The sequence below is a fragment of the Lacticaseibacillus hulanensis genome (assembly GCF_004010095.1).
Classification (GTDB): Bacteria; Bacillota; Bacilli; order Lactobacillales; family Lactobacillaceae; genus Lacticaseibacillus; species Lacticaseibacillus hulanensis.
The window spans coordinates 1-55,988 of sequence record NZ_RRYD01000003.1 but is presented as its reverse complement, the minus strand read 5'-3'; the positions used below and the strand labels follow the sequence as shown (position 1 = coordinate 55,988).

The following is a 55,988-nucleotide window of genomic DNA, read 5'->3' as shown; positions in this document are numbered from 1 at the left end:
AAGGGTCAAAACTGTGCCACAGTAAAATCGGTGGTGCTAGAAACCTTGATACCACGGGACGGGCGCGAGATGTGCCACTGTTCCCGGGAAATAACCGAGTGGCGGCGGCGGGCGAACCAGTTGCACAAGAGCTTTACGATTGAAGGCTTCGAGCAACATGATGACCTGCACCTCATCAAGCAGTACGCTCCCGACTTTGTTCAGGGTTACTACTTCGGTCGGCCCCACACGCTACCAATTGCGGCGGACCTGGGCGACGAACAGGCCATTGCGGATTTCGAATAAACCGTTATTTAGACGGGCAATTACCCAGTGAAAGCTGCGGGGTAGTTGCCCGCCTTTTTGTATACCAGTTGCCGCGAATTTCTAATTGACACAACGCACGCAATTGACTACGATTATTACTGGATTGACGCTTTTGCAGCGCTAAAATAATGATATAACTGAAGCTAAGTAACACATACCAATTTAGTGAAACGGCGCATTAATCGCAGCGATAGACGACGGAGGCTTGTAATGAAAATTGGATTTATCGGCGTCGGGAACATGGCCCGCGCCATCATCGACGGGTTGCTCGCGGGCGGTAAGGTCAGCGGTAGCGATTTGTACCTGCACAGCGGCCACATTGAGAACTACGGGGCGTACGCCGAGAAGATTGGCGCTCACGTGCTGAACGACAACGCGGCGGTGGTGGCCAGCAGCGACATCGTTGTGCTGGCAATCAAACCCAAGATTTACGCGCGCGTCCTGGACGTGCTGAAGCCGGCGTTTGCGGACCACAAAGTTGTCTTGGCCTCAATCGTTAGTGGTGTGAGCTTGGACGACCTGGCGGAGCACCTGCCAACCGGCCAGCCAATTGTGCGCCTGCTGCCGAACCTGAACGTTGCAATCGGCGAAGGCATGACGGCCTACGCGGTGAACGATTCCGCCGAGGATTGCGCGCAGGACGTGCTCGGGCTGTTCGACGCGATTGGCCAAACAATGGAACTGGGCGAGGACGACTTCGCCACGTTCGTCGCACTGGCTGGATCGGCACCGGCGTTTGCCTACCTGTTCATTGACGCGATGGCGCGCGCCGGCGTCAAGCACGGTATCAGCAAGAAGGACGCCGTGCGCATTGCCGCCCAGACGGTGGCCGGCAGTGCCCAAATGGTGCTGCAGAGCCCAACTTCGCCGAACGATTTGATTGACCAGGTTTGCAGCCCGAACGGGTCAACAATCCGGGGCTACCTCACAATGGAAGACAAGGGGTTCAGCTCCGCAGTTGTTGCCGGACTGGATGCCACGATTGCGCGCGAGAACGGGGAGAAGTAGCGCCCTCGCTGCTGTACTGGTGGCACGCGGTGGCCGTTAATACCGGAAGCGGTCAAGATTTTTACCCTAAAATTGGTCTAAACCAATTGTCTTTTGGTCTATACCGGTATACAATATAACTAAACCGGGGAGACCGGGAAATAAATCGTTGGAAGCAAAATTAAGGAGTGGACATTTTGACCGTTACTGTATTGACGCATGCCGTGATTTACACAGGTAAGGAAAAGATTGACGAGGGCTACATCCGTTTTGACGACAAGATTCTTGCCGTTGGCCCCATGGCGGATTACCGCCCACTGCCAGGCGAGCAGATCAAAAACCTGCGCGGGCAGCTGGTAATTCCTGGCTTTATCGATGTGCACGCACACGGTGGCTACGGCTTCGACGCCATGGATGGCGATGCTGACCAGATTGACAAGATGGCAACTGCGATGATGGAACACGAAGGGGTAACCACCCTGTTCGCTACCACCATGACGCAGTCCGTTGAGAACATTAACCAGGCAATGCGCGGGGTGGCAGCTGCCGCCGACCGCAACCACGTGATTCAGGGTGTGCACCTCGAAGGCCCATTCATCAGCCAGGACTTCAAGGGTGCGCAGCCACAGCAGTACATCCACGTGCCTGATGCGAACCTCGTTAAGCAGTGGAACGAACTGTCTGGTGGCCGCGTCAAGTTGATTACGTACGCACCAGAAAAGCCGGGTGCGCGTGAATTCGAAGACGCACTCATCGAGATGGGCATCACCCCATCCGCTGGTCACAGTAACGCAACCCGTGCGGACATGCTCGAAAGCAAGGCAACGCACGTGACTCACCTCTACAACGCCCAGCGCGAATTCAAGCACCGCGAACCTGGTGTTACCGGCCACGCAATGCTGGAACCACAAATCTACGCTGAACTCATCGCTGACGGGTTCCACATCGTGCCCGACATGTTGAAGCTGGCATTCAAGGTTAAGGGTGCAAACCGCATCGACCTCGTCACTGACTCTATGCGCAGCAAGGGGATGCCAGAAGGTGAATCCGAACTTGGTGGTCAGAAGGTCTACGTGAAGGACAAACAGGCCCGCCTCGCTGACGGGACGCTCGCCGGTTCCGTGCTGATGTACAAGGACGCCTTCAAGAATGCCGTTGCGTTCATGGGTGCCAGTGTGGCCGAAGCGGTCCAGATGAGCTCCGTTAACCAGTCCGAGGAATTCCACTTGGATTCCAAGGGGACTCTCGAAGTGGGTAAGGATGCAGACATCAACGTGCTCGATGCCGCCCTTGATTTGCACGCCACCTACAGCTACGGTCAGTACCACGAAACCAAAGACTAATTTTTCCAAACAAACTAACTACGCGTAATGTGCAATCACCAGGATGCGTTCAACTGGTGCACGGCAACAGGAGGCAAAAAGATGGAATCCCCAGTCTACATTCAAATTCATAATCAGATTAAGAAGGACATCGAAGCGGGCAAATGGAGCGTTGGCGACCGTATTCCGTCCGAACGTGAATTAGCCGTGAAGTTCTCGGTGTCACGGATGACCCTGCGCCAGGCCGTGCAAACCCTGGTTGATGAGGGGATTCTTGAGCGCCGCGTTGGTGCCGGCACGTACGTTGCCAGTCAGAAGGTTCAGGAAAAAATGTCCGGCGTGACGAGTTTCACGGACGTGATGCTCGCGCAGGGCAAGAAGCCTTCGAGCCGGACCATCAGTTACCACATTGCGAACCCATCGCTGTCCGAAGTGGAGAAGTTGGGTCTGCACGATGGTGAACAGGTGCTCCGGATGGAACGGATTCGCTTCGGCGATAACGTGCCAATTTGTTTTGAAGTGGCCACGGTGCCGAACAGCCTGGTTAAGAACTTCAGCAAGGCCGAAGTCACCGGCAGTTTCTACCACACCCTCGAGAAAAAGGGCGGGTTTGAAATCGGTGGTGCCCGCCAGATGGTGAGCGCAACGCTTGCCAGCGAGCGGACTGCCGAGTACCTGGACGTCAAGCGCGGGGATGCAATTCTCCGGCTCCGGCAGGTTTCCTACCTGAAGGATGGGCGCCCATTCGAATACGTGCGGACACAGTATGTGGGTTCACGGTTCGAGTTCTTCTTGGATCGCTAAGCGGTACGCGGCCAGTTGTAATTGGTTGATAGTCTGAAACATTGGTGTGTCTTTTGACCAATGCAAGCTTAAGAGTTGACGGCTATTTTAGCCGTCAGCTCTTTTTTTATCATCGGCATCGCAGCTTAACCCGCGTCAACCAGACATTGACCGCAGCATGATTCGCCGCACGTTCCCCAAATTTCACCTTCCCGGCAAAATTTGGTACAATACAACTTAACTAGGTGGCAAGACAGCCGGTTTTGCCGCTTTGTGAAGGAGAACAACATGTTTGAGAGTGTAGATGTATTGGGTGTGGCGTTCGCCAAGTTCAACATGCGCGAAACCGTCGCCTACATCACGGGGCGTTGCGCTTCCGGTCAGGGCACGTTCGTTGTGACCGCGAACCCCGAAATCGTGATGTACGCTAAAGACCACCCAGATTATGCGGGTTTAATTAAGCGACATGCGGATCTCGTCACGGCGGATGGTATCGGCATCATCAAGGGGGCCCAAATGCTGGGCACCCCGCTACCAGAGCGGGTGACGGGCTATGACTTGCTGCACGAGCTGCTTGGCGTGGCCAATGACAATAGCCAGCGGGTGTACTTGCTGGGCGCGAAGGCTGACGTGAACGCGATGGCGGTTGCCAAGGTGCAAGAGCAGTACCCGAACGTCCGCATTGTCGGCGCCCACGACGGGTACTTCAGCGCGGACGCTGCCATTATGCAGGACATCATCAGCGCGAAACCCGACTTTGTCTTCGCCGCGCTCGGGTTCCCGCGTCAGGAGCAATTCCTGGCGGGCCTGCAGCCATCGTTGCCCAAGGCAGTCCTGATGGGTGTCGGCGGCAGCTTTGACGTGCTGGCGGGGACGGCGAAACGCGCACCGGTGTGGATGCAAAATGCACATCTCGAATGGTTCTACCGTCTGCTTAAGCAACCCAGCCGAATCGGACGCATGATGGTTCTTCCAAAATTCTTGGTGGAAGTGAGAAAGTCGAAGCAAAAGTAATCTTGGAGAAGTGGCTGCTGACGTATTGGTTCAAGCAACCCGAATAACTGCGTAGATTGACAGCATAGATAGGCGGGTACTTAACGCCCAAGACTCTTGGAGGAAATAATGACAACGACGTATCCCGATGACAGCTTAGCGCTGCACACGGACTTATATGAAATCAACATGATGTACACGTACTGGAAAGAGGGCATTTCCGAACGCAACGCTGTGTTTGAAAGCTACTTCCGCAACATTCCGTACGGTAACGGCTACGCAATTTTTGCCGGCCTCGAACGGGTAGTGGACTACCTTGAAACATTGCGGTTCTCCGCTACCGACATTGAATACCTGAAGGACACGCAGGACTGGGATGCTGGCTTTTTTGATTACCTTGCCAACCTGCATTTCACCGGTAGCATTCGGTCCGCAGTTGAAGGCGACCTGGTTTTCGCCAACGAACCCGTTTTGCAGATTGAAGGCCCCCTGGCACAGTGCCAGCTGGTTGAAACGGCCGTTTTGAACATCATTAACTACCAAATCCTGATTGCCACGAAGGCTGCCCGCATCCGCGCCGCTGCCGGTGATGACCCCTTGATGGAATTCGGGACCCGCCGCGCCCAGGAAATGGACGCCGGTATCTGGGGCACCCGTGCTGCCTACATTGGCGGGTTTGACGCAACCAGTAACGTGCGCGCCGCCAAGATTTTTGGCATTCCCGCTAGTGGGACCCACGCACACTCACTCATTCAGACGTACCGGAGTGATTACGAAGGCATGAAGGCGTACGCCGAAACACACCACGACTGTGTCTTCCTCGTTGACACGTACGACACGCTGAAAAGCGGGGTGCCAAGTGCAATCCGCGTAGCCAAGGAAATGGGCGACAAGATTGACTTCCAGGGTGTCCGTATTGATAGTGGCGACATGGCCTACATCAGCAAGCGCGTTCGCCAGCAGCTCGACGAAGCCGGTTTTGACCAGGCGAAGATTTACGCCTCCAACGATTTGGATGAAAAAACCATCCAGAACCTGAAGATGCAGGGCGCCAAGATTGACGTCTGGGGCGTCGGCACGAAGGTCATCACGGCCTACGATCAGCCGGCCCTTGGTGCGGTTTACAAGCTCGTTGCCATTGAGGACGCAAAGGGCGAAATGGTGGACACCATTAAGCTCTCAAGCAACGCCGAGAAGGTTTCGACCCCAGGCAAGAAGCAGGTTTGGCGCATCACGTCCAACCACCTCGGCAAGTCTGAAGGGGATTACGTTGCCCGCATGGACGAAGATCCCCGGACCGAAGAGCAGCTCTACATGTTCCACCCGCAGTACACGTACATCAACAAGACGCTCACCAACTTCACGGCGCGTCCGGTGCTACAGACGATTTTCGATCACGGCACGCTCGTTTACAAGATGCCGGAACTGCGCGACATCCGCGCGTTTGCGGCCAGCAACCTCGAGTCACTCTGGGATGAATACAAGCGGGTCCTCAATCCGCAAGATTACCCGGTTGACCTGTCACAGGCGCTTTACGACCACAAGATGAATTACATTAAGAAGGTCCACGAAGACGTGGCGAAGAACATCGCTGCCGCTAACAACTAGGCAGGAGCAGACAAGTAGGGCGATCGCCGCTGCTTGTCTGTTTTTTTGCCTAGCGTGGCTGCAACTGGCTGGCAATGTCATTTAAGCTGACAATAAAGCTGGTAATTCCGCACCAGTAGGCATATTCTGAAAACAGAAAAAAACAAGGAGAACATCATGCGTCCATTACAGAAAGAAATTATCGCAACGCTGCACACCGTCAAGACGATTGACCCGGAAACCGAAATTCGCAAACGGATTGATTTTTTGAAAGACTATCTGAAGAAGTTCCCGTTCCTCACGACCTACGTGCTGGGCATTTCCGGTGGTCAGGATTCCAGCCTGGCTGGGGCACTTGCAGAAAAGGCAGTGACCGAACTGCGCGCAGAGACCGGCAATGATGACTACCAGTTCATCGCCGTCCGCCTGCCTTATGGTGAACAGGCCGACGAACAGGACGCAATGGATTCCATCGCGTTCATGAAGGCCGACAAGACGGTCCGCGTGAACATTCTGGACAGCGTCGACGCAATGGTCGCGGCGGTTGAGGCGAACGGACTGCAGATTTCCGACTTCAACAAGGGGAACATCAAGGCGCGGGCCCGGATGATCGCCCAGTACGCCGTTGCGGGGCAGACACACGGGGCCGTCATCGGGACGGACCACGCAGCCGAAGCAATCACCGGCTTTTACACCAAGTTCGGGGATGGTGGTGCCGACCTCACGCCACTCTCCGGGCTCAACAAGAGTCAGGGTGCCGCAATGCTCAAGGAACTCGGCGCACCGGCGCACCTGTACAAGAAGGCCCCAACCGCCGATCTGGAAGAGGACCGGCCAGCCCTGGCTGATGAAGTGGCGCTGGGCGTGACCTACGCCGACATCGACGCGTACCTGCGCGGCGAGGACGTGGCCGAGGACGTGGCGACCAAGATTGAGAACTGGTACCGCAAGACCGAACACAAGCGACACCTGCCAATCACCCCATTCGATACCTTCTGGCGTTAAAGCGTTACGCGGCTATGGTTGCGGTAAGCTGTTCCTAATTTCAGGCCTCGTAATTTGCAAATGATACACAACATTTACATTGGTTACCTTGTTTACTAGCTCTAGCTAATGTAAAATATAAATTGTAAATAAGGGAGTAACCGGCAGCTATGCTGCGGCGGCATCATCAACTAGGACAATATTCTGGTGTCGCATTAAACTGGTGAGACTTATAGACCATGTATTTGGTCTGTGGGGCTCACCTTTTTTTATCCAAGAAGCAGGCGACGGTTATTCGAAGGAGGGGCCTAAATGGCAGAAAAACAAATCTACCAATTGAGTGCTGATGAGGTACTCACTAAACAAAGTGTTGGCAAGGCGGGTTTAAGTAGCCAGGAAGCCGCAACACGCTTGACCAAGTTCGGCGAGAACAAGCTGGCCGGGAAGAAGAAGAAGACCATCGTTGGTCGCTTCTTTGACCAATTCAAGGACTTCATGATTCTCGTCCTGCTGGTTGCCGCACTGATCGCCGGGGTGGTGGTCCACGAGTGGGCAGACGCCGGGATCATCTTGGCCGTGGTTATCCTGAACGCGGTGTTCGGGGTCATCCAAGAAAGCAAGGCCGAGGCCGCCATTGAGTCGCTCCAGGCGATGACCAGCCCGAGTGCACACGTGCGCCGCGGTGGTGAAGTCGTCGTCATTCCAAGTAACGAAGTAGTGCCCGGCGACATCGTGCTCCTGGAAGCAGGGGACGTGGTGCCGGCCGACCTGCGCCTGATTGAATCCGCGAACCTCAAGATTGAGGAAGCGGCGCTCACCGGTGAAAGTGTGCCGAGTGAGAAGAACACGGACATCATTGACGACACCGCCGGGATTGGTGACCGCACCAACATGGCATTCATGAGCACGAACGTGACTTATGGCCGCGCCGTTGGGGTCGTCACCGCAACGGGGATGGAGACCGAAGTTGGGCACATCGCCAAGATGCTGGACAACCAAAAGGAAAGCCAAACCCCGCTTCAGGTCAACCTGGCCAAGCTCGGGCGGTCGCTGACCTGGCTCATCCTGGTCATCGCCGTGATTGTCTTCATTGTTGGGATTATGCGGGGGAGTGAATCCCCAGCCGAGATGTTCCTGACCGCCATTTCGCTCGCCGTTGCCGCAATTCCGGAAGGGTTGCCGGCCATCGTGACGATCATCCTGGCCCTTGGGACCCAGAAGATGGCGCGCCACAACGCGCTGGTGCGGCGCCTACCCGCGGTTGAAACCCTGGGGAGCACCGACATCATTGCCTCGGATAAGACCGGGACGCTGACCCAAAACAAGATGACCGTTGAGCAGACCTACTATGATGGACAGCTGCACCCAGCAACCCAGGCGGTGGCTGACACCAGTAAGCTGCTGGCCATCATGACCTTTGCCAACGACACGAAGGAACAAGCCGACGGGACGCTGCTGGGTGACCCAACCGAAACCGCGCTGGTGGCTTTTGCCAAGAAGCAGGATTTCGATTACCAGGCCGCCCTAACGCAGAGCCCGCGGGTGGGCGAAGTGCCGTTTGATTCGGAACGGAAGCTCATGACCACGCTCCACAGTTTGCCGGATGGCCAAATCCTGGTGGCAACCAAAGGGGCTCCGGACGAACTGCTGCCGCAGGCAACGATGATTGACGATCACGGTGAGGTCCGCGCCATGACCGAGGCCGACCGCGACGCCATTTTGACCACGAACCACCAGCTGGCCGTACAGGCACTGCGGGTGCTCGGGATGGCCTACAAGGTTCTGCCATCCATGCCGGAAGAAATCAGCCCGGCAGCAATTGAACACGACCTGGTATACGCCGGGTTCGTCGCCATGATTGACCCAGAACGGCTAGAAGCCAAGGACGCTGTTGCCGAAGCCAAGGCTGCCGGGATTCGCCCACTCATGATTACGGGTGACCACCGCGACACCGCCCAGGCGATTTCCGAACGGTTGGGGATTATTCCCAAGGGTGACAGTGACGCCGTAATTTCCGGACGCGACTTGGACAAGATGGATGATGACACGTTCGAGCAGAATGTGGACAAGTACTCCGTCTACGCCCGCGTTGCCCCTGAACACAAGGTCCGCATCGTGAACGCTTGGCAGAAGAAGGGCAAAGTTGTGGCCATGACCGGGGACGGGGTGAACGACGCGCCCGCACTGAAGGCTGCCGACATCGGGATTGCCATGGGGATTACCGGGACCGAAGTTGCCAAGGGTGCCAGTGCCATGATTCTGGCCGACGACAACTTCAGCTCCATCGTTCGTGCGGTTAAGGCCGGACGGAAGGTCTTCGCCAACATCCAGAAGGCCATTCAGTACCTGCTGTCCGCCAACCTGGGTGAAGTGCTGACCCTGTTCACCATGACCATGCTGGGTTGGGACCTGCTCGCCCCAGTGCACATTCTGTGGATTAACCTGGTGACCGACACGTTGCCAGCGATTGCACTTGGCCTTGAACACACCGAACCTGGGGTCATGAAGCAAAAACCACGCGGACGGAACTCGAGCTTCCTGAGCGGCGGTGTTGGTAGTGCCATCATCTGGCAGGGACTGCTCGAAGGGGCGCTCACACTGGGTGTCTACTGGCTGGCAATCACCTTCCCAATCCACACCAGCTCCGCGGCAATGCACGCCGATGCTTTAACCATGGCCTACATCACCTTGGGTCTGATTCAGCTCTTCCACGCGTTCAACGTGAAGTCGCTGCACCAGTCACTCTTCACGATTAAGCCATTCGGGAACAAGTCCTTCAACTGGGCAGTTCTGATTGCGACCGCGGCACTTGCTGTCACGGTGCTGGTACCAGGCTTCAACGGCCTCTTCCACGTGACCGAACTTGACCTGATTCAGTGGGGAATGGTGCTTGGTGCCGGGGTGCTGATGGTTGCCATTGTCGAAATCGTCAAGCTAATTCAGCGGCACATGCACAAGTAATCCGCCAGCGGGAGCATTCCCGTCTGGTGGCGGCCTAGCTCAGGCTTCGGGCCGCCAATAAGGACAAAAATATCCCGCTGGGGGTCAAACAGCCAATGGTTTTAGTGGTTGTTTGCCTGCCAGTGGGATATACTTTTTCCAGAGGTGAATTACTGATGAATAAGAACCAACAAAAGATGGTCCAGTACGCGAACACGATTAACAAGGTGATGTCACGCACTGATGAGCTCCAGGATGAACTGAACCCACTGTTCCTTGAACTGCGTGAAGCAATTGACAAGGACCAGGTAGCCGGGATCGCCGATGATCACTACGCAGACATTCGCACCAAGTTTGCGGAAGGCACGGCTGAATACACGAAGATGCTTGCCCAGTTTGAAACGGCGCAGGTGCCAGCCCGCTTTATCGGGAACCACAAGCTGCTGACGAAGGCCTTTGGTGCGTTCGTCGATGGGTGCGCCCAGATGACCAAGAGCCTAGGCGTTGACAAACAGATTGACGTTCCGGTGTTCAACGCCGCCGAAAAGGTGCAGGATGAGGAATCAGAAAAGGTTTCTAAGTTCCTGAACAAGATTCAGGTTCTGGCGTAAGGCTAAGTCTGTTTACAATTAAAGAGGAGGTGCCTGGCAGTTGCTGCTGGGCACCTTCTCTTTGCGTTTGGTGGCTTAGTTCTAACCTACTTTTCACCCGGGAACTTGAAGCCCCACTCTGCTCGGGCCGCAGTCATGATGTCCATGACGTTCTTGGTCCAAGGAAGCGTTGGGTTGTTCCCGCTGGTCACCGCGGCCGCGAAGTCGCGCACCTCAGTGGCCAGGGCGGCGGTGGTGTCACCGGCGGACAGGAGCTGCGTCTTCAATTCGGGCGTGGCGAAGATTGCGTTATCGGCGCGCGGGTACTGGTCGAGCGTGAAGAAGCCGCGCTCATAGGCGACGGTGCCCTGCTTGGGCATCTTGGCCTGCAGGTTGAGCGCCACGGTGACCTGCACGCCGTCAGCGGTTTTCAGTAGGAATGACGACTGACCGTCCACGCCGGTGCTGGTTTCGGTCATTTGGGTGGCCACCAGTTCAAGTGGCTCGTCCGTGAAGCGGCGGGCGAAGCTGAGGGCGTAAACGCCGATGTCCAGCAGTGCGCCGCCGCCGAGGTTCGGGTTCAGGAGCCGGTCGTTTGGGTTGTTTGGTGCATACGAGCCAAAGGAGACCTGAATTGTTTTGAGCTTGCCCAAGTCGTGCGCGGTGGCGAAATCCAGGATGGCCGGGTAGATGGGCATGTGGTAAATGGTTTGGGCTTCCATCAAGATCAGGTGCTTGGCGCGGGCCAGGTCAATGAGCTCGTCCAGCTGGGCGCTGCTGAGCGTGATGGATTTTTCCGCGAGCACGTGCTTGCCGGCATTCAGCGCGTCCTTGATTTGTTGATAATGAAACGGGTGCGGCGTTGCGATGTACACGACGTCGATGCGCGGATCAGCGTAGAGCTCGGCGTAACTGCCGTAAGCTTGCGGAATGTCGTGCTGGCGGGCAAAACTCTGCGCGCGCGCTTCGTCCCGGGCGGCCGCGCCGTACAAGTTTTGGTCCGCGCGCGGGAAGAACTTAGCGAACGTGGTGGCGATTCGGCCCAGGCCGATGATGCCCCAATTGTATTTTGTCATGGAAACCTCCAGGTAGATGCGTCGCTGCTGAGGGTGTGTCAGCCCCAGCGGCGGTATTTTAACCTAATACTAACAGATTGACCCGCGGAAGTGTGCCGCGGCTGTGGTATTCTAGAAGAAGAAATTTTGCCTGAAGGAGGTGGTAAGGTGGCAAGGCGCAGACGCAAAAATGGCGGGAACTATGTTGGCATTATGGCCGTGGTGATTGCCCTGATGGTGGGGGTCGTGACGGTTGTGGGCCAGTATGAACACGGCGTGCAGGTGGCCGATGAAGCGGCGGCATCCTCGCGCGCGGCGACGCTGGCCAAGAAGAATGCGTTCATCGCGCACTTGGCCCCTTACGCGCAGACCCTGAAGGTGAATTACGGCGTCCTGCCCAGCATCACCATTGCCCAGGCGATTCTCGAGAGCAACTGGGGCACCAGCACCTTGGCGGCCAAGTACCACAACCTGTTCGGGGTGAAGGCCAAGAGCAATCAGGCCGGGCAGGAGCTCACAACGCAGGAGTACGAGAACGGCAAGTGGGTGACGGTAACCGCGCGTTTTCGCAGTTACACCGATGATTACGCCTCGATGCGCGAGCACGCCCAGCTCCTGGCGCACGGCACCACCTGGAACGCGCACCAGTACGTCAGCGTGATTCGGGCCCGCGATTACCAGGCGGCGGCAACGGCCCTGCAGAAGTCGGGGTACGCCACCGACCCCCAGTACGCCCAGAAAATCATTCGGGTGGTCGAGCAGTACCACCTGGAAAAATACGACGGCACCAAATAATGGTGAACCCGTGAGTGGCGCCTCCTTGGTAAATGACGCAATATGGCAAGGCCGACATGATGAATGTACGGCTTTTTTTGATGCACAAACGCAATCCCAATCGATTTGGCCCGGATGAAAACGCCATTATTTGCATTTTGACGGGAATTAACGAATATAGCCGGCTGTTTTGGCGAAAAAGGTAATATATCCGAATGAAAACTTGATTAACGTACATGATATTCGTTTGTAAGCCAGCTTCCTTTGTGGTAATCTAGATAACAATCTTAAGACAAAAATATATGTAAAAGTGGAGGGATATTCGGGTGAAGCTGCTTGAAGATCGGATTCGTAAAGACGGGGTTGTTCTGGGCACGGATGTGCTCAAGGTTGATAATTTTCTGAACCACCAGGTCGACCCAGACCTAATGTCGGCTGTGGGCCAAGAATTTTATCGCCAGTTCAAGGACACCAAGATTACCAAGATTTTGACGGTTGAAAGTTCTGGGATTGCCCCAGCACTCGCAACGGCAATGGCGTTTCACGTGCCATTAGTCTTCGCACGCAAGCACAAGTCGCTCACGTTAAAGGACGACATGTTCACCGCAACCGTCTACTCTTTCACCAAACAGACCAGTAACACGATTGCCATCGCCAAGAAGTTCCTGAGCGCTGACGACAAGGTCCTCATCATTGATGACTTCCTCGCGAACGGCCAGGCGGTCCAGGGATTGACCGAGATTATTAAGCAGGCCGGGGCTGAAACCGTTGGCGCCGGGATTGTGATTGAAAAGACCTTCCAGAAGGGCCGCAAGATGTTTGACGACCAGGGTGTCCGCGTGGTTTCACTTGCCCGGATTGCCGCATTCGAGAACGGCCAGGTCGTCTTCGCGGACGAGCAGGACGCATAGGAGGCACCATGGAACGTAATCAAGACGTATCGAACCCCAAGGCCGCGGTTCTGGGGTTGCAACACCTGCTCGCCATGTATTCCGGTTCCGTCCTCGTGCCCATCCTGATTGGGGCCTCGCTCCACTTTAGCTCCGAGCAGATGACCTACCTGGTGTCCATCGACATCTTCATGTGCGGAGTTGCGACGTTCCTCCAGGTGTTTGCCAACAAGGTGTTCGGGATTGGCTTGCCGGTTATCCTCGGCTGTGCCGTCCAGGCGGTCACGCCCCTGATTATGATTGGCCAGAAGTACGATTTTCAGACCATGTACGGGGCCATCATTGCGGCCGGCTTCTTCGTTTTTCTAATCAGTGGCTTATTTGCGAAGGTGCGCAAGCTCTTCCCACCACTGGTCACCGGGACCCTCATCACCGTCATCGGGCTGTCGCTGATTCCCGTGGCCTTCCAGAACATTGGGGGCGGGAACACAGCGGCCAAGAGCTTCGGCAGCATGCAAAACCTGTTGCTCGGGGTTGTCACCGTGCTGCTGATTCTGGCCATTAACGTGTGGGGCCGCGGGTTCATCCGCTCCATCGCCATCCTGATTGGCCTCATCGTCGGCACCACAATTGCGGGGGCGATGGGGATGGTCAGCCTCGACCCAGTTGCGCAGGCCCACTGGTTCCACGTGCCAACGCCATTTTACTTCGGGGTCCCGAAGTTCGAGTGGAGCAGCATTTTGACCATGGTCCTCATTTCACTGGTGTCCATGGTTGAAAGCACTGGGGTGTTCTTCGCCCTCGGGGACATCATGAACCGCAAGATTGGCGAGGACGACCTGAAGCGCGGCTACCGGGCGGAAGGGCTCGCCGTTATGCTCGGCGGGTTGTTCAACACCTTCCCGTACACCACGTTCAGCCAGAACGTTGGCCTGGTGCAGCTGTCCGGCATTAAGAGCCGCAAGCCCGTCATCTACTCGGCCGGCTTCCTCGTCCTGCTGGGTCTGTTGCCCAAGGCCGGGGCGCTGGCGACAATCATCCCCGCGCCCGTTTTAGGTGGTGCCATGCTCGTCATGTTCGGGATGGTTGCGGTGCAGGGTATCCGCATGCTCCAGCAGGTGGACTTCCAGAACGACAAGAACTTACTGGTTGCCGCCATTTCCATCGGCCTCGGCCTCGGCGTGACGGTGCAACCCGAAATCGTGCAGTTCCTGCCGAAGACCCTGCAACTGTTCTGCTCGTCCGGGATCTTGATGGCGAGCCTCTCCGCGGTGATTTTGAATTTGCTGTTCAACGCGAAGAAGCCGCAGCCGGAAATGGAAAGTAAAGCAGGACTGAACGAGAACGACGATTAGCAAAGCAAGTTTGCGGATTAAGTTTTCGATACAAATTAGTTCTTTCACAAATAAATAACGGCACATTGGTGGACGAAACTACCGGTGTGTCGTTTAATTGTTTATAGGATAAAAAGAATTCAAACTTTCGAATCTATAAACATGTGGGGCAACTGTAAACGTTTGCGTTAGTTGCCACACGACTGAGGGGGAATTGCTCTATGCCAGAATTCATTGCTCCAGGGGCGACCATTGGCATCATTGGTGGCGATATTGGTGCCTACCAGCTGGCAAGGTCCGCAAGCCACATCGGGATGCGAGTCGCCGTCATGGCCGAAACCGCGGATGCGGTGGCGCTCAAGGCGGCGGACATCCGCATTGTGGGCACCGACCGGGCGGCGTACGCGCGCTTGCAGTCGGTGTGCTCGGTGATTACGTTCAGTGACGAAAAAATTGTCGACGCCGACATGCTGGACGATATGTTCAGCGCCCGCCAGTTGCCCAGTGGCACGGATATTCTGTCGATGACCCAAGACCGTTACCTGGAAAAGGTCTTCCTCGAGGACCTGAATCTGAACGTGTTGCCGTACGGCCAGGTGGTCACATCTGACGATATCGACAAGGTGGTTGCGACGGTCGGCTTCCCCGGGATTTTGAAACCAATTCAAAAGGGGATTGGGGCCGATCAGCAGCTCCTCATCGAAAGCGACGTGGACGTCTGGCGGGCCCGCGGGCTGTTGCAGAAGCGCCCGTACATCTACGAGGCCTGGCTCAAAAAGCCGCGTGAGCTTGCCGTTACCTGCGTGAAGACGCCGGACGGGCTGCAGGTGTTCCCCGTTGTTGAAAACCAGCACGACCACCACGTGCTCACGGCCACGATTGCCCCCGCCCAGATTGAGGACGACGCCTTCATGGAGATTCTGCGGATTGCCGAGAAGGTGGCGGGCCGCATCGATTACACGGGCGTGTTTGCCATCGAGTTCTTCTACACTGCAGAGGGCGGCCTGTACGTGAAGCGCCTGTCCCCTGGGCCGCGGCTCGGCGGGGATGTGCTGCGGGGCATCACGAATACCACGCAGTACGCCCTGCACATGCGGGCAATCGCCGGTTGGCCAATCCCGACCATCCCGGTGAAGGGTGAGGCCGTCTTATTGCCACTGCAGCGGCGCCAGATGGAAGCAGTCGCGACGCAAATCCAGATTAAACCGGATTGGCAGTGGCAATTTTTCCCTGCCGGCGAAGATCCTGTCGGCGAGTTAATTGTTCCTGGACCGCTCAAGCACGCCTTCAGTTCGCTCGCCGCGACTGAGGTGTTCAATATCCAGTGAATTTCGAATACGTTGGGCGCATTAACGCGCGGTGTTAACGTAGATTTCTAACTGTTGTTGTGTGTTGGCGGGGTGCTGGTTGCCAGTGCCTCTTGTCAAGTGAGGGTAGTTCGCCTGATTTACCGCGCAGCTCGTGGTGAATGCGGTGAATTGCCGTTGCTGCCTGAACAAATTAGGAGGATTAAAATTGATTTCACGCTACAGCCGACCAGAGATGGCGGCCGTTTGGACTGAAGCTAACCGTTACCAGGCTTGGCTTGAAGTTGAGATTCTTGCTGTTGAAGCACACGCTGCACTAGGGATTATCCCGGAGGCAGACGCGAAGGCGGTGCGGGCGAACGCATCCGTTGATCCCGATGAAGTTGCCCGCATTGAACTCGAAACGCGGCACGACGTGGTTGCCTTCACCCGTGCGGTGTCCGAGACCCTCGGCCCCGAGAAGAAGTGGGTGCACTATGGGCTCACCAGTACCGACGTGGTGGACACGGCGCAGGGCATCCTGTTCAAGCAGGCCGACGCGATTTTGCGCGACGACATCTTGGCGCTCATTGACATCCTGGGCAAACGGGCCAAGGAATTCAAGAACACGCCAATGATGGGGCGGACGCACGGGGTGCACGCCGAACCAACAACGTTCGGGCTCGTGCTGGCAACTTGGTACTCCGAGATGAAGCGGAACCTCGCGCGTTTTGACGAGGCCGCCGATGAGGTCGAGGCCGGCAAAATCAGCGGGGCGGTCGGCACCTTTGCCAACACGCCACCAGCAGTTGAGGCCTACGTGACCGAACACCTCGGTCTGCGCGCCCAGGAGATTTCGACGCAGGTGCTCCCGCGGGATCTGCACGCCCGCTACATCCAGACGCTGGCGCTCATCGCTAGTTCCGTGGAACGCTTTGCCACCCAGATTCGGCACATGCAGCGCACCGAGGTCCACGAAGTTGAGGAACACTTCAACAAGGGCCAAAAGGGGAGCTCGGCAATGCCGCACAAGCGCAACCCAATTTCGTCCGAGAACGTCTCCGGCCTGGCCCGCGTCATTCGCGGTTACCAGACGGCGGCGCTTGAAGACATCAACCTCTGGCACGAACGCGACATCAGCCACTCGTCCGCTGAACGGATGATGCTGCCGGACGCAACCGGCCTGCTCGATTACATCCTGCACCGGTTCACCGGCATCGTGACCAACCTGGACGTCTTCCCGGACCGGATGCTCCAGAACATGAATGCGACCCACGGCCTGATCTACAGCCAGCGCTTCATGCTCGCCCTGATTGATAAGGGCGGCCTGAGCCGGGAAGAGGCGTATGACCTCGTCCAGCCAATGACGGCTAAGTCGTGGGATGAGGGCAAGGACTTCCGCAAGCTGATTGAGGCTAACCCCAAGGTCACGGCGGTGCTGAAGCCCGAGGACATCGCGGATGCGTTCGATTACCACTACCACCTGCAGCACGTCGACGAAATCTTCGCGCGCGTTGGGCTCTAAGTAACACGCAAAACCTAATAGCTGTTTGCATGACCCGCAGTGAGGCGTCCAGTCCCCGCTGCGGGTTATTTTTTTGCATTGGTTGGCGTTCGCGTACCCGAAAAACGCGCGCACAAGTGCCTTGACGATTGCCACTTACTGCTTAGATAATGTTGAGACGAGATGTTGATGGATGCGGCCAGGAATGGGAGGTGCCCTGTAGTGCAGATGATTATTGCTCCGGCAAAGAAGATGGTGGTGGACACCGACAGTTTCACGGCCACCGCGCTGCCCCAGTTTTTGCCGGCAACGCGGCAGCTGCTTGCGGCGATGCGTACGCTCACGCTGGGTCAGGCCCAGACAATGTGGCGGTGCAGTGACAAGCTGGCGCAGCAGGCGTACCGGCAGCTGCAGGAACTCGATCTGGAGAACGCGGCGACGCCCGCCGTCTTTGGCTTCAGCGGAATTCAGTACCAGTACATGGCCCCGGATCTGCTGACGGCGCCGGCGCTGCGGTACCTGCAGACGAATCTGCGCATCCTGTCCGGCTTTTACGGCGTTCTGCGCCCGTTCGATGCGATTGTGCCGTATCGGCTGGAGATGCAGTCGCGATTGCCGCTGCCGGGGGCCAAGGACCTCTATGCATTCTGGGGAAGCAGGTTGCACGATGCGCTTGATTTCAGCCAGCCCGTTTTGAATTTGGCCTCGAAGGAGTACAGCAAGGCCATCACGAATTACCTGCAACCCGGTGAGCAACTCACAGAGATTGTCTTCGGCCAGGTGGTGGACGGCAAGTTCAAGACGCGGGCGACGCAGGCCAAAATGGCGCGTGGGGCGATGGTGCGCTACCTCGCCGAGAATCAAATTAACACGCTCTCTGGGGTGTGCCAGTTCGACCACCCGCAGTACCGGTTTGACGAGGCGCGGTCGACGGCGACCAAGCTGGTGTTTTGCCGGCGCGATAGTTGAAAGTCGCGGCGCGTTGTCAACCCTGTAATGGCGTGCAAATGTTTGGTAAAATGGAAAGCAAGAAATAAAGAGGTTCCGGCGGCGGTGCTGACGGAAGTGTGAAAGGACGTATCATGGGCGAACAAGTATTACTGAAGGGCATGAACGATAAGCAAAGTGAGGCAGTGCTTGCGACGGAGGGACCGGTGCTCATCATGGCTGGTGCCGGCTCCGGGAAGACCCGGGTCCTGACGCACCGGGTCGCGTACCTGATTGAGGACAAGGGGGTTAACCCCTGGAACGTGCTGGCCATCACCTTCACGAACAAGGCCGCCCGCGAAATGAAGGAACGGATTGGCAAGCTGCTTGATGAGGAAACGGCGCGGGACGTGTGGGTCTCGACCTTCCACGCGCTGTGCATGCGGATTTTGCGCCGCGACATCGAGAAGCTCGGCTACAACCGCGCTTTTTCCATCACCGACACCTCCGCGCAGCTCACCCTCGTGAAGCAGATTTTGCGTGCCCGGAACATCGACCCCAAGCAGTTCGACGCCAAGGCCATTCTCGGCAGCATTTCCAGCGCCAAGAATGACCTGCTCACCCCCGAAGACTACGCGAAGAACCACGCGAATAACGGCAACCCGTTCGACAAGGTGGTCAGCGAGGTTTACACCGAATACCAGCGCCGGTTGCGCGCCGATTCGGCCCTCGACTTTGACGACCTGATCATGCAGACCATCATCTTGTTCCGGCAGAATCCCGAAACGCTGGGCTACTACCAGCGCAAGTTCCGCTACGTGCACGTCGATGAATACCAAGACACCAACGAAGCGCAGTACCAGCTGGTGCAGATGCTGGCGGCCGGCTACCGGAACCTGTGTGTTGTCGGGGATGCCGACCAGAGTATCTACGGCTGGCGTGGTGCCAACATGCAGAACATCCTGGACTTCAAGAAGGACTACAAGGACGCCCAGGTAATCTTGCTGGAACAGAACTACCGGAGCACGCAGACGATTCTGGATGCGGCCAACGCGGTCATCAAGAACAATACGAAGCGGCAGGTCAAAACCCTGTGGACCGAAAACGGCACCGGCGACAAGATTACGTACTACCGCGCCCAGAGTGACCGGGATGAGGCGTACTTCGTGATTCGTCAAATCGAGACGCTGATGCGCCAGGAGAAGTACCAGTACGGCGACTTCGCCATCCTGTACCGGACCAACGCGCAGTCCCGGAGCATTGAAGAGGCGTTCCTCAAGAGCTCAATTCCGTACAAGATTGTCGGCGGGCACAAGTTCTACGACCGCAAAGAAATCCGGGACGCGCTGGCCTACTTCGGGCTGGTGGTCAACCCCGTGGATAACCTCAGTTTTGGCCGCATTGTCAACGAACCCAAGCGGGGGATTGGCGCCAGCTCGCTGGACAAGCTCGCCCAATTCGCCGACGAGAACGGCTGGAGCCTGCTTGAGGCCGCGCAAAACGTGGAGTTGAGCAACATCCCGACCCGTGCACGCAAGGAACTAGCCAGTTTCGCCACCATGATTGAGGACCTGCGCAAGAAGAAGCAGACCGGCGCGTCAATCACCGACCTGATGAACGCCATCCTGGAAGACAGCGGCTACCTTGACGCCCTGCACAATGAGCACACACTGGAGGCTGATTCACGGGTGGACAACCTGGAAGAACTGCTGACCGTGACGAAGACCTTCGACGACAAGTACGAACCCGAAGACGAGGAGTCCGATATTTACGCTGACTTCCTCGGCGAATTGTCCCTCGTGAGCGACGTGGATGAGGTCGAAGAGGGGGCGCAGGAAGTGACCCTGATGACGCTGCACGCGGCGAAGGGGCTGGAATTCCCCGTTGTCTTCCTGGTCGGCATGGAAGAGGGCCTGTTCCCGCTGTCGCGCGCGGCAATGGACGAAACCGAGCTGGAAGAAGAGCGGCGCCTGGCCTACGTGGGGATTACCCGGGCCAAGAAGAAGCTGTTTTTGACCAACGCGTACTCGCGCATGTTCCACGGCCAGCACCAGAACAATCCGGCCAGCCGCTTCATTGACGAAATCGACGACAACCTGCTCGAAACGGTGGGGGCACCAGCGCAGCGGAGCGACATTCCGTTCATCAACCGGCAGGATTACGGCCGGAACGGTGGTTACAGTGCCGGCAGTGATTACCGCCACGACAACACCGTCAGCACCGGTTCCCGGGCGAATACTTACGCACAGCGGCGCACGGCCAGTCGCCAGGCGGCCGCAACCAGCGCCAGCGTGACCGGCCCCACCACAACAGGTGCCGGCGCAATCAGCTGGAAGGTTGGCGACAAGGCTGAACACCGCAAGTGGGGTGTCGGCACGGTCGTCAAGGTCACCGGCGTCGGTGAGGAACAGGAGCTCGACATTGCCTTTGATGGCATGGGCATCAAGCGGCTACTGGCGGCCTTTGCCCCAATTAAGAAAGCCGATGCCTAGACGCACCGAACTGCGGCAGTGATGGATTCTTAGCAGAAAGGACAAAACGATGGCAGAAAGTTTCGAGCAGGCGGCGACCGAACTGGCCGCACTGCGCAAGCAAATCAATGGTTGGCGGGATGAGTATTACACCCGCGATGCGCCGTCAGTCACCGATGCGGAGTACGATCAGAAGTACCGGCGGCTTGAGGAATTGGAAGCCCAGTTCCCCGAATTAGTGACGTCTGATTCACCGACACAGCTGGTGGGGGATGCCGTGCTGCCGGACTTCGGCAAGGTCGAGCACCCGGTGCCGATGCTGTCGATGGGGGATGTCTTCTCGCTTGAAGAACTTGGCGGCTGGATTGACCACCTGAACGCCGATGCCGAGCGCGACCTCGAGTACAACGTCGAGCTCAAAATCGACGGGCTGTCCTTGGCGCTCGAATACACCGACGGCAAGCTCGTGCGGGCGTCCACCCGCGGCAACGGGCGCATTGGCGAGGACGTGACGGCGAATGTTCGCCAGATTGCCGACGTGCCGCAGACTTTGCCGGCGCCCCTGACGATTGAGGTGCGCGGTGAGTGCTACATGCCCAAGGCGGCGTTTGCGGCGCTGAACAAGCAGCGCGAGGCCGACGGGGAAACCACCTTCGCCAACCCGCGCAATGCGGCGGCGGGGTCGCTGCGGCAGCTGGACGCGCAGATTACAAAGAAGCGCCAGCTAGCCACCTTCATCTACACGCTCATGGATCCGGCCAGTTTTGGCGTTACCACCCAAAAAGAGGCGATTGCGTACATGGCGAGCCTCGGCTTTGCCACCAACCCGAGTTCGCAGGCCCTAAGCAACCTGACCGAGATTGATGAATACATCACCAAGTACACGGCCGACCGGGATGCGCTCAGTTACGGCATCGATGGCATCGTGCTCAAGGTGAACGACCTGCACCTGCAGGAAGAACTCGGCGCCACGGTCAAGGTGCCGCGGTGGGAAATTGCGTACAAGTTCCCGCCTGAAGAATCTGCCACCGTTGTCCGCGACATCGAGTGGACGGTCGGGCGCACCGGCGTCGTGACCCCAACGGCGGTGATGGATCCGGTGCAACTGGCCGGCACCACCGTTAGCCGCGCCACGCTGCACAACCCGGACTTTATTGCGGCCAAGGATATTCGCATCGGTGACACCGTCGACCTGCACAAGGCCGGGGACATTATCCCCGAAGTTGCGCGCGTCGTCCTCAGCAAACGCCCCGCGGATTCAGTGCCGTACGTTGCCCCCACCAATTGCCCATCGTGCACCGCCAAGCTGGTGCACATTGAAGATGAGGTGGCGCTGCGGTGCATCAACCCGCTGTGCCCGGCGCAGGTGCAGGAACAGCTGACGCACTTCGCCAGTCGGCCCGCGATGAACATTGACGGCCTCGGCCCGAAGATCATTGCGCAGCTGCAGGCCAAGCACCTGGTTGCGGATGTGGCCGATTTGTACACTCTGACCGCCGACGATTTGGCCCAACTTGATAAGTTTAAGGAAAAATCCATTAACAACCTCTTGCATTCGATTGCCGGTAGCCGCGATAATTCACTAGAACGGTTATTGACCGGGCTCGGGATTCGGCACGTCGGCGCCAAGGCTGCGGCCGTTCTCGCCGAGCATTTCGGCGACATCGACACGCTGATGGCGGCGGACGAGGAAACCGTGGCCGCCGTTGACGGGGTGGGGCCAATTATCGCCCGCACCCTGACCCAGTACCTGGCGCGGCCCGAAACCCGCGAACTGATTGAGCAGCTGCGCGCGTCCGGCGTGAACCTGCGTTACAATGGGCAGGTGGCGCCGGTCGCCACTGATTCACCTGTGAGCGGCAAGACGGTGGTCATCACCGGGAAGTTCGCCGAGTGGTCGCGCAGTGATTTGACGAACCGGCTCAAGGAGCTGGGCGCCAAGGTCACCGGCAGCGTGTCCAAGAAGACGGATTTGCTCATTGCGGGCACGGACGCCGGCAGCAAGCTGACCAAGGCCCAGAACCTGGGCACCCAGATTATGACGGAATCCGAACTACAAACAAACTTGTTTGGTGATTCGCCAAAGAGCTAATCAGGCCCCGCAATGCGGCGGCGTACAAGAAAGGTTTAGGATGAAGAATACACTGAAACTGATTCTGACCGGGGCGGTCGTATTGCTCCTGGCCGGATGTGGCAAATTAAATTTCAATGCTGATGGCGGCAGCGGGAGTACTTCCACCAAGGCCGGATCATTCACCACGACGGGGACAACCACGGCGGGCACCTACCAGGGGATTATCCAGGGCGGGCGCTACCAAACCTCCAAGTCGCGCGGACTCACGCTCACCCAGAATAACCAGAACGGGAACACGTTCAACGTTCGCAGCATGGAGAATGGCCTGCAGACGCTGGCGCAGAAGGAATTCGCCACCGACAAGTACTACTTCGAAGAGGGCCAGCTCCTGAGCACCGCCACCACCGAATCGTGGCTGGCGCGGCAAAAGGGCAAGTACTCCGGGAAGAAGGACGAGGACGCATTCGCCGACAACGCGCAGGGGCTGAACCCAGCCAAGAACAAGTACAACGACACCGACGCGAACAAGCGGGCCCCAATTTACCTCCAGCAGATTCTGGAGCAGGATTACATGGTCAAGAGCGGTAATAGTTTCAAGCTGGGCGGCGTGGCCATCGCGCTAGGGATGAACTCCGTTGACTACTTCCAAAAGGAGAAGTACGGGGCGACGTTCCAGACCAATATCAGCACGCCGCAACTGACGGCGAAGGGCAAAGAGATGGCGGCCAAGGTCATCGAACGCTTCCGGCGCATGAAGAAGGTCGGGAATGACACGCCAATCGTCGTCGGCATCTACAAGCAGACCAAGCAGGATAGCCTGGTTGGCGGCACCTTCGTCAGCTACGTCATCTCGAAGTCCGGCACGAGCGTTTCGAACTGGAACGGGGTAGATGAGAAGAACGAGGTCCTGCCGGTCGTTAACGGCAACAAGCCGATTAACAGCACGGTGGCCAACGACTTCAGCGACTTCACGGACCAGGTGAAGAACTTCTTCCCAACGCTTGCTGGCATCACGGCGCAGGTACACTACAAGAACGGTGCGCTGGCGGGGATGAAGATTACGATTAACACCCAGTTCTACGGGCAGACCGAAATCAACAGCTTCACGCAGTACGTTGCCACCGCGGCATCGAAGTACCTGCCGGCGGGCGCGTCGATTGAGATCAGCATTCAATCCGTGCAGGGCATGCAAGCATTCGTTGCGCGGGATGCGGGCGACAAGGCATTCTACACGCACGTGTTTGATTCATACTAAACTAACGAAGCAGGTGTTACCGGCGTTTGGCGGTGGCACCTGTTTTTACGCGTTGCGGGCGGCTGCAAGATGAAAAGTCGCGGCGTTTTGCTTAGCGTTTTTCAATCGTCAGCGTGTTTATGGTAAAATGGTCCAGTATATAGAAAGCGGGGTATGGACATGATTTCCAAGGACGACGTTGCCCACGTTGCACAACTGGCGCGACTACAATTTACCGATGAAGAATTACAGGAATTTACCGGCCAACTCGATGAAATTCTGAACATGGTGGATCAGCTCAGTGAAGTTGACACCACGTACGTTCCCGTCACGACCCAGAACGTGATGCTGGAGAACGTGATGCGCGAAGACAAAGCAACCTTCGTGACACCACGTGCGGACCTGATGAAGAACGCGCCAACTGAAAAGGATGGCCTGATTCAGGTGCCAGCAATTATCGACAAGGAGGAAGACTAGTGGATTACTTTAAGACTAGCATCGACCAGCTGCACGACGACCTTGTCAGCGGGAAGATTACGAGCAGTGAACTGACCAAGGATACCTTTGCCAAGATTGCCGCAATCGACCCCGAAGTCGACGCGTTCCTGGCGCTGAACGAAGACGAAGCAACGAAGCAGGCGGCAAAGGCCGACGCGGATGGCGTGAAGGCCGATTCAACCTTGGCCGGGATTCCGGTTGCCATCAAGGACAACATCGTCACGGATGGCCTGGTGACGACCGCGGCTTCCAAGATGCTGGAAAACTTCGTCCCAATCTATGACGCAACCGCGGTCAAGAAGCTGAAGGACGCCGGGATGGTCATCGTGGGGAAGACCAACATGGACGAATTCGCCATGGGTTCCTCCACGGAGAACTCCCACATGAAGACAACGAAGAACGCCTGGGACCACACCAAGGTTCCTGGTGGTTCGTCAGGTGGTTCCGCAGCCGCTGTTGCTGCGGGTGAAGTGATTGCCGCCCTCGGTTCCGATACCGGTGGTTCCATTCGCCAGCCAGCCGCTTTCAACGGAATTTTCGGATTCAAGCCTAGCTACGGGCGGGTTTCCCGTTGGGGCCTCATCGCCTTTGGGTCCAGTCTTGACGCCATCGGGACGCTGACCCGCTCCGTGCGTGATTCCGCGCACGTGATGAACGCACTCATTGGCCTGGACGAACGCGATAGCACAACGGTACCCCGGCCCGCCGAAGACCTGGGAGCCAAGATTGGCAAGAGCATCAAGGGCATGAAGATTGCCCTGCCTGCCGAATACCTGGGTGAAGGGGTCGATGCCAAGGTTGCTGACCAGATTAAGGCGGCGGCCAAGAAGCTGGAAGAGCTGGGCGCAACGGTCGAAACGGTTAGCCTGCCCCACACGAAGTACGCGGTGCCGGCCTACTACATCATTGCCAGCTCCGAAGCTAGTTCCAACCTCCAGCGGTTCGACGGAATTCGTTACGGGTTCCGCGCCAAGGACGTGAAGAGCCTCGAGGACGTCTACGTCCGCACCCGCTCTGAAGGCTTTGGCGACGAAGTTAAGCGCCGGATTATGCTCGGGACCTTCAGCCTCAGTGCCGGGTTCTACGATGCATACTTCAAGAAGGCAGCTCAGGTCCGCACGCTGATTGCCCGCGATTTTGAGGACGTCTTTGCTGATTACGACCTCATCATCGGACCAACGACGCCAACCACCGCCTTCAAGATTGGCGACAAGGTGACCGACCCACTCACGATGTACATGAACGACATCCTGACGATTCCGGTCAACCTGGCCGGCCTGCCCGCTGCGTCCATCAACGCCGGGTTCGTCGACGGCATGCCGGTTGGCCTCCAGTTCATCGGCAAGGCGTTCGATGAAGCCACAATTTACCAAGCCGCCGCAGCATTTGAAGATGCCACCGACTACAAGCAACTTATTCCAGGGGGGCAGAACTAATGAACTTTGAAACAACAATCGGTCTTGAAGTCCACGTTGAGCTGAAGACCAAAAGCAAGATGTACTCCCCAGCACCAGTATCTTACGGTGCCGAAGCGAACACAAACACGAACATCATCGACTGGGGCTACCCCGGGGTTTTGCCTAGTGTCAACAAGGGTGCTTACTCCCTTGGCCTGATGGTTGCCCTTGCCCTTCATGCCGACATCACCCCGTTCACGCACTTTGACCGGAAGAACTACTTCTACGCCGACAACCCCAAGGCTTATCAGATTACCCAGTCCGAAAAGCCCCTGGCCCGCAACGGCTACGTGGAAATCGAAGTGGATGGGCAGAAGAAGCGCATCGGGATTGAAGAACTCCACATCGAAGAAGATGCCGGGAAGAACACCCACCCAGGCGACGGCTACTCCTACGTCGACCTTAACCGTCAGGGCACGCCACTGATCGAAATCGTGTCGAAGCCTGACATTAAGAGTCCGGAAGAAGCCTACCAGTACCTGGAACAACTGCGCCAAATCGTCCAGTTCACCGGTGCCTCCGACGTCAAGATGGAAGAAGGGTCCATGCGTGTGGACTCCAACCTGTCCGTTGCCCCAATCGGCGCCGACAAGTGGGGGACCAAGACGGAAGTGAAGAACCTGAACTCCTTCAACTATGTCCGCAGTGCGCTGACCTACGAGCAGAAACGCCAGATTGGCATCCTGCTTGCTGGTGGCAGCATTCGGCCCGAAACTCGGCGCTGGGATGAAGCTGGTAAGGAAACCATTCTGATGCGGGTTAAGGAAGGCGCGGACGATTACCGTTACTTCCCAGAACCAGACCTGCCACCAGTGCGGGTCTCCGATGAATGGATTAATGAAGTGCAGGACGCACTGCCAGAAGATCCCGCTCAGCGGCGCAAGCGTTACGTTGAGGAATGGGGTCTGCCAGAATACGATGCCGGCGTTTTGACCACCACCAAGGAAATGTCTGACTTCTTCGAGGCCACCGTTGAGGGTGGAGCTGATCCGAAGCTTGCCTCCAACTACCTGATGGGTGACGTCAACGCGTACATGAACGCCCAGCACCTGGAGCTCGGCGACATCGCGCTGACCCCAGCACACCTGGCATCCATGATTAAGCTGATTAAGGGCGGCACGATTTCCAGTAAGATTGCCAAGAAGGTGATCGTGGAAATCATCAAGAACGACACCGACCCCGAAGCCTGGGTTCGCAGCAAGGGTCTTGTGCAAGAATCCGACCCCGCCGTGCTCACGCCAATCATCACCGACATCCTGGACAACAACCAGCAGAGTATCGATGACTTCCATGCCGGGAAGGACCGCGCCGTTGGGTTCCTTGTCGGTCAGATCATGAAGAAGACCCACGGGCAAGCTAACCCGAAGGTCGTCAACTCGATTCTGAATGCGGAAATAGCTAAGCGTTAATTAGTTAAATAATCCCTAGGTACGCCGCGGCAACTAGCCGGCACGTACCTGGGGATTTTTTTTATTCAGCACCGATTAATTGCAGCACCATGACACTAGCCTAATCGAGAATTAAAATTCGGGGGCAGAAATTGCGCGTATCGTGTATACTAATCTGGTAGAGTTTAACCGGATTCAATAAGCAAACGGGAAGAGACAAGTAGCAATTGGGCCAACGCGACCGGCTGATTGGTTGCTGGCCTTGGCCCGTTAACTAGAGGAGTGATAGCTTGAGGGCACGATTGATTTATAACCCAACCAGTGGGAACGAAGGCATGCGTAAGTACGTTGCCGACATTTTGAACGAAATGGAAAAGGCAGGGTACGAGGCGTCAGCTTTTCAGACCACACCCGAACCATTTTCGGCCAAAAAAGAAGCGGCACGTGCCTGTGCGGCCGGCTTCGACCTCATCGTTGCGGCCGGCGGGGATGGCACCATTAACGAAGTCGTTAACGGGGTCGCACCGGCCAAGAAGCGGCCCAAGATGGCCATCATTCCTGGGGGCACGACCAACGACTACGCCCGGGCGTTGCGGATTCCGCGGGAAGATCCCGTTGCCGCCGCAGCCATCATCGGTAAGGGGCAGACCCTCAAGATGGATATCGGGAAGGCCAACGACAAGTACTTCATGAACATCGCCGGCGGGGGCTCGATGACCGAGTTAACCTACGCGGTGCCGAGTGAATTCAAGTCCGTGTTTGGCTACCTGGCGTACGTGCTTAAGGGGGCAGAAATGCTGCCGGGTATTAAGTCAATTCCGATGCACATCACCTTTGACGACGGTGAATACAACGGGCCAGCGTCCATGTTCCTTGTTGGCCTGACCAACTCAGTTGGGGGCTTCGAGCAGATTGTGCCAGACGCCGAACTTGGGGATGGCCAGTTCACCGTCATCATCGTGAAGACCGCGAACGTGGTTGAGATGGTACGGCTTATCACGCTGGTTTTCAATGGCGGCAAGCACGTGGACGACCCGAACATCATCTACACCAAGACCAGTCACCTGACCGCCAAGCGTTCCGATGGCGAACCACTCAAGATTAATCTTGACGGTGAATATGGCGGCGACACGCCAATGGAATTCACCAACCTGATGCAGCACATCGAGATGTTCGCCAACGTTGACGCGATTCCGGACAAGAACCTTTCCCAGCACTACGAGACCCAGGATGATGTCGTTAAGGAAGTAGAACACATCTCCCAAAAGGACATTGACGGGGATGTACGAATCGGATAAGTAGGGCGGATTGGTTGGAATGGGCGAATGAACGTGCAGTAGTAGTTTGCCGTTGAAATTATTTAAAAAGATGCGTGTTTCCAGATGGTTGACTGGGAACACGCATTTTTTGACTAGTTGATTGGTAGAAAGCTGAATATATCCACTTGCTAGCAGTCTGCTGACATATAGCTAATTGTTGACAAGAATTAATCAGCCTCAGGATTGCAATAATTAATCCCTGAAGGTTTGTCGCGACCACCCTACTCGTGTAGAGCAGGATGATTGCCACATCACCCCACTGGGTATACAATGGAACCGTAAAGTGAGGTGTACCGCCATGGATACTAAGAAAAATTTTGGCCGCATAAATGCCCGCATCGATCCCGAACTAAAAGCAGAAGGGGACGCGGTGCTGAGTGAACTAGGATACACGCCAAGCACGCTCATTACTGTTTTGTATAAGACTATCGTTCGCAACAAGGCTATTCCCCGCGACATGACCATGTTAGACCCGCTCGATGTGGCTACTGCTAAGGCACATGCTGAGATTGAAAATGGCGACTATGACGAATTCGATAACGTAGACGACTGGTACAAGGATTTAACCGACAATGAGAGTTAAGCAAGCCCGCGCAATGCAGCATCGTGGTGCAGACTTAGACTTGCTACGTGATGCCGTTGTCGCAATCTCAGCCGCCGACCACGCCAGACTGGTAGCCTTATCCGATCATGCGTTGAAGGGTGCATATAAGGGTGATAGGGAGCTGCATGTGGGTGGATTAGGCGACTGGCTGTTAAGATACCGTGTTGACGGTGATTGTATCACGCTACTATTACTAGCAACGGGAACACATCGTGAGGTTTTGGGGATTGAATGAATTACATGGTAAATTTTACCTAGCCGAGAAAAATCAGTGAATCGTAGGGACGCATCCCCAGGGGTGTGTCTTTTTTTCTCAGCGCAGTCGAAAACAAGAAACCATCCACCTGTTTCTGGAAAGTTGAGGTCACCACTGGATAGTCAAGCCTAGACGCATAATACTGAGATTGACGTTCGTTACAATTCAGGCCGGAACTAGACATGGCCGCCACCGCATTTTCAGAAACGCCAAAATAAATCCCTGAAAGTTTGTCGCGGCCACCATACTCGTGTAGAATAGACTGAGCATGATTCGGGCGTAATTTATTGTCCGCTACACCATGCCAGACAAGGTGCCTGATTGACCGGAACATTCTCGTTAGCTTAAACTTAGCGGCCGTGCCCCGAGCAAGCGAATCACCGTTCCGCTCTGGGGCTGCATCGTGTTTGTTATTGAACTATTCGCGGCTGGCCGTTTTCACGATTGTGGATACGCCGAGGCTGCACGCACGCGCGGAATGCGCGGAAAGGATTTTACATGGCACAATTAGCCAAGAACCAAGAATTGGAAGTCACCATCGACGACCTGACGTACGAGGGTCTCGGGGTAGCGAAGGTGGACGGATACCCGCTGTTCATCGAAAACGCACTTCCAGGTGAAGTCGCACTGGTGCACGTCATCAAGGTGCAAAAACAGTACGGCTTTGCTTTCGTTAAGGAACTGCGTAAGGTTTCTGCCGACCGGGTTGAAATTAAAGACAAGGCGTACACCCAGACCGGCATCGCGCCACTGCAGCACCTGGCTTACCCAGCCCAGCTGAAGTTCAAGCAAAACCAGATTGTCCAGTTGTTCAAGAAGCAGCACCTGGATATTGACGTTCTGCCAACCATCGGCTCACCACTGACCACGGGCTACCGCAACAAGGCCCAGGTGCCGGTGCGTGAGGTGAACGGCCAGCTTGAAACCGGCTTTTACAAGCGCCGCAGTCACGTGCTGCTGCCAATTGAGAACTTCTACATTCAAGATCCCGAGATTGACAAGGCAATCGTGGTCGTGCGGGACCTGCTGCGGAAGTACTTTGTTCCCGCTTATGATGAGATGAAGAATAAGGGTGTGGTGCGCCACATCATGGTCCGGCGTGGTTACTACACCAAGCAGATGATGATTGTGCTCGTGACCCGCACCAGCAAGTTGCCAATGATGCACCAGCTGGTTGAGGCCATTACCGCGGCCCTGCCAGAAGTGACCAGCATCATCCAGAACATTAACGGCGAGAAGACCAACGTGATCCTGGGCGACAAGTCCCGGACCATCTACGGCAAGGGTTACCTGGAAGACAAGCTGCTGGGCAGCACCTTCCGCATTTCACCCCTTAGCTTCTACCAGGTTAACCCAGTGCAAACCGAGACGCTGTACACCAAGGCGATTGAAGCCGCTGAATTAACCGGTAAGGAAACCGTCATCGATGCTTACTCCGGGATTGGGACGATTTCGCTCACCATGGCGCGCCACGCCAAGCACGTTTACGGGGTCGAAATTGTGCCCGAAGCCGTGAACGACGCGCGCGTTAACGCGGAGATTAACCACATCGACAACACCACCTTCGTGACCGGTAAGGCCGAAGACGTGATGACCAAGTGGAAGGACGAGGGCCTTGCTGCCGACGTACTGATGGTTGACCCACCACGCAAGGGTCTGGCCCCAGAATTCAAGGCCGCGGTTGGCGTAATGTTGCCCAAGAAGGTTGTTTACGTTTCCTGCAACCCAGCAACGCTTGCCCGCGACATCAAGGAACTGGAAGCATTCGGCTACACTGCTAAGCAGACGCAGCCGGTGGACATGTTCCCCCAAACCCAGCACGTTGAATCAGTGACCGTGCTCACACTTAACTAAAGCGCCACGCAAAAAGCCAGCCCAAATGGACTGGCTTTTTGCATACATAGAATAATTGCAATTACTTGTACTTTTGGCTGTCAAGCATCCACGCCAGGGCGAGCGCGCCGGGGCCGATGTGGGTGGTAATCGCCGGGCCCAGGAAGGTCCGGGTGAAAGAAATCTTCGGGAAGTCCTTTTGCAGCTTGGCCTGCCATAGGTCCGCTTCCTGCTGAGCGCCGGAATCGATGACCCACGCCTTGATTGGGTAGTCCTTATCCTTGACCGCGGCGGTGAACAGTTCCTCGATGCGCGCGTAGGCCCGCGCGGCGGTGCGGACCTTTTCGGCGACGACAATGCGGTGCTCCTCATTGAACGTGAGGAGCGGCTTGATGCGCAACATGCCGCCAACAAAGCCGGCCGTGCTGCTGAGGCGCCCGCCGCGAACCAGGTGCTGGAGGTCATTGACCATGAAGTATTCACCGGTGCTGGCGCGCAGCACGTCCAGTTCGGCGGTGATTTCTTCCAGGCTGGCACCGGCCTTGGCCATGCGCCCGGCCACGAGCACCATTTCGCCCATCATGGCCACCGTGATTTGGGAATCGTAGACCACGATGTTCTGGTCCTTAATCTGCTGGGCCGCGGCGGAGATGGTGCTGTTGATCCCCGAGATGGTGGCGGACAGGAAGACACAAAGCACGGTGTCGTAGCCCTTCGCCTTGAGTTCGTCGAAGGTGCTGAGCACGTCACCGAGGCGCGGTTGGGACGTGTGCGGGAAGCTCTTGGCCGTCTTGAGTTTCGCCCAGAACTCCTCGGGGGTAATGTCGACCCCTTCGTTGTAGGTCTGATCATCCAAAATGATTGGGGTGGTCACAATCCGGATGGGGAGGCCCGCGATTTGGTCGGGCATCAGGTAAGCAGTACTATCTGTAATTACGGCAATTTTCATTAATTAAGCCCAACTTTCTCCAATACAAGAAATACCATTAGTTTCAATTTTAAGCATTTTTGGTGGAAAACACAAAGAAGTTAGGGGAAAACTTTGGGCGGCGTCATGACCCAGGGTTATTTAGCGACCGTCAGTTAATGGCGGGTGGTCACCGCGACCGGCTTGCAGCAATACTTGTGAATTTTAGGTAAGCGCTTTGTTTTTCACCGCGGCAAGTTGGTACAATTAGGATAGAAGATGAATTGTGGTGAAGGAGGGATAATATGGCGAACTTCGGGCACGCCCGTAATGGGCTCAGCGGGTTGCGGCGGCGACTGGACCAGCTTGATGCCAGCCAGTTGCCGTTAGCGGATGTGCATGCAAGTGGGCAGATGAAGGCGCTGCTCGTGCTGCGGCGGACACTTGCGCGGTACAACGGCGCGAACGTCTCAAGTCGCTCGGCGTCCATTACTTACTACGGTTTTTTGAGTCTGTTCCCGATTCTGATTACGGTGGGGAACTTGCTGCCGGTGTTCGGGCTGAAGTACGCCAGCATTGCCGCCTACCTGGACCAACTGGTACCCGCGAGCATCCTCAAGTGGCTGAACCCCATCATTCAGAACCTGTTGTCCGGGGCCAGTGGCGGGGTCCTGTCGGTTGGGGCGATTGCGACGCTGTGGGCGGCCACCGTGGGCATCAACGAGCTGAAGCGCGGGTACAACAGTATCTATGAGGTTAAGCCGCAGCGGAATTTCCTGGTGGGACGCGTGGTGGGGATGCTGGTCATCATCATGGTGGTGGCAGCCCTCGCACTCGTGATGCTGGCCTTCACCTTTGGGACACAGTTTCTAGACTGGCTGGTGCCACTGCTGGGCCTTGATACCGGCTGGATCAGCGCCTTTAACACGTTGAAGTGGCCGGTCGCGCTGGTGGCGATGTTCGCGGCCATCGTCCTGATTAACTTCTTCATGCCCAGTGTGCGGCTGCACTTCCTGACGATTCTGCCGGGCAGCGTCTTCACCGTCATCACCTGGATGGCACTGGCGCAGCTGTTCTCGCTTTACATGCGGTACTTCGGGACCAGGTACAGCTCGTACGGCACGCTGGGTTCCATCATGGTGCTGCTCCTCTGGCTGAATTTTTCGGTGTCGCTCCTGCTGCTCGGTGCGGTGCTCAACGCGGAAGTGGCGGAATATCATTACGGTGAGGCAAAAGAACGCGTCGGGATTGTCGAACGTGTCCGGGACCATATCGACGACTGAGTTATAAATAAATTGGTATACCAGCGCTTGAACCGCGGGACAATGGTGATGTCTGGGAGGGTGTTCGTAATTTGTCATGTGACGTATATTCGCATACGCATCAAACGTGACGTAAATGCCGGTGTGATTGACAAAGTGGCTGGGTGCAGTGTATAATTTTCACTATCAATAAGAAAGGAGATTCTTAAATACGTAACTGATAGCCGAATTCATGATTGATATCCGTATTTATCCACGGGGCTTTTGCCCGCAGTGGTGATTCACCAAATATTGGTATACGTCGTGATGCCGGCTTGTGACCGCCTGCAAGCTGCAGGTACTTAGAAACCGGAGGGAAAATATGCGAATTTTAGTAACTTTGGAAAACGTCAAAATGGACGGCGTCAAGCGTGCCACCACGGTACTTGGCAACTCGCTGGCCGATTGTGAGGATGTGTGGTTCTACTCATTGGCCGATGCCCCAGCGTATTTTGAATTGGGGGCACCGCTGCTCATCGCGAATCCACCCGCGTCCCCGGAACTGGCAAACTTCTTCGGTGCGCACCCGTATTCGGTATACGGCCCGCAGATTGCGGACATGGTGCGGCGCATTGAGGAACTGGCCATCGACACGGTGATTTTGCCGGCGGGTCTGCTGACGAGTTTTGCGCCACTGATTAAAGAGGCGGTACCGGATGTCACGCTGATTGGCTGGATGCACAATAATTTCCAGACCTACATGCAGGATTACTACCAGCAGATGCAGGCGGAATTCGTCGCCGGACTCCAAGCGGTTGACCGCCTGGTGGTGCTGACCGAGCCGGACTTGCGCGATTATTCCAAGTACAACGCGAACACGGTCAAGATTTACAACCCGATGACGCTGACGCCAAGCGCCCACGCGGACCTGGATAGTCACATCATTGCGTTCACGGCGCGCATCGCGATTCAGCACAAGGGCATTGACCTGTTGCTCCAGTCGGCACGCTTCTTGGCGCCGGGCTGGAAAATTGCGATGGCGGGCAGCGGCACACCGGAAGACATGGCTGAGTTCAACCGCCTGCAGGACGAATACGGTGTCCGTGACCGCATCATTTACCGCGGCGCCCTGCACGATGAGGAACTGAGCCAGCACTACGCGAGCGCGTCAATCTTTGTTTCCACCTCGCGCTGGGAAGGCATGCCGCTGGTGATTGGTGAGGCGATGGCGGAAGGGTTGCCAGTTGTGGCAATGGGCAACACTGGTTCCGCGGAGTTCATTGGCGCCGACGATTACGGCGTGTTGACCAAGCCGAAGAGTGTGGCCCACTTCATCGCCAGCCTGAACGCGATGACCCGCAGCCGCAGCATGCGTGCATACTACGCGCAGCAATCGCTGAAGCGCGCGGCGGACTTCAACCAGGATCAGATTACCATGCAGTGGGTCAACCTGCTGAAGACCGCCGACGCAGTAATGGCGCAAACCGCCTAGACGTGAGTACAGAAGGGTTACTACGGATGACGTAGACAAATGGTTAGTGGTACTTTAGGCCACAGGAACCATATTCAAAAGGGTAAAATAGGAAAAATGAATAAAGCAAATTGTATCCCGCGATGAACGCCCCTAGCGTCACGCGGGATATTTTAGTTACTCTAGCGCGCTGGCGCGCGTAGAGTAACTTAACTCGTAGGCGATAGCCGCAGATACTTCCTTTATCGCCACTTGCGCGCTGGCGCGCTTAGTGGCACTTAACTCGTAGGCAACAGCCGCAGATACTTCCTCTTTTACTCTAGCGTGCTCGCACGCGTAGAGTAACTTAACTCGTAGGCGGCAGCCGCAGCCACTTCCCCTCCCGTCCCCAGCATTCCATTGCCCCAAATCTTAAGTTTCAACCACGACTGCCATCACCCTCCGCCACTCACCGCCAAACCTGCTATCATATCGATAAACAGTAAAATATCGATAAACGATAAGAACTTGGAGGCTGTCCGCATGTTGATACCGGATTTTGATCACTGGGCCATATTTAGAAAAGCAATTAGGGTGCGTCATGCGCCATCGTGGTGGTACACACTGCGAACTTTGGTGGTGTTAATGTTTGTGGTTATCGCATTCCTCCTGATTTGGCTTGCGACAGCTATGTATGAATCGGCCAACGATATGTGGCTGAGAGCTTTGTGGTTCAGCGTCAGGATGGATTGGGCCTGGTTGACCATGATGTTTTCGCAGCCAGGCAATGTGCTCGGCATTTTTGGCGTCACGCTGCTTTTGAGCCATTTGCTTCTTGGTTACTATTTGGTTGCCGCGGTGCACGATTATTTTTTGCGCCGGCGTCTATTCAGTGAACTAGTCGAGGGGGTGGCGCGGCTGCGGTACATCGGCCAGCTGGAAAATGAGGTCGTGTACAGTCTGACCGATACGCGCGGTAGTCGCTACGAATTGCGGTGCCACAGTAATCCAGCTGAATCGGCGGCGCCCAAGTAGTGCCGAGCGGTCAGCCACGGGGACGGTGGTTGCCGGTGATGTAGCGTAAACCTTGTTATCTTTTTCACGACACTCTCAATAGCGCTTACAAGAAGCCGCTTTCGTGGTAACATAGACGTAGGGAGTCGGGCTCAATGCCGGGGAATCGGCAAATTCTGCCCGTCAGCCAGCGCGTTTTGGCAAAAATCTACGCGTTGAGAGGGGTTCATATGACAGTAATTGCAGTTTCTGACATTCATGGGAGCATGACCGTAATGGGTCATTTGCGGCGGATGCAGGCTAAGTACCCGGATGCGGTCACCGTTTTTTGCGGCGACTACATTGATGGGCACCCGCACGCGGCGGAAGTGTTGCAGTGCATTATGCGGCAGGTGGCGGACAAGCGTGCCTTCGCGATTCTCGGCAATCATGATCAAATGCTGCTGGACTATTTGCGCGATGACGGGAACCGGCCTGGCTGGTTCATGAACGGTGGGGACCAAACCGTGGCGTCGATGGTGCACGCAGCAACGGGCAAGGACATGCCACCCGAAAGCCCGGAGAGCCGCCACGTCATGATTGACAAGTACACGGAGACCGGCGAATTCATCGCGAAGCTGCCGACGATGTGTGTTTATGGCAAAATGATTTTCGTCCACGCCGGCTTCGACCTCAGCAAAGCCGATCCGCTGCGTGACACCAGTCAGAGTGACCGGGTGTGGATTCGTGAAGATTACATCTACCGTAGCGACCGGTCCGAGGCGATTTTTGCCCACAATCCGTTCAACTACACCCTCGTTACGGGGCACACGCCGACCGGGCTCATCAAGGGCCGTTACGATGGGGGCGACACCTACATCGAAGCCGAGTTCCCGCACTGCCCAATCCTGACCGTCAAGTACGACGACGAGGCACCGCGGTACTTCATCGACGGCGGGGTGCACTCTGGCCGTCCAGAAAACCAGGGCAACATCGCCGTGTTCGATGAAGAAACCGGCCTGCTGATTGACAGCCTGCAAACTAATCCTTAAGGGCCAAGACAAAACCACCACCAGCTGTGATGAATGCAAACAGCTGATGGTGGTTTTGTGTTGTTAGTAGAATTTAATCGAAGTGAGTGGCCAGTACCGCATTACGACCACGGACTGGATGTTTTCCTTGGGCACGAAGCCGAAGTCGGTGCTGTCGTGGGAAATAATCCGGTTATCCCCCATCACGAAGTAGTGACCGGCTGGCACCCGGTGCGTGTGGGTGCTGGCGAGGGTGTCCAGGCTGAAATCTTCGGTGAAGTACTTCTCGGTGAGGCCCTTGCTCATGTTGTACCGCTTGAGTGCGGCGTCCGAGAACGCCTTGTCGAGGTATGGCTGGGCGACCTTCTTGCCGTTGACGTAGAGCTTGTCGTGCTTGCTCTCAACCGTGTCGCCGGGGAGCCCGATGACGCGCTTAATGTAGAGCTCGCGGTCCTTTAAGGGCACCAGACTGTCGCCGTTGAACAGCTTCCCGTTACCGACGAAGGTGATGTTCGCTATATCTGACTGGTGCTTGGCCAAATATTCCTTCGATGCGCGGTCGGGTGCGTGCAGGACGACAATCGAGTTCCGCTTGACGTTCTTGTGCTGGAGCGAAATCATCCGGTCGCCGGTGCTGAGGCCGGGTTCCATGGACGGGCCCGTGACGGTGTCTTTGCTGACGACGAACGTCATGACGAGCATGGTCGCCACAAAGACAACAATCGCGAAGATAATCAGTTGGAACCACGACAAATCTTTCTTCGGTGGTCGTGGTCGTTTCAATTCCGAGTCCATGGGCATTCCCTCCAGTTTTCATTCTAAATCTATCACAAAGATGAAGCGTTTTAAATGCAATTGAGGGTAAAAAATGGCAGGATGTTATGGAAAAATTGCGTTAGGCAGATTAACTGCCAAAAACCATAGGGCGGGCCGCGCTTCAGTGCTAGAATTAAGCAAATAGCATTAGCAAAGAAGGACCAGCATGGATAAGGATTTAGTTCAATTTCGTTTAGCAAAGCGCAGCGATTTACCGGCCATTGTTGCGATTTACAACCAAAACATTGCCAGCCATCTGGTGACGGCGGACGTTAAGCCGGTGACCGTCCAGCAGCGCGAGCCGTGGTTTGCCGCGCACACGCCCGAGAAGTGGCCAATGTGGGTTGCCACGACTCGCGGCAAGGTGGTCGGCTGGGTGAGCCTGTCTCAGTGGAACAAGCGCGCGGCCTACGATGGCACCGCGGAAATCAGCATTTACATAGACGCCGCGGCTCGAGGTCAGCACGTTGGCTCACTGGCGGTCAAGTGGGCAGAGGACCACGCGGCGGCAGCCAAGATTAACACCATCATCACGCTGATTATCGGCGCCAACAAACCGAGCATTGGTCTGTTCACCAAACTGGGCTATCAGCAATGGGGCCTGCTTCCGCGCGTGATGCGGTTCACCGACGTGGATCAGGATCTGGTCCTGATGGGTAAGACGCTGGTGTGATGGCTGGAAATTATCATTCAAGGAAATCACCTATTGGGAACTAGGCTTTGTTAGGTATTAATCTTTGTTCAGTATAGTGCTCCGGGTTTTGGCCGGAGGGTCCGGGCTGGGTCGCGGGTGTGGCGCCCAGATTGATGAGTGAGTAGCATCTTTGATGCGTACTCACTCACATGCGCACGCAGTAGCTATGGCAACAAGAATAGAGGTTGTGCCAACCGCGGTTTTTGCGGTTGGCACAGCCTCTATTCTTGTGGGAAAAATTTAGATTTGTGTGAGGAGAATTTGGAATTTGGGTACGAGATAGAACATTCGATTACATGTTAAGTATCATTTATGCGAAATACTAACTGCGACGATGCAAAGCTAAATTTTTAGTCTAGAGACGGCGCTTTTCCGGCTCCAGACGACCGCCACAGCGACCACGGCGAAGCACACCCGCGGCCCAGCCCGGACCCGGAGGCCAAACCCCGGGGGCGCTCAGTGATCAATCTCGAACTCGAAGTAATTAATATCCCCCCGGTACTGCGCAATGGAGTATTCCATCAGCAAGTTGGTGATGGTGTAGCCGTACGTGTGGAAGTAAAACAGCGGGGCACCCTTGCTGACGTGGAGCAGATCCGCAACTTTGCGGCTCGCACTCGTTACCTCCAGCCGGCGCCGCACGCGGGTGACGGGCAGGTAGTGACGGGCCAGCTCCGCATACAGGGACGCGTGGGCGAAGTTCACCGTGGCCAGTGCCGGAATTGGCGCGAGGGGCACGTAGGTGGTGACGAGCACAACGGGTTCCTCGTCGGCAAAGCGCAGGCGGACGAGCTTGTAGACAATCGCGCCGGGCTCGATTTGTAGGTGTTTGGCGATGTGCTCATCGGCCGGGAGCGTGGAGAACTCCAGGACCTTGGTGGAGGTGGTCAGCCCCTTTTCGTGCATCTCCTCGTCGTAGCTCTTGATGATATGTGTGAACTCCTGGGCAATCTTGGTTTGGCAGACCATCGTGCCGCGCTTGCGTTTCTTCTCCAGTAGCCCCTGGTTCACGAGCTCCTGCACGGCCTGGCGCACCGTGGGCCGACTGACGTTGAACTCGGCCGCCAGCTCCATCTCCTTGGGGATGATGGAGCCCATGGGGTAGGTGCCATTCTCGATTCGGTGCTTCAGCTCATTTTCAATGGTTTTGTACTTAGGAACACTCATTGTTTGACCTCCATGAGCAAAATTATTGGTCTTTAATGCCGCTTAGTCACGCCCGTCGTCAACGTAAATCGTCTTCACGTTGTCGGCGACCATGCGTGCGTGCAGTGCGTCGATAATCTTGACGCCGGAGCTGGTACCGATGCGCTGGGCTCCGGCCGCAATCATCGCGAGGAAGTCGTCCGAGTTGCGGATGCCACCCGCGGCCTTGACCGCGACGTTTGGGCCCACCGTAGCCTTCATCAGCTGCACGTCCTCGATTGTGGCGCCGCTGGGACCGAATCCCGTGGCCGTCTTGATGAAGTCGGGCTGCACGCGCCGTGCAATTAGCGCCACCTGTTTGATCTGGTCCTCACTCAGGTAGCAGTTTTCGAAAATCACCTTGATGGGCACGCCAGCGTCACGGCAAATCTGTGTGAGCCGGCGCATTTCGTCTTCAATGTACGCGTAGTTGCCGGCCAGGACCTCGGTGATGTTGATGACGTAATCAATCTCGTTGGCGCCGTTCTTGAGTGCGTCGCGCGTTTCGAATTCCTTGGCCTCGATGCTGGTCTGGCCGAGCGGAAAGGCAATCGCGGCGCCCGTGTCAATGTCGGTGCCGGCCAGCAACTGGCTGCACAGCGCCGATTGGACCTGATTCACGGCGACCATCTTGAAGTGGTACTCTTGCGCTTCTGTGCACAACTTGACCATGTCCGCGTGCGTCGCGTTCGGGTGCAGGTTCGTGTGGTCAATGAGGCGGGCAAAATCGTCTAGGGTGTATTCTGACATCGGGTGTTCCTCCTTAATTAAACGGCGGTTCTGACATTAGGTTATTACGTATATATGTTACCGTCTAATTGTTATTTCGTCAAAGCGCTTACATAAAATCGCCATCAAAAATTTAAGTTGGCGCAAAAAAGGTGCATTTGCGCAACAAATTGTGCACGTTTTCACACCCGCCGCGCCGTGGATTATGTGAGGATGCTCACATTTCGGTTCAACCCAGGTACTACTTTAGGCTGATTTTGATTTTGGGGTATTGATTAAGCGAATATAAAGACTAATAATTCAGTCAAGGAGGAAGGAAGATGCTTGATGAACGCTTGATTGGGACCACCTTCACGCTCAAAGATGAAGCACGGTCCGGTGTTGTGACGCTCTACGGGATTTTGTATCACTTTACTGTTAGCGGCGCCGCGGCGCCCGGTGATCTGGTGGTTGTTGAGCAGGCCACCCCTCTGGGACTAATTGTTCGCCGCGCGGATGCCCACCTTGAGTTCTAGGGCCACACGAAATCTATTCGGCGGTCCAAGGTGGCACTGCACAACGAAATTATTGTTGGTTATATATTATTTGATTGTCTGCTCTCGGACATAACTGGGTAGGGGTATCAATTATTTTGCTTAATGTAATGCGCAGCGCCAAGCTCCGCGCACGGCGGTGACTGCCCGAAACGGTGGCCACGGATTCGGCGGGGCGTTTGGCATTGAAGCTGCGGGTTATACCTGAGGAGGAAGTACTATGTTAACATCTATTTTTTCAGTAGCCGGCACGATTATCGGCGTCATTATTGTCATTATTTTGTTGTTCATCCTGTTCACCCGGTGCCTAGCAATCATTCACACCGGGGAAGTGGGGATTGTGGAACGACTGGGGAAATACACCCAGACGCTTGAACCCGGGTTGCACGTGGTGATGCCGTTCATCTACCGCATCACCGAAATCGTCAACATGAAGCAGATTCCGCTGAAGGTTGAGGAACAGGAAGTCATCACCAAGGATAACGTTGTGGTGCGGATTTCCGAAACCATCAAGTACCACATCACTGACGTCCACGCCTACGTGTACGAGAACAAGGACTCCGTGCTCTCCATGATTCAAGACACCCGTGCGAACCTGCGGGGGATTATCGGGAACATGGATCTGAACGACGTGCTGAACGGGACCGAAACAATTAACACGACCCTGTTCGACCAGATTTCCACCACGACTGCCGGCTACGGACTCAACGTGGACCGGGTCAACATCGACTCCATTCAGGTCGACCAGACGATTCAGGAATCCATGAACAAGCTGCTGCGGGCATCCCGTGAACGTGAAGCCAACATCATGGAGGCTGAAGGGCACAAGCAGGCCGCAATCGCCAAGGCTGAAGGGGAAAAGCAGGCTGCCATCCTGGAAGCTGAAGGGAACAAGCAAACCCAGATTCTGGAAGCACAAGGGAAGGCCGAAAGCCAGCGGGTCGTTGCCGAATCCGTTAAGGACCAGATCAACAGCATCAATGAAGGGCTGATTAACAACGGCCAGCTCTACCTCCAGTACAAGAACGTGCAGGCACTTGAGGCTCTGGCCAAGGGGACGGCCAACACTGTGGTCATGCCTAGTTCCGCCGTTGACTCCCTCGGCAACATTCCGGCCGTTGGGGCAATGCTGAACGCGACGACGCAAAAGGCGCAGGCTAAGTCAGAGAGTAAGACCAGCGAAGATTAATTCTAGCTAAGCAAACGGGGCCGCACCTGGTGTTCGGTCCCGTTTTTTTGCCCAATTTGCTCACAGCGCACGCACAAGGCGGCGGGGCATAGTAGAATATAGGTAAACATTGAGCAAAGGGGGATGCACATGGCCCGGGTCAAACCAATCTATAGCAACACGTTCACCAAACGGCGCAAGGTTGCGGTGGTGGCGCTCATCGTCTGCGTAATTGTCGCACTCGCTGGCGGAATTGCCTGGCTGCAGCTGCGCAATCCGCGGCCCAATGCGCGTAACTATCCCGTGCTCGGCCTGCGCATCAGCCAGAGTGATGGCAGCCAGGACTACACCAGCCTGCACAAGCAGGGCGTGGATTTCGTCTACCTGAAGGCGACCGAGGGGGCGAGTTATTTCGACGACAACTTCGAAACCAACTACTCGCAGGCGTCGGGGGCGGGGATGCGCCTTGGCGTGTACCACTACTTCAGCTTCACGAGCGCCCCGGCCAAGCAGGCGGCGTCCTTCATGGAGCACGTCGGCGAGAACACCGGCGACTTACCGATTGGCATTGAAGTTGCCGCCTACACCAAGGTGCCGGATGACGCGAAGCTCCGCCAGCAACTGACGACGTTCATCGCCGATTTGCGCCAGCACTACACCCAGCAGATTCTGCTCATTGGCACACCGGACATGCTCAGCAAGGTTCAGACTGTGAGCCCCGATGCGCCGCGGATGGTCGTCAGCGATAAGCAGCGCGCCGGGAAGCAGGGCACGTTCTGGCAGTACGCGAGCGATGCCAAGCTGCCGGGCGGGAAAACGCGGTACCACTGCGTCGTGTTAGTCGGCACCAAGGCGGCCTTCCAGCAGCTGGGTAACTGAAGATAGGCAAAAAAAAGGCCCACAATTTCGTTCACGCGAAATTGCGGGCCTTTTAGGTGGCACAGCTTGTCATGCTTATTCTTCGTCCTCACCGTCATCGGCCAGTTCGGGATAAATAATTGGGTAGGTCTCATCTTCGGCCTCGTCGTAAATGGTCGTTGGTAGGCCGTCCATGCAGGTGATGATGAGCTCGTAGCCGAAGTGGTCGAGGAAGGTGAGGGCGTCGGTGGTAATCCCGACAATCTTGCCGGGGAGCTTCTTCCCGTCAATGGTGATGTCAAGCTTGGGCGACACGGTGAGGTGGTGGCGCCGAGTGGTGTTCTTGTCGATAAAAGCAAACTCGCCGCGGTACAAATCAGCAAGCGCCAGCGCGGGATTGGGCCGTTGTTCACTCTTGCGTCCTAAATTCCTTGTTAGTGACTTGAATGCTGAAGTCAATTTGCTGGGCATTTTGCTTACCTCCATAACCTTTTTCTACTATGTTAATGATAGCACTTGTCGCCGGAACGCACGTAACTTTTCCACCACTTTCTTGTTACGAATTAACCACAAAGATGTTCATTTAGAACCGGTATCAGGGCGTTTGTGTACGCAAAGGTTTACATAAATGCAACAAATCGCGTTACATTATTCGTTTGTTTAAAGATTTGCATGGTGGCGCAACTTCACCGGTCACTCAGCTGGCCGAAAGCGGGTAGCTGATTTCCTCGCCGCTGGATTCGAAGGCGGGCAGGCCGTCCGTGATGGCGCGGTAGATGGCGCGTTCCAGGGCCAGTGGGGAACTGCCGGTTGCGACCGCGTACTTCTTCTTGTGGATTTTGGCCAGACCGATGGCGCCGTTCGTGTTGTGGTGGTGGGCCTGGGAAATAACGGGCACGACGATGTCCGCGCCCATGACCTTGTTGCGCAGCTTGTGTGACTTCATTTCCTCCGAAATCGTGCACAGGCCGTTGTGGGCGAGCACGATTGGGCGCAGGTCCTTCAGCGACTGCTCGAAGCCGATGATGAGCACGCGCTTGCCGTCCAGGTCGAAGTCGAGGTTCGTTGCCGTCTTGGGCTTGTCCGGATCAACCGGCGTGGTCTTCTTGTGTTCGGCAGCGGGCGCCGGCGCCGCTTTCTGCTCGATTGGCACGAGGTTGCGGTGCACCCAGGTGATGTGGGCCGACTGCATGCCGCTGTTCTTGTACCAGGCGATGTCACAAACGTCGCCGACTTTGGCCCGCACGTAATCTAGGTCGCTCTGGGTGAAGGTGATGTCCACCAGTTCGCCCTCTTCGGTGTGGATTGGCGCCCCGAGGTAATCGCAGGTAACGTGGGCCACATACGGCGCGGGCAGCGCAGCGTCGGCACTCAGCAGGACGCGCTCAATCCGTTCAATGCCGGCGGGTACGTGGGTTTGGTCGATGAGGCGCATCTTGTTGAAATTCCCGCGCGGAATGATGACGGTGTTGCCGTTGCGAAGGTTCATGCTGCGGGCGAGGGATTCCTTGATGTAAAACGGACCAGCCTGGGCGCCCGACAGCTTGCGTTCAATCCGGTACGGCTGGGCGTCGCTGGCGTAAATACCGGCGGCGCGGGCCGCGGCGGCACCGGGACGCACGGTCGGCAGTTCGCGGTGGAATGCGCGCGGGGCCACGGAGGGCTTGACGTCCTTGCGCTGCGCATCGCTGTAGTGGTGGTCGGCATCCGGGTTCGCATCGGCGTTAGCGCCGGCCGGTGTTTCGGCGGTCTGAGTGGTGCTTCCAGTTTCAGCTGGCTCCGCGGTTGCCGGCTTATCCGGCGCATCCGCAGCAGCTGGCGTGGTCTTAGCAGTTGCGGCCGCACCCGTGCTAGTTTGATCCATTGCTATATCAGTCGGCGGACAATCTTGATGCTGACGGGCATATTTGGCCACAAGTTCAATGCTTGTGGTGAGTGCGGCGTAAGACATCTCGTCGCGCAGGGCTAAAATATGCTCAACGTCGCTGGCAAATTCATCTTTAAGGGTCATGGACAGACTTCCTTTCACAAAATCACAGAGCGGAGCCACCCGGTTTGCTTTTGAGCATTACCGTGGGTCTGATTTTGATGGGCGGTTTTTCCCATCAGAATCAGACCCGTGGTAAGCGCAGAAAGCAGGGTGGCGGAGCTCGACTAGACAGAGAGCATATCGGGCCGCAGACTTCTGGCCCGCGGAGCTCGACTAGACACAGATCATATCGGGCCACAGACTTCTGGCCCGTGCAGCTCGACTACCCTTGCTGCATAATCCACACTAATAAATATTTTCACAAACAAATAACTACATATCTGTCTTCAGCATAGCACTCGTGCAAACGCTCTACTAGCCGAAATAGCGAGCCTCACGCAAACATTTTTCAATTACTGTGAATGATTTATCCAGCAATTGCAATGGGGCGCTTTTCCACCTCGGTAGACGCCCAAAATTAGCAATCTCCTGGTGAAAGCTGTTACAATTAAGGTGGCACTAATTGGCGGTGAGCGCCAGTTAGCAATTCGCAAATCGCGGCGCGGAGTTCAAGCGCCGCCGTCAATGTGGGAGGAAATAGTATGTTACGTTTAGGCATTATTGGTACCAACTGGATTACGTCGCAGTTCGTTGAGGCGGCCCGCAGCACGGGCGAGTACGAACTGACGGCGGTCTACTCGCGGCGGGAGGAGACGGCTAAGAAGTTCGCCGATGACAACCGCAGCGATGCGCGGCTGTTCACCGACCTGGATGAGTTCTTCGCCGCCCCTGATTTTGACGTGGTGTACATCGCTAGTCCCAACAGCATGCACGCGCAGCAGGCCACTCAGGCGCTGAACGCGGGTAAGAATGTGATTGTGGAGAAGCCGATGGTGACGAACATCAACCAGATGGCCGGCATCGACACGGCGCTCAAGAATCACCCCGAACTGTTCATCTTCGAGGCGGCGCGGCACATCTATGAGGACAACTTCCAGCGGGTCAGCGACTTCACCCACACGCACCCAATCAGCGGCGCGACCCTCACGTACATGAAGTACTCTTCCCGTTACGATGCGTTCCTGGCGGGCAAGGACCCGAACGTGTTCACCACCAAGTTTGGCGGCGGCGCCCTCGAAGATCTCGGCGTTTACCTCGTCTATGCCGCAATCAGCTGGTTCGGCGTGCCGGTCAAGGCCAACTACAGCCCGCAGATTCTGCGCACCGGCGTCGACGGGTCCGGGGTCTTGCACCTGGATTACCCCGACTTTGCCGTGAACCTGGTGACGGGCAAAACGACGCAGAGCTATTTGCCATCCGAAATCTACTCCGGCCGCGATACACTGACCATCGATGCGCCCGAGAGCATCCAGCGCATCGACTACACGACGGGTGACGGCACCGCGGATTTGGCGGGTAAGCAGGACAAAAATCCGATGGTGCGCGAGGCCGCGTACTTCGCTAAAGCCATTAACACCGGCGACACGGTGGCCCGCGACAGCAAGCTCCTCCTCGCCAAGAAGGTCCACACCCTGATGACGCAGGTGCGCAAGGACGCGGGGATTGATTTTGCGAACGACTAAGCCTCAGCAGCACCGGTTTCGCTGAACTATTAAACTAATGTTCTCCCAAAAGGCGCATCTTCCCGGGTGCGCCTTTTGCGTGCCGTCACGCCCCAGCTCCGGGCCACGAGCCCCAGCGACAATTAGTTTGTCCCGGTGCTTGACCCCGCGCGGTTAGACAAGGATAATTACTTTAGCTAGTGCATGCAATGGGCATGGACTATTCGGACTGTTAAGTGGTGGGCAGACGCCAAGCGTGTGCGGCCCACCGACAAGGAGAAAAATGATTTCTGACGCATTTAAGGAACTCTGGCAAAAGGCCGGATTCACAGACGAAACACCGATTCAGGAGGCCGTAGCAAAGCCGCTTGCTGAAGACGAGAATATTATTGGCCTGGCGCCAACTGGTTCGGGGAAGACGCTCGCGTTCGGCCTGCCGCTCCTCAAGAAGGTCGTGCCGGATGACGGCCTGCAAATACTGATTTTGGCGCCCGCGCAGGAACTGGTGATCCAGACGCGCGACGTCCTGACGCCATACGCGCAGGCCATTGGTGTGCGCATCATGGCCATCACGGGGAACACCAACGTTGCCCGGCAGAAGGAACAGCTGAAGAAGCACCCGGAAGTGATTGTCGCCACCGCGGGCCGGCTGCTCGAACTGATTGACGATGGTAAAGTGCGCTTGGCGCGCCTCCAGACCATGGTCATCGACGAAGCGGACGAACTGCTGCGGGAACCCGGCCTGAGCCAGGTGCGCCAGATCGCCCAGGACGCACCGAGTGAAGTGCAGATGACCTACTTTTCTGCTACCAGCAGTCCCGTGCTGCGCGAACTGCCGAAGTGGTTTGGCAGCGACGCCCGCGTGATTGACGTGCGGCCAATTGACCACACGCAGGGCCACGTGGACCACTACTTCCTGCAGGGCGGGCGTGAGCACCAGGTTGAATGGCTTGGCCGGCTTGCTCGCCAGCCCCATTTCGCCGCGCTGGTCTTCTTCAACAAGAACTCCAGCATGAGCCGCGTCGCCGGGATTCTGCGGCACCAAAAAATCAACTACGCGGTGCTCGACCGGAACGACCGCTCGATTGCCCGCAAGCAGGCGCTGGCGCTGTTCCGTAAGGGCAAGGTCCAGCTGCTGCTGGTAACCGACTTGGCTGGACGGGGTCTCGACATTCCGAAGCTCCCCGCGGTGATCAACTACGAGGTGCCCCGCAACGCGACGACCTACATTCACCGTGCCGGCCGGACCGGACGTATGGGCGAACCGGGGATGGTCATCACGATGGGTGACGACCACGACCTGCGCGATCTGCGCAAGCTGGCCAGCGACTACGACATCAAGCGGGCCTACGTGGTTGAGGGCGGCCTGAGCACCGAGAAGCCGGAAGTGGACGCGGACGAGCTCAAGCAAGCGGCACGCAAGAAGTCACTGAAGGGCCAAAACGCGGCGGCCAAAAAGTCGCAGGCCGAAAGCAAACGGCCAAGCTCTTCGGGTACCCCAGCCGGCGCCGACCCGAACGCGCGCAAGCCGCACAAGAAGCACCGTGCCCGCAACCAGAAGGACAAGGGCAAGCCAAAGTCAAAGAAAAACTAGTAAGCAAGACGCTGCACAGCTGTTGCGGCGTTTTATATACATACTAAGTGGAGGGTTGAGTATGGCAATTCCTGAGGATAACCCCAAGAGCGTCATGGACATGATTAGCAATGCGGGGACGGCACGGGATGCGGCGCTGACGGCGGTGGACGCGGCCGAAGAACGGGATTTTGCGGAGGCGCAGAAGTGGCTGACGCGGGCGCAAAACGCGGTCAACGTTGCGCGCCAGGCCCACAACCACCTGCTGAGCCAGGAAGCGCGCGGCGAAGGCCCCGACTTCTCAGTGCTCCTCGTCCACGCCGAGACGCACCTGACCGACGCGCTGGCCATGATTGACATGGCCAAGCGGATGGTGGCCCTGTACCAATTGGTGTACACGAAGCTCAAGGATTAAAAATTCGGGAAGTAGTTAGCAAATTCTTGTTAACTGCTTCCCGAATTTTTTATTTGTGGTAAGCTCGAACATATTAGGTCGGAAAGAAACACGCAAACCGTGATTTGCCGCGGTAGCCGCCACTATACCGCGCGGCGGCCATTCACGGACGTGCTCACGAAGAGGTAGACAATGAAAAACATCCGGAATTCAAAATTAATGTACTGGTCCCTCGAAGTCCTGATCATCGTCTGGATTATCTTCGGCATGAGCAAGGTCTCGTTCCTGTTTGCGCCCGTGGCCACCTTCTTTTCGACGTGGCTGATTCCGCTGGTGGCGGCGCTGTTCCTGTACTACCTGTTTGACCCGGTCATCAAGCTCCTGGATCACCGGCTGCACCTGCGCCGCGCCTGGAGTGTGCCGCTCCTTCTTGTCGTGCTGGCGGGTCTGCTGGTGCTCGGCGGGGTGACACTGGTGCCCAAGGTTGTGCACCAGGTCAGTGACATGATTGGCGCGCTGCCGCAGCTTGTGACCGACACGCGCCGGTTCGCAGCCCACGCCAGCCGGTATCACTGGTACCAGGAGCTGAACCTAGACCAGTACGTGCAGCGGCTGAACGCGGAGAAAATGGCGGGGGGCATCATCAAGTCCTTCGCCAGTGGTTTGCCCAACATCGTGGGCTCGGTAGCCGGCGCGTTCTTTTCCATCATCACGATTCCCATGGTGCTGTTCTTCATGCTGAAGGACGGGAAGAAGTTCGTACCGTCCGTCCAGCGGCTGTTCCCGGAGCGCTACCAGCATGAGGTCGGCGTCGCGTTTGCGCGGATGGACGACACGCTGTCCCACTACATCAGCGGGCAGGCACTCGAATGCCTCTTCGTCGGGGTGTTCATGGGCACGGGCTACACCATCATCGGCCAGCCATACTCATTGCTGCTGGCGCTGATTGCGATGGTTACCCAGCTGATACCGTACCTGGGTCCGTACATCGGCGCGATTCCGTCCGTGCTGGTGGCGAGCACCATCGGCTGGAAGCAGGTCGCGTTCGTGATTATGATCACCGTGATTGTCCACCTGATTGACGGCAACTTCATCTACCCGAACGTGATTGGCCGCTCGCTGGACGTGCACCCACTCACCATCGTCATCATCCTGCTGGTGGTCAGTCACCTATACGGCATCATCGGCACGGTCCTCGCCATCCCGGTCTACGCGGTGGTCAAGACCATCGTGATCTACGTGTGGCATTTGGTAAGGCTGCACCGGATTGATTTTGAGGACAAATGAATAGTATAAAAATACCGGCCGGCGCGCAGATGCACCGGTCGGTTTTAGTTACAGCGCCTTGTTCAGCAGAATCTCGTCGTGCACGGGGATGCCACCGTAACCGACGACGGGGATGGCGCGCTTAGCTTCACGGGCCCGGTCGGCGGCACCGCGGATGACCTTGGCCATGCGGTAGCCGCGCTTCATGTAGAACTGCAAACCCGGCAAATTATCATTCGTGGTCGTCAGTAGCATCATTGTCAGCCCGTCGTCCAGTGCCCGGTGTTCGGCCTCGGTGAGGAGCTTGCTGCCGATGCCCTGATTGGCGGGGGTGGCGTTCAGTGAAACAATCTCGAGCGCGTTGCCGTGCACGGCGTAGGTAATCATTCCGACGATTTTGTCGTGCTCGTCCAGCGCCACGACCCCCTTGAGGTCCGCCGCTTTGTAGTTGCCGGATGACACAACCATCGTGCCGGTGCCCCAGTTTGCCATGAAGTACGCCGCCGCCACGGCACTGTAATCAGATTTGTTCGCTAACCGAATGTTGTCCACGCTCTTAGCCTCTACTTTCGCTGTTTCTCGTTTCTTCATTGTAGCACCCTGGAAAAATAGAATTGCGACAAATTGGCGAAATGGTCGTGGCACGGATCCCAGACGGCCGGCATGAGCGTTGTTGGCAGCACTGACAAGCTCTATAATGAAGTCAATAAACACGAAACGGGGCAAGGCAAAATGACGAAGACCATTATGTTGGTGTGTGCGGGCGGTTTTTCCAGCAGCCTGCTCGTCAAGCACATGCAGGATGCGGCCAAGGATGAGGGGCGGGACTACACGATCTTTGCCACGTCAGTGTATGCTGCCACCGATGAGTACCCACGCCGGCACCCGGATGTGCTGCTGATTGGCCCGCAAGTCCGGTTCGAGAGCGAGAAGCTGACCAAGGCGCTGCCAATTCCCGTGCAGGTAATCGACATGCACGACTACGGCACGATGAACGGTCCGGCCGTGCTCGCCGTGGCCGAGGAATTGATGGGGGATAAGTGACGGAAGGCGAGTCTGCTCCCCCTGTGAAAACTGGCTGAGTATCGACAAACAAAAATGAACGGTGTCCGCGGCGTATTGTCTGGGCATCGTTCATTTTGTGTTCGCCTATTCCAGCGTGAAGACTGTGGAAGTAGCTTCGCCATCAGTCAGGGTGGTCTGGTTCGTCGCGAATGCGTGGTAGGCCGGGGCCATGTCGAAGGTTTTCCCGCCGTCAGCTGATTGTGCTGGGCTTAGCCGCGGGGTTGAGACGTCGGTCAGGTCGTCAATGTGACTGTTAATCTGCCAGTTCCGCGTGACTTTGCGGTCGCTGGGTGCAAACAAGAACGCCACGTGCTGGCCATAATCCCTGTCGTCTGTGTGCGTGTTGATGACTAGGGTCCCATCTTCGTGGCGCAGGACCTTGTCAAAATGGAAAGTTTCTGACCAATCGGAACTGTCCAGCATCGTGACCGTACCAGATGAAAAATCAACGTCGTACCAGTAACCGTCCATTCCAGATTCACTGTAGTACTCCCCATCGTAGCGCGAGTAGCTTTGGTAGTTAGTTACGGTCACGGTTACCGGCATACTGCTGGACGCGGCCGCACTGCTGGAGCTCGAGCTACTCTTCGTGCTCGTGGTTGACGCAGCCTTACTGGAACTAACCGAAGTAGTGGCGGATTCCGACTGACTGTCGTGGTTGGGTTTGGCCACAACGACAATGAAAATAACGCCGATAACCGCGAGACTGAGCACCACCCCAAGGAGCACATATAGTATCCGGTTTATCCCATTACCCTTACCGTTACGGAAGTCTTTTCTTGAATTCATCTTTATCTCTCCAAAGTACGTTCTGTAATAATCAATAATATAATAACATACAGATGCGGATTTGGGGTTGAAAGGCCATACGGTAATTATAAATAAAACAGCACTAGCCAAACGCCATCTTCGCGTCTGGTTAGTGCTGTATCAACTACTTGTTATCTTCCGCCCACTGGGTGTAAGCCTCCACGTATTCCGGATCCACCATGCGGCCGGAGATGCGGTAGAACTTCTCGTTGCTCTTCATGATCCAGCCGATGAAGACCTTGTCGTCATCCGGCAGCGGCTTGTGGTCGCCGGGGCGCACGAGGCTGATGTTGGTTGGGTCCGTGAGCTGGAAGTCCTTGTGGTGCTCACCGGGGCGACCCTTCATGTAGGTCGTGGCGAGCGCGTCGAACTTCAGCAACTCGCCGGACTTCAGCTGGCCCAGTGCCTTGAAGTCTGCGCTGTAGTCGAACCAGAGATGGTCCGTCAGCAGCCGCCCCGTGTCGTCCTTGACGTTCGTGATGAGCAGCGTGGGTGCGTACTCCTCGATGCCGTCCTCATCGCGGTTCACCTTGTAGCCGGTGCGGTTGAAGAAGCCGGAGTAGGTGTGGGGCGTGGTGGTATCGATGTTTTGAATGTTGCGGCGCATAAGAATCGTCCTTTCGGGTGCATGATTTGCTTCTATTGTACAACGTTTGGTCACAGCAGAATGATCAGCCCAACGATTTGGTGGCATAAAAAACGCCGGACCCGCATGATGCAGGCTCGGCGGCTAATTGTGATCTGGCCTAAAATCCCGGTGGCCACGGACCAAGCTGGTCTCACTTAATCGACAGCGCGTCGAATTCCATGTACCCGGAGATACACAGGGAGCCGAACAGAACCATCACAATCCAGCCAATCAGGGTGCCAGAGAGGAGTTCGTAGCCGGCATGGCCGCCCCACAGGAAGCCAACGGTGAGGATGCCGAGCAGGCTGAAGATGGCGTCGATGGCGATGTTGGCGTACTTCTTCCAGCTCTTGGCCTCATCCAGCATGAACAGGCGGATGACGCGGCGGTTGAAGCGGAACGTGTACTTGCCGAGGATGCGCAGGGGGCGCTCTAGGGGAATCTTGAGGAAATACAGCAGCATCGTGCCCACAATGGTCCCGACCGCGATGCGCCATGGACTGCCACCGTGGGCGACAAGCACGTTGTACGATACGCCAATGATGGCCACCGCGCAGATGTAAGGAACGATGAACATGAGGGTGAAAATAAATGAGGCTCGCTTCTGTGACATGGTCTTCCTCCAGTGCAAATTCCGGCTCCGTGTGACTTGGGGTTGCGCCAGGCCGCGGCCCGACTCACCTTAACTTGCTTCTATTATAGCGTATTCACGCGTAAAATCGTATCAGCAAATCCGGTAGTGCGTGCCCGCAATCGCGATCAACCACCAGCCACGCTCGCGTCCAGACAAAACAAAATCCCCAGACAGCCACCTGGCCATCCGGGGATTACGCATTATCTTAGAGCTTCAGCTGCATCTCGCGGTGGGGGATGCCAGCGTCCATGAACTCGGGCTTATTGGTGTACGTGAAGCCGAGGCCTTCGTAAAAGCCGGTTGCGTGCGTCTGCGCGCCGAGCACGAGCTTCTCAGCGCCGTGTTCCTTAGCGTACTCGATGGCCTTCTGCATGATCTCCCGGCCCAGGCCGGTGCCACGAGCCTGCTTCATCACGGCGACGCGCTGAACGTGGTAGCCGTAGCTTTCGGGGTTCAGGCGCAGGGTTGCCATTGGTGTGCCTGCGTTGTTGTATCCGACGAAGTAGACGCATTTGCCCTCGTCTTCATCGACTTCAAGTTCGGTGGGCACGTTTTGTTCCTTCACGAACACGGCGGTCCGGATGGCGACGCTGTGGGCGTGAATCTGTGAATCTAGTACAGTGGTAGTTTTAATCTGCATGTGTTTCCTCCATGAATGGCCAACGTGCACAACGCGCGCCAATTTGATACTCTGCCATTAAGTATAGTTGTTTAGGTCGGCGATGTCGCGGCAAATATCGGCAAAAGGGTGATGAGTGGTGCGGGACACGTGTCGATGCCCACTTGTTGAGCCATCTTTACTATCGCATGAATAGTGCAAATGTTGACCAAAAGTATCAAGTAAAGTGAAAATCAGTGCATCAGCGAGCTCATCTGCGGCATAAATCGGAGTGCACCGTGTACGCGCTTGCGGTATACTCAAGTAGTTGTATGGGGCAACAATAATTGTAGGAGAAAAAAGCGTATGTTGAACACAATCTTGGACATCATCTTACATAACCTACTCGTGCGGGAGCTATTCATCGTCTTCCTCATTGTGGTGGTCATGTTGCGGTACATCAGTAAGTACGTCGGTGCATCCCGCAATCCTAATCCGCGCATTCGCACGCGACGGATGGCGACCACGCTCAAAGACACAAGGGGCATGCTCATCGTGCTCGTCATCGCGCTAGTCGCGGTGATTGGCTACGATCGGGTCATTCGGCCACACTTTGCTTCGGCACCGGTTGAAACCCATAAGGTCGCGAAGAAAAAGACGCCCAAGATTGTGGACGTCAACAGCAAATCTTCGAGCGACTCTTCTACTAAGAAAGCAACAAAGAAGAAGCAGGAATCCATCAAGGGTGCCATCACCGCGACGAGTGGTAGCGTAATGGTTCCGGATGGCGACATGACGAAGGCCAAGGCAGTGGCGATTGTCGCGAACTACTTCGGTCAGCACCCGGAAGAAAAGGCCCAAGCATCGGCAGCATACAAGTGTGAGAAGAAGGGCAAGGGGGATGCCAGCATCGCCGTGTACATGGTCACTGGCTACGAGCGCAAGGATAACGGCAAGCTAAAGTCTGAGCACATGTACTGGGTATATCCGAGTGGTAAGTTCACGACTAAATATTAATTAGGCGAGGGCCTGCAACCCGAACAGCTTGGTGCTGCAAGGGTGCAGGCTCTTTTTGGTGAGCGAATTTCGGTTTGAGCGTTGGCAAGCATGTGGGGAGAGCTGAAACGAGTAGGCGTTGCTTGGGTTAGTAATCTGACGACAGGCAGTATCTAATAATAGAAGTACTTCATTTTGTGGACACTAATTATTAAACCGGCTTATTTAGTAACAAACAATAACACCATTCTGGTTAATGATTGTGGCAGAGACATAATTGATTTTCCAGATTACATTTTTGTAACACACGTTCAGAAAACTGGAAATTGTTTCCGCTTAAATATGAAATTATATGGAAAATTCATGCAAAAACGTAGCACATTTTTGTTTTAGGCCAAAATAATGCCTCGGGATGAAAATTGCACAAAGGCAACAATAATGCGTCGAATAGTAGAAAATGTGAAACACAAAGTGACCTTTCAAGCTTTTGCTAAAGAATGAAAGCGCTGTAAGTTGCAAAGCCGCAACTAAATAAAAATGTTATTGGATTTTTTGTGCTGAAACGATGTAAATATCAACAAAAATATTGTTTGAAGCAGTAAAACAAACGTTACATTCGTACAAAACAGCATGAAAACGTATTGGCCAGGTAGAAATTAGCGTTGTACACTAAAACCAGTAATTCGAGGGAATAGCGTCGTCATAGGTCTACGTGAGTCACTCGATGCGCGCAATTTTATAATCATTGGGAGGAATTATTCATGAAAGATCGTTCAGGAGCAAAGAAACTTTACAAAGTGAAGAAGAACTGGGTTGCCGCAGGTGTGGCCTCAATCGCTTTGCTTAGTGTTGGTGCTGCTGGCACAAGCAATGTGTCCGCTGCAACGAGCGCTGACCCAGTCACGGTACCAGCGAAGACTTCAACTATTTCTGAAAGTGCTAAGGTTGCCTTGCAGACAGCCTTAACCAATGCAGAGGATGCGGTTAACGCCAATCCCGAGGCTGCTAAGGACGTAAAAACCACACTTCAAATCGGGCGTGCTAAAGCAATGCTTGATGCCAATGGTGGTACAGCGGGTGGTTATGTTTACAAAGGCGGTAAGGTTACCGTTTACGGTAAAACATCCGATTTGACAAATGAAAGCTACACGGACCAAGCTGAAGTATTGCAGCGCGTCATCGTTCGTGTCCTTACCCTTAAGGGTGCAACAGTGCCTGATGGAGTAAAGAACTACATTGCTAACAATGCAAAGAGTTTCCAGGTTGCAGCTGCTAACGCTGGAGGTAAAACCCTTGCCGACTTAGCAACTAATACTAAGGCTGTCAGCGATGCCACAAAGCAGGCCCAAGACACGTTGAAGAACACTCCTAACAAGTCTACAGTTGCTTCTGATGAAGCTAAGAGTAACCAGGACCAGAACAAGTTGGAGAACCTTCCAAACAAGTCTACAGTTGCTTCTGATAGTCGTGATCAGAGCAGTGAAGTTAAGAG

51 protein-coding genes and 1 pseudogene are annotated in these 55,988 nt (G+C 56.0%); 40 read left to right on the top strand and 12 right to left on the bottom strand.

Annotated features, from left to right (window positions below):
- The 9 genes and pseudogenes from EKN00_RS01580 to EKN00_RS01540 all read left to right on the top strand — a co-directional run.
- Positions 1–285: pseudogene (locus EKN00_RS01580) on the top strand (hypothetical protein); the annotation flags it as partial.
- A gap of 231 nt (positions 286–516) precedes the next feature.
- Positions 517–1,314: a pyrroline-5-carboxylate reductase gene (proC, locus tag EKN00_RS01575; protein WP_127848387.1), complete on the top strand. Its 798-nt coding sequence runs from the start codon at positions 517–519 to the stop codon at positions 1,312–1,314.
- A 176-nt stretch (positions 1,315–1,490) separates the two neighbouring features.
- Positions 1,491–2,636: an N-acetylglucosamine-6-phosphate deacetylase gene (gene nagA / locus EKN00_RS01570; protein ID WP_127848386.1), complete on the top strand. Its 1,146-nt coding sequence runs from the start codon at positions 1,491–1,493 to the stop codon at positions 2,634–2,636.
- Positions 2,637–2,717: 81 nt separating this feature from the next.
- Entirely contained in the window at positions 2,718–3,419 is a 702-nt protein-coding gene (locus EKN00_RS01565) for a GntR family transcriptional regulator (RefSeq protein ID WP_127848385.1), read from the top strand.
- 267 nt (positions 3,420–3,686) lie between these two features.
- A complete protein-coding gene (locus EKN00_RS01560) occupies positions 3,687–4,412 on the top strand; it encodes a WecB/TagA/CpsF family glycosyltransferase (RefSeq protein WP_127848384.1) in 726 nt (241 codons plus the stop codon).
- Between the two features lie 108 nt (positions 4,413–4,520).
- Positions 4,521–5,999 carry a nicotinate phosphoribosyltransferase gene (locus tag EKN00_RS01555; protein ID WP_127848383.1) on the top strand — a complete coding sequence of 493 codons (1,479 nt, stop codon included), beginning with the start codon at positions 4,521–4,523 and terminating at the stop codon, positions 5,997–5,999.
- 156 nt (positions 6,000–6,155) lie between these two features.
- Positions 6,156–6,983 carry an ammonia-dependent NAD(+) synthetase gene (gene nadE / locus EKN00_RS01550; protein ID WP_127848382.1) on the top strand — a complete coding sequence of 276 codons (828 nt, stop codon included), beginning with the start codon at positions 6,156–6,158 and terminating at the stop codon, positions 6,981–6,983.
- Between the two features lie 291 nt (positions 6,984–7,274).
- Positions 7,275–9,923, top strand: a complete 2,649-nt coding sequence (locus EKN00_RS01545; RefSeq protein ID WP_127848381.1) for a cation-translocating P-type ATPase — start codon at positions 7,275–7,277, stop codon at positions 9,921–9,923.
- A 155-nt stretch (positions 9,924–10,078) separates the two neighbouring features.
- A complete protein-coding gene (locus EKN00_RS01540) occupies positions 10,079–10,513 on the top strand; it encodes a hypothetical protein (protein WP_127848380.1) in 435 nt (144 codons plus the stop codon).
- A gap of 86 nt (positions 10,514–10,599) precedes the next feature.
- Here EKN00_RS01540 and EKN00_RS01535 read toward each other — a convergent pair whose 3' ends face one another.
- On the bottom strand, positions 10,600–11,568 hold the full coding sequence (locus EKN00_RS01535) for a Gfo/Idh/MocA family protein (RefSeq protein WP_127848379.1): 969 nt from the start codon (positions 11,566–11,568) through the stop codon (positions 10,600–10,602).
- Positions 11,569–11,715: 147 nt separating this feature from the next.
- On the opposite strand from EKN00_RS01535, the gene EKN00_RS01530 reads away from it, so the two are divergent.
- From EKN00_RS01530 to rlmD, 16 genes are all read left to right on the top strand, one after another.
- The gene (locus EKN00_RS01530; protein WP_241559438.1) at positions 11,716–12,342 is read left to right on the top strand and encodes a glycoside hydrolase family 73 protein; all 627 of its coding nucleotides are present in this window, start codon (positions 11,716–11,718) and stop codon (positions 12,340–12,342) included.
- 305 nt (positions 12,343–12,647) lie between these two features.
- Entirely contained in the window at positions 12,648–13,232 is a 585-nt protein-coding gene (locus tag EKN00_RS01525) for a xanthine phosphoribosyltransferase (RefSeq protein ID WP_127848378.1), read from the top strand.
- Between the two features lie 8 nt (positions 13,233–13,240).
- On the top strand, positions 13,241–14,566 hold the full coding sequence (locus EKN00_RS01520; protein ID WP_127848377.1) for a nucleobase:cation symporter-2 family protein: 1,326 nt from the start codon (positions 13,241–13,243) through the stop codon (positions 14,564–14,566).
- Between the two features lie 200 nt (positions 14,567–14,766).
- Positions 14,767–15,873 carry an ATP-grasp domain-containing protein gene (locus tag EKN00_RS01515; protein WP_127848376.1) on the top strand — a complete coding sequence of 369 codons (1,107 nt, stop codon included), beginning with the start codon at positions 14,767–14,769 and terminating at the stop codon, positions 15,871–15,873.
- A 187-nt stretch (positions 15,874–16,060) separates the two neighbouring features.
- Positions 16,061–17,356, top strand: coding sequence for an adenylosuccinate lyase (purB, locus tag EKN00_RS01510; protein ID WP_127848375.1), 1,296 nt, complete (start codon positions 16,061–16,063; stop codon positions 17,354–17,356).
- Positions 17,357–17,557: 201 nt separating this feature from the next.
- The gene (gene yaaA, locus EKN00_RS01505; RefSeq protein WP_127848374.1) at positions 17,558–18,304 is read left to right on the top strand and encodes a peroxide stress protein YaaA; all 747 of its coding nucleotides are present in this window, start codon (positions 17,558–17,560) and stop codon (positions 18,302–18,304) included.
- A gap of 113 nt (positions 18,305–18,417) precedes the next feature.
- Entirely contained in the window at positions 18,418–20,754 is a 2,337-nt protein-coding gene (gene pcrA, locus EKN00_RS01500; RefSeq protein WP_127848373.1) for a DNA helicase PcrA, read from the top strand.
- Positions 20,755–20,803: 49 nt separating this feature from the next.
- Positions 20,804–22,825 (top strand): NAD-dependent DNA ligase LigA, encoded by a 2,022-nt coding sequence (gene ligA, locus EKN00_RS01495; RefSeq protein WP_127848372.1) that lies wholly within the window; start codon positions 20,804–20,806, stop codon positions 22,823–22,825.
- Positions 22,826–22,865: 40 nt separating this feature from the next.
- On the top strand, positions 22,866–24,062 hold the full coding sequence (locus EKN00_RS01490) for a CamS family sex pheromone protein (RefSeq protein ID WP_127848371.1): 1,197 nt from the start codon (positions 22,866–22,868) through the stop codon (positions 24,060–24,062).
- A 159-nt stretch (positions 24,063–24,221) separates the two neighbouring features.
- The gene (gene gatC / locus EKN00_RS01485) at positions 24,222–24,518 is read left to right on the top strand and encodes an Asp-tRNA(Asn)/Glu-tRNA(Gln) amidotransferase subunit GatC (protein ID WP_127848390.1); all 297 of its coding nucleotides are present in this window, start codon (positions 24,222–24,224) and stop codon (positions 24,516–24,518) included.
- Positions 24,518–25,975 carry an Asp-tRNA(Asn)/Glu-tRNA(Gln) amidotransferase subunit GatA gene (gene gatA / locus EKN00_RS01480; protein WP_127848370.1) on the top strand — a complete coding sequence of 486 codons (1,458 nt, stop codon included), beginning with the start codon at positions 24,518–24,520 and terminating at the stop codon, positions 25,973–25,975. The genes gatC and gatA overlap by 1 nt, the downstream gene beginning before the upstream one ends.
- Entirely contained in the window at positions 25,975–27,405 is a 1,431-nt protein-coding gene (gene gatB / locus EKN00_RS01475) for an Asp-tRNA(Asn)/Glu-tRNA(Gln) amidotransferase subunit GatB (RefSeq protein ID WP_127848369.1), read from the top strand. Before gatA ends, gatB begins: the two co-directional genes overlap by 1 nt.
- 269 nt (positions 27,406–27,674) lie before the next feature.
- Positions 27,675–28,682 (top strand): diacylglycerol kinase, encoded by a 1,008-nt coding sequence (locus EKN00_RS01470; RefSeq protein ID WP_127848368.1) that lies wholly within the window; start codon positions 27,675–27,677, stop codon positions 28,680–28,682.
- A gap of 319 nt (positions 28,683–29,001) precedes the next feature.
- Positions 29,002–29,286 (top strand): type II toxin-antitoxin system RelB/DinJ family antitoxin, encoded by a 285-nt coding sequence (locus tag EKN00_RS01465; protein ID WP_127848367.1) that lies wholly within the window; start codon positions 29,002–29,004, stop codon positions 29,284–29,286.
- Positions 29,276–29,542, top strand: a complete 267-nt coding sequence (locus EKN00_RS01460; RefSeq protein ID WP_277749620.1) for a type II toxin-antitoxin system RelE/ParE family toxin — start codon at positions 29,276–29,278, stop codon at positions 29,540–29,542. The genes EKN00_RS01465 and EKN00_RS01460 overlap by 11 nt, the downstream gene beginning before the upstream one ends.
- Before the next feature lie 519 nt (positions 29,543–30,061).
- Positions 30,062–31,417, top strand: a complete 1,356-nt coding sequence (gene rlmD, locus EKN00_RS01455) for a 23S rRNA (uracil(1939)-C(5))-methyltransferase RlmD (RefSeq protein ID WP_127848366.1) — start codon at positions 30,062–30,064, stop codon at positions 31,415–31,417.
- A 61-nt stretch (positions 31,418–31,478) separates the two neighbouring features.
- Here rlmD and EKN00_RS01450 read toward each other — a convergent pair whose 3' ends face one another.
- Entirely contained in the window at positions 31,479–32,345 is an 867-nt protein-coding gene (locus EKN00_RS01450) for a DegV family protein (protein ID WP_127848365.1), read from the bottom strand.
- 263 nt (positions 32,346–32,608) lie between these two features.
- Between EKN00_RS01450 and EKN00_RS01445 the strand changes: the two genes are divergently transcribed.
- The 4 genes from EKN00_RS01445 (at position 32,609) to EKN00_RS01430 (ending at position 37,039) form a co-directional block, all read left to right on the top strand.
- Complete coding sequence (locus tag EKN00_RS01445; protein ID WP_127848364.1) at positions 32,609–33,586, top strand: YihY/virulence factor BrkB family protein; 978 nt, start codon at positions 32,609–32,611, stop codon at positions 33,584–33,586.
- Positions 33,587–33,926: 340 nt separating this feature from the next.
- Positions 33,927–35,036 carry a glycosyltransferase gene (locus tag EKN00_RS01440; RefSeq protein WP_127848363.1) on the top strand — a complete coding sequence of 370 codons (1,110 nt, stop codon included), beginning with the start codon at positions 33,927–33,929 and terminating at the stop codon, positions 35,034–35,036.
- A 717-nt stretch (positions 35,037–35,753) separates the two neighbouring features.
- Positions 35,754–36,029, top strand: a complete 276-nt coding sequence (locus EKN00_RS01435; RefSeq protein ID WP_127848362.1) for a hypothetical protein — start codon at positions 35,754–35,756, stop codon at positions 36,027–36,029.
- Between the two features lie 209 nt (positions 36,030–36,238).
- Positions 36,239–37,039 carry a metallophosphoesterase gene (locus EKN00_RS01430; RefSeq protein ID WP_127848361.1) on the top strand — a complete coding sequence of 267 codons (801 nt, stop codon included), beginning with the start codon at positions 36,239–36,241 and terminating at the stop codon, positions 37,037–37,039.
- A 63-nt stretch (positions 37,040–37,102) separates the two neighbouring features.
- On the opposite strand, the gene lepB is transcribed toward EKN00_RS01430, so the two are convergent.
- Positions 37,103–37,813: a signal peptidase I gene (gene lepB / locus EKN00_RS01425; protein ID WP_164847986.1), complete on the bottom strand. Its 711-nt coding sequence runs from the start codon at positions 37,811–37,813 to the stop codon at positions 37,103–37,105.
- A gap of 187 nt (positions 37,814–38,000) precedes the next feature.
- Here lepB and EKN00_RS01420 point away from each other — a divergent pair, with 187 nt between their 5' ends.
- Positions 38,001–38,507, top strand: a complete 507-nt coding sequence (locus EKN00_RS01420) for a GNAT family N-acetyltransferase (RefSeq protein ID WP_127848359.1) — start codon at positions 38,001–38,003, stop codon at positions 38,505–38,507.
- Between the two features lie 477 nt (positions 38,508–38,984).
- On the opposite strand, the gene EKN00_RS01415 is transcribed toward EKN00_RS01420, so the two are convergent.
- On the bottom strand, positions 38,985–39,695 hold the full coding sequence (locus EKN00_RS01415; RefSeq protein ID WP_127848358.1) for a GntR family transcriptional regulator: 711 nt from the start codon (positions 39,693–39,695) through the stop codon (positions 38,985–38,987).
- Between the two features lie 42 nt (positions 39,696–39,737).
- Positions 39,738–40,463, bottom strand: a complete 726-nt coding sequence (deoC, locus tag EKN00_RS01410) for a deoxyribose-phosphate aldolase (protein WP_127848357.1) — start codon at positions 40,461–40,463, stop codon at positions 39,738–39,740.
- Positions 40,464–40,762: 299 nt separating this feature from the next.
- Here deoC and EKN00_RS01405 point away from each other — a divergent pair, with 299 nt between their 5' ends.
- The 3 genes from EKN00_RS01405 to EKN00_RS01395 all read left to right on the top strand — a co-directional run bounded on the left by EKN00_RS01405 (position 40,763) and on the right by EKN00_RS01395 (position 43,022).
- On the top strand, positions 40,763–40,957 hold the full coding sequence (locus EKN00_RS01405) for a hypothetical protein (RefSeq protein WP_127848356.1): 195 nt from the start codon (positions 40,763–40,765) through the stop codon (positions 40,955–40,957).
- Positions 40,958–41,195: 238 nt separating this feature from the next.
- A complete protein-coding gene (locus tag EKN00_RS01400; RefSeq protein WP_127848355.1) occupies positions 41,196–42,164 on the top strand; it encodes an SPFH domain-containing protein in 969 nt (322 codons plus the stop codon).
- 129 nt (positions 42,165–42,293) lie between these two features.
- The gene (locus EKN00_RS01395; protein ID WP_164847985.1) at positions 42,294–43,022 is read left to right on the top strand and encodes a GH25 family lysozyme; all 729 of its coding nucleotides are present in this window, start codon (positions 42,294–42,296) and stop codon (positions 43,020–43,022) included.
- Positions 43,023–43,097: 75 nt separating this feature from the next.
- Here the strand turns inward: EKN00_RS01395 and EKN00_RS01390 are convergent, their stop codons facing one another.
- Both EKN00_RS01390 and EKN00_RS01385 read right to left on the bottom strand, forming a co-directional pair.
- Positions 43,098–43,472, bottom strand: a complete 375-nt coding sequence (locus EKN00_RS01390; RefSeq protein WP_164847984.1) for a DUF4828 domain-containing protein — start codon at positions 43,470–43,472, stop codon at positions 43,098–43,100.
- A gap of 226 nt (positions 43,473–43,698) precedes the next feature.
- Complete coding sequence (locus EKN00_RS01385; protein WP_127848352.1) at positions 43,699–45,012, bottom strand: hypothetical protein; 1,314 nt, start codon at positions 45,010–45,012, stop codon at positions 43,699–43,701.
- Between the two features lie 560 nt (positions 45,013–45,572).
- On the opposite strand from EKN00_RS01385, the gene EKN00_RS01380 reads away from it, so the two are divergent.
- From EKN00_RS01380 to EKN00_RS01365, 4 genes are all read left to right on the top strand, one after another.
- A complete protein-coding gene (locus EKN00_RS01380) occupies positions 45,573–46,553 on the top strand; it encodes a Gfo/Idh/MocA family protein (RefSeq protein ID WP_127848351.1) in 981 nt (326 codons plus the stop codon).
- Between the two features lie 262 nt (positions 46,554–46,815).
- The gene (locus tag EKN00_RS01375) at positions 46,816–48,126 is read left to right on the top strand and encodes a DEAD/DEAH box helicase (RefSeq protein WP_127848350.1); all 1,311 of its coding nucleotides are present in this window, start codon (positions 46,816–46,818) and stop codon (positions 48,124–48,126) included.
- Between the two features lie 61 nt (positions 48,127–48,187).
- A complete protein-coding gene (locus EKN00_RS01370; protein WP_127848349.1) occupies positions 48,188–48,520 on the top strand; it encodes a PTS sugar transporter subunit IIA in 333 nt (110 codons plus the stop codon).
- Positions 48,521–48,691: 171 nt separating this feature from the next.
- Positions 48,692–49,786, top strand: a complete 1,095-nt coding sequence (locus EKN00_RS01365) for an AI-2E family transporter (protein WP_127848348.1) — start codon at positions 48,692–48,694, stop codon at positions 49,784–49,786.
- A gap of 48 nt (positions 49,787–49,834) precedes the next feature.
- On the opposite strand, the gene EKN00_RS01360 is transcribed toward EKN00_RS01365, so the two are convergent.
- Complete coding sequence (locus tag EKN00_RS01360) at positions 49,835–50,356, bottom strand: GNAT family N-acetyltransferase (RefSeq protein WP_127848347.1); 522 nt, start codon at positions 50,354–50,356, stop codon at positions 49,835–49,837.
- A 141-nt stretch (positions 50,357–50,497) separates the two neighbouring features.
- On the opposite strand from EKN00_RS01360, the gene EKN00_RS01355 reads away from it, so the two are divergent.
- Complete coding sequence (locus EKN00_RS01355) at positions 50,498–50,809, top strand: PTS sugar transporter subunit IIB (protein WP_127848346.1); 312 nt, start codon at positions 50,498–50,500, stop codon at positions 50,807–50,809.
- Positions 50,810–50,914: 105 nt separating this feature from the next.
- Here EKN00_RS01355 and EKN00_RS01350 read toward each other — a convergent pair whose 3' ends face one another.
- The 4 genes from EKN00_RS01350 to EKN00_RS01335 all read right to left on the bottom strand — a co-directional run bounded on the left by EKN00_RS01350 (position 50,915) and on the right by EKN00_RS01335 (position 53,542).
- The gene (locus EKN00_RS01350; RefSeq protein WP_127848345.1) at positions 50,915–51,619 is read right to left on the bottom strand and encodes a hypothetical protein; all 705 of its coding nucleotides are present in this window, start codon (positions 51,617–51,619) and stop codon (positions 50,915–50,917) included.
- A 145-nt stretch (positions 51,620–51,764) separates the two neighbouring features.
- Complete coding sequence (locus tag EKN00_RS01345; protein WP_127848344.1) at positions 51,765–52,247, bottom strand: hypothetical protein; 483 nt, start codon at positions 52,245–52,247, stop codon at positions 51,765–51,767.
- A 172-nt stretch (positions 52,248–52,419) separates the two neighbouring features.
- On the bottom strand, positions 52,420–52,881 hold the full coding sequence (locus EKN00_RS01340) for a hypothetical protein (protein ID WP_127848343.1): 462 nt from the start codon (positions 52,879–52,881) through the stop codon (positions 52,420–52,422).
- 226 nt (positions 52,882–53,107) lie between these two features.
- The gene (locus EKN00_RS01335; protein WP_127848342.1) at positions 53,108–53,542 is read right to left on the bottom strand and encodes a GNAT family N-acetyltransferase; all 435 of its coding nucleotides are present in this window, start codon (positions 53,540–53,542) and stop codon (positions 53,108–53,110) included.
- A gap of 324 nt (positions 53,543–53,866) precedes the next feature.
- On the opposite strand from EKN00_RS01335, the gene EKN00_RS01330 reads away from it, so the two are divergent.
- Together EKN00_RS01330 and EKN00_RS01325 are read left to right on the top strand one after the other, a co-directional pair.
- On the top strand, positions 53,867–54,517 hold the full coding sequence (locus EKN00_RS01330; RefSeq protein WP_127848341.1) for a hypothetical protein: 651 nt from the start codon (positions 53,867–53,869) through the stop codon (positions 54,515–54,517).
- A gap of 740 nt (positions 54,518–55,257) precedes the next feature.
- The coding region (locus EKN00_RS01325; RefSeq protein WP_164847983.1) for a KxYKxGKxW signal peptide domain-containing protein at positions 55,258–55,988 on the top strand (731 nt) is incomplete at its 3' end.

Bases quoted from the DNA above. Each gene is read 5' to 3' on its own strand.
- proC (WP_127848387.1), top strand. From the start codon at position 517: ATGAAAATTGGATTTATCGGCGTCGGGAACATGGCCCGCGCCATCATC.
- EKN00_RS01565 (WP_127848385.1), top strand. From the start codon at position 2,718: ATGGAATCCCCAGTCTACATTCAAATTCATAATCAGATTAAGAAGGAC.
- EKN00_RS01560 (WP_127848384.1), top strand. From the start codon at position 3,687: ATGTTTGAGAGTGTAGATGTATTGGGTGTGGCGTTCGCCAAGTTCAAC.
- EKN00_RS01555 (WP_127848383.1), top strand. From the start codon at position 4,521: ATGACAACGACGTATCCCGATGACAGCTTAGCGCTGCACACGGACTTA.
- nadE (WP_127848382.1), top strand. From the start codon at position 6,156: ATGCGTCCATTACAGAAAGAAATTATCGCAACGCTGCACACCGTCAAG.
- EKN00_RS01545 (WP_127848381.1), top strand. From the start codon at position 7,275: ATGGCAGAAAAACAAATCTACCAATTGAGTGCTGATGAGGTACTCACT.
- EKN00_RS01540 (WP_127848380.1), top strand. From the start codon at position 10,079: ATGAATAAGAACCAACAAAAGATGGTCCAGTACGCGAACACGATTAAC.
- EKN00_RS01535 (WP_127848379.1), bottom strand. From the start codon at position 11,568: ATGACAAAATACAATTGGGGCATCATCGGCCTGGGCCGAATCGCCACC.
- EKN00_RS01520 (WP_127848377.1), top strand. From the start codon at position 13,241: ATGGAACGTAATCAAGACGTATCGAACCCCAAGGCCGCGGTTCTGGGG.
- EKN00_RS01515 (WP_127848376.1), top strand. From the start codon at position 14,767: ATGCCAGAATTCATTGCTCCAGGGGCGACCATTGGCATCATTGGTGGC.
- pcrA (WP_127848373.1), top strand. From the start codon at position 18,418: ATGGGCGAACAAGTATTACTGAAGGGCATGAACGATAAGCAAAGTGAG.
- ligA (WP_127848372.1), top strand. From the start codon at position 20,804: ATGGCAGAAAGTTTCGAGCAGGCGGCGACCGAACTGGCCGCACTGCGC.
- EKN00_RS01490 (WP_127848371.1), top strand. From the start codon at position 22,866: ATGAAGAATACACTGAAACTGATTCTGACCGGGGCGGTCGTATTGCTC.
- gatC (WP_127848390.1), top strand. From the start codon at position 24,222: ATGATTTCCAAGGACGACGTTGCCCACGTTGCACAACTGGCGCGACTA.
- gatB (WP_127848369.1), top strand. From the start codon at position 25,975: ATGAACTTTGAAACAACAATCGGTCTTGAAGTCCACGTTGAGCTGAAG.
- EKN00_RS01465 (WP_127848367.1), top strand. From the start codon at position 29,002: ATGGATACTAAGAAAAATTTTGGCCGCATAAATGCCCGCATCGATCCC.
- EKN00_RS01460 (WP_277749620.1), top strand. From the start codon at position 29,276: ATGAGAGTTAAGCAAGCCCGCGCAATGCAGCATCGTGGTGCAGACTTA.
- rlmD (WP_127848366.1), top strand. From the start codon at position 30,062: ATGGCACAATTAGCCAAGAACCAAGAATTGGAAGTCACCATCGACGAC.
- EKN00_RS01450 (WP_127848365.1), bottom strand. From the start codon at position 32,345: ATGAAAATTGCCGTAATTACAGATAGTACTGCTTACCTGATGCCCGAC.
- EKN00_RS01445 (WP_127848364.1), top strand. From the start codon at position 32,609: ATGGCGAACTTCGGGCACGCCCGTAATGGGCTCAGCGGGTTGCGGCGG.
- EKN00_RS01440 (WP_127848363.1), top strand. From the start codon at position 33,927: ATGCGAATTTTAGTAACTTTGGAAAACGTCAAAATGGACGGCGTCAAG.
- EKN00_RS01430 (WP_127848361.1), top strand. From the start codon at position 36,239: ATGACAGTAATTGCAGTTTCTGACATTCATGGGAGCATGACCGTAATG.
- lepB (WP_164847986.1), bottom strand. From the start codon at position 37,813: ATGGACTCGGAATTGAAACGACCACGACCACCGAAGAAAGATTTGTCG.
- EKN00_RS01420 (WP_127848359.1), top strand. From the start codon at position 38,001: ATGGATAAGGATTTAGTTCAATTTCGTTTAGCAAAGCGCAGCGATTTA.
- EKN00_RS01415 (WP_127848358.1), bottom strand. From the start codon at position 39,695: ATGAGTGTTCCTAAGTACAAAACCATTGAAAATGAGCTGAAGCACCGA.
- deoC (WP_127848357.1), bottom strand. From the start codon at position 40,463: ATGTCAGAATACACCCTAGACGATTTTGCCCGCCTCATTGACCACACG.
- EKN00_RS01405 (WP_127848356.1), top strand. From the start codon at position 40,763: ATGCTTGATGAACGCTTGATTGGGACCACCTTCACGCTCAAAGATGAA.
- EKN00_RS01400 (WP_127848355.1), top strand. From the start codon at position 41,196: ATGTTAACATCTATTTTTTCAGTAGCCGGCACGATTATCGGCGTCATT.
- EKN00_RS01395 (WP_164847985.1), top strand. From the start codon at position 42,294: ATGGCCCGGGTCAAACCAATCTATAGCAACACGTTCACCAAACGGCGC.
- EKN00_RS01390 (WP_164847984.1), bottom strand. From the start codon at position 43,472: ATGCCCAGCAAATTGACTTCAGCATTCAAGTCACTAACAAGGAATTTA.
- EKN00_RS01385 (WP_127848352.1), bottom strand. From the start codon at position 45,012: ATGACCCTTAAAGATGAATTTGCCAGCGACGTTGAGCATATTTTAGCC.
- EKN00_RS01380 (WP_127848351.1), top strand. From the start codon at position 45,573: ATGTTACGTTTAGGCATTATTGGTACCAACTGGATTACGTCGCAGTTC.
- EKN00_RS01375 (WP_127848350.1), top strand. From the start codon at position 46,816: ATGATTTCTGACGCATTTAAGGAACTCTGGCAAAAGGCCGGATTCACA.
- EKN00_RS01370 (WP_127848349.1), top strand. From the start codon at position 48,188: ATGGCAATTCCTGAGGATAACCCCAAGAGCGTCATGGACATGATTAGC.
- EKN00_RS01365 (WP_127848348.1), top strand. From the start codon at position 48,692: ATGAAAAACATCCGGAATTCAAAATTAATGTACTGGTCCCTCGAAGTC.
- EKN00_RS01360 (WP_127848347.1), bottom strand. From the start codon at position 50,356: ATGAAGAAACGAGAAACAGCGAAAGTAGAGGCTAAGAGCGTGGACAAC.
- EKN00_RS01355 (WP_127848346.1), top strand. From the start codon at position 50,498: ATGACGAAGACCATTATGTTGGTGTGTGCGGGCGGTTTTTCCAGCAGC.
- EKN00_RS01350 (WP_127848345.1), bottom strand. From the start codon at position 51,619: ATGAATTCAAGAAAAGACTTCCGTAACGGTAAGGGTAATGGGATAAAC.
- EKN00_RS01345 (WP_127848344.1), bottom strand. From the start codon at position 52,247: ATGCGCCGCAACATTCAAAACATCGATACCACCACGCCCCACACCTAC.
- EKN00_RS01340 (WP_127848343.1), bottom strand. From the start codon at position 52,881: ATGTCACAGAAGCGAGCCTCATTTATTTTCACCCTCATGTTCATCGTT.
- EKN00_RS01335 (WP_127848342.1), bottom strand. From the start codon at position 53,542: ATGCAGATTAAAACTACCACTGTACTAGATTCACAGATTCACGCCCAC.
- EKN00_RS01330 (WP_127848341.1), top strand. From the start codon at position 53,867: ATGTTGAACACAATCTTGGACATCATCTTACATAACCTACTCGTGCGG.